Origin of the sequence: Pseudomonas sp. B21-041 (assembly GCF_024748675.1) — a bacterium.
Lineage (GTDB): Bacteria > Pseudomonadota > Gammaproteobacteria > Pseudomonadales > Pseudomonadaceae > Aquipseudomonas > Aquipseudomonas neuropathica.
On sequence record NZ_CP087175.1, the window covers coordinates 4,318,948 to 4,372,500 of the forward strand.

The 53,553-nt window shown below is 58.7% G+C and carries 42 protein-coding genes and 2 rRNA genes (2 of these 44 cut by a window edge); 20 read left to right on the forward strand and 24 right to left on the reverse strand.

The annotated features are described in order from the left end of the window. On the reverse strand, positions 1–209 hold the beginning of the coding sequence (locus tag LOY43_RS19075) for a lipoprotein-releasing ABC transporter permease subunit (RefSeq protein WP_034156426.1). The gene continues 1,042 nt to the left of window position 1, outside the view; the window shows 209 of its 1,251 coding nt (coding positions 1–209); its start codon is at positions 207–209; its stop codon lies beyond the left edge, outside the window. Positions 210–303: 94 nt separating this feature from the next. Between LOY43_RS19075 and LOY43_RS19080 the strand changes: the two genes are divergently transcribed. Together LOY43_RS19080 and LOY43_RS19085 are read left to right on the forward strand one after the other, a co-directional pair. Further along, on the forward strand, positions 304–885 hold the full coding sequence (locus LOY43_RS19080; RefSeq protein WP_007910502.1) for a PilZ domain-containing protein: 582 nt from the start codon (positions 304–306) through the stop codon (positions 883–885). A gap of 14 nt (positions 886–899) precedes the next feature. Continuing rightward, complete coding sequence (locus LOY43_RS19085) at positions 900–1,622, forward strand: glycerophosphodiester phosphodiesterase (RefSeq protein ID WP_007910500.1); 723 nt, start codon at positions 900–902, stop codon at positions 1,620–1,622. A gap of 42 nt (positions 1,623–1,664) precedes the next feature. Here LOY43_RS19085 and sthA read toward each other — a convergent pair whose 3' ends face one another. Then, the gene (gene sthA / locus LOY43_RS19090; RefSeq protein WP_064117858.1) at positions 1,665–3,059 is read right to left on the reverse strand and encodes a Si-specific NAD(P)(+) transhydrogenase; all 1,395 of its coding nucleotides are present in this window, start codon (positions 3,057–3,059) and stop codon (positions 1,665–1,667) included. Positions 3,060–3,256: 197 nt separating this feature from the next. After that, positions 3,257–4,243, reverse strand: a complete 987-nt coding sequence (locus LOY43_RS19095) for an FAD:protein FMN transferase (RefSeq protein WP_176471231.1) — start codon at positions 4,241–4,243, stop codon at positions 3,257–3,259. Positions 4,244–4,363: 120 nt separating this feature from the next. Between LOY43_RS19095 and LOY43_RS19100 the strand changes: the two genes are divergently transcribed. After that, positions 4,364–5,662: an MFS transporter gene (locus tag LOY43_RS19100; RefSeq protein ID WP_258708587.1), complete on the forward strand. Its 1,299-nt coding sequence runs from the start codon at positions 4,364–4,366 to the stop codon at positions 5,660–5,662. A gap of 184 nt (positions 5,663–5,846) precedes the next feature. On the opposite strand, the gene LOY43_RS19105 is transcribed toward LOY43_RS19100, so the two are convergent. Continuing rightward, the gene (locus tag LOY43_RS19105) at positions 5,847–7,310 is read right to left on the reverse strand and encodes a glyceraldehyde-3-phosphate dehydrogenase (protein WP_093433692.1); all 1,464 of its coding nucleotides are present in this window, start codon (positions 7,308–7,310) and stop codon (positions 5,847–5,849) included. Between the two features lie 354 nt (positions 7,311–7,664). Between LOY43_RS19105 and mfd the strand changes: the two genes are divergently transcribed. The 3 genes from mfd to LOY43_RS19120 are packed head-to-tail and all read left to right on the forward strand — an operon-like array spanning position 7,665 to position 14,393. Next, a complete protein-coding gene (mfd, locus tag LOY43_RS19110; protein WP_095124324.1) occupies positions 7,665–11,114 on the forward strand; it encodes a transcription-repair coupling factor in 3,450 nt (1,149 codons plus the stop codon). A 10-nt stretch (positions 11,115–11,124) separates the two neighbouring features. Next, positions 11,125–11,691, forward strand: a complete 567-nt coding sequence (locus LOY43_RS19115) for a CsiV family protein (protein ID WP_093433687.1) — start codon at positions 11,125–11,127, stop codon at positions 11,689–11,691. 11 nt (positions 11,692–11,702) lie between these two features. Then, complete coding sequence (locus LOY43_RS19120; RefSeq protein WP_258708588.1) at positions 11,703–14,393, forward strand: DEAD/DEAH box helicase; 2,691 nt, start codon at positions 11,703–11,705, stop codon at positions 14,391–14,393. Positions 14,394–14,541: 148 nt separating this feature from the next. On the opposite strand, the gene LOY43_RS19125 is transcribed toward LOY43_RS19120, so the two are convergent. From LOY43_RS19125 to LOY43_RS19140, 4 genes are all read right to left on the reverse strand, one after another. Further along, entirely contained in the window at positions 14,542–17,835 is a 3,294-nt protein-coding gene (locus LOY43_RS19125; RefSeq protein ID WP_258708589.1) for a DEAD/DEAH box helicase, read from the reverse strand. A 9-nt stretch (positions 17,836–17,844) separates the two neighbouring features. Beyond that, positions 17,845–18,582: an S-methyl-5'-thioinosine phosphorylase gene (locus LOY43_RS19130; RefSeq protein ID WP_016986745.1), complete on the reverse strand. Its 738-nt coding sequence runs from the start codon at positions 18,580–18,582 to the stop codon at positions 17,845–17,847. Positions 18,583–18,594: 12 nt separating this feature from the next. Then, positions 18,595–19,605, reverse strand: coding sequence for a beta-N-acetylhexosaminidase (nagZ, locus tag LOY43_RS19135; protein WP_220556617.1), 1,011 nt, complete (start codon positions 19,603–19,605; stop codon positions 18,595–18,597). A 158-nt stretch (positions 19,606–19,763) separates the two neighbouring features. After that, positions 19,764–20,471, reverse strand: a complete 708-nt coding sequence (locus tag LOY43_RS19140) for a TetR/AcrR family transcriptional regulator (protein ID WP_007910473.1) — start codon at positions 20,469–20,471, stop codon at positions 19,764–19,766. 229 nt (positions 20,472–20,700) lie between these two features. Here LOY43_RS19140 and lexA point away from each other — a divergent pair, with 229 nt between their 5' ends. Together lexA and sulA are read left to right on the forward strand one after the other, a co-directional pair. Continuing rightward, complete coding sequence (lexA, locus tag LOY43_RS19145) at positions 20,701–21,309, forward strand: transcriptional repressor LexA (RefSeq protein ID WP_003226590.1); 609 nt, start codon at positions 20,701–20,703, stop codon at positions 21,307–21,309. Between the two features lie 10 nt (positions 21,310–21,319). Next, complete coding sequence (gene sulA / locus LOY43_RS19150; protein ID WP_095124319.1) at positions 21,320–21,793, forward strand: SOS-induced cell division inhibitor SulA; 474 nt, start codon at positions 21,320–21,322, stop codon at positions 21,791–21,793. 92 nt (positions 21,794–21,885) lie between these two features. Here the strand turns inward: sulA and LOY43_RS19155 are convergent, their stop codons facing one another. The 7 genes from LOY43_RS19155 to LOY43_RS19185 form a co-directional block, all read right to left on the reverse strand. After that, positions 21,886–22,119: a hypothetical protein gene (locus tag LOY43_RS19155; RefSeq protein WP_007910471.1), complete on the reverse strand. Its 234-nt coding sequence runs from the start codon at positions 22,117–22,119 to the stop codon at positions 21,886–21,888. Between the two features lie 106 nt (positions 22,120–22,225). Further along, positions 22,226–22,750: a DUF6586 family protein gene (locus tag LOY43_RS19160; RefSeq protein WP_007910470.1), complete on the reverse strand. Its 525-nt coding sequence runs from the start codon at positions 22,748–22,750 to the stop codon at positions 22,226–22,228. 143 nt (positions 22,751–22,893) lie between these two features. Further along, complete coding sequence (topA, locus tag LOY43_RS19165) at positions 22,894–25,524, reverse strand: type I DNA topoisomerase (protein ID WP_095050466.1); 2,631 nt, start codon at positions 25,522–25,524, stop codon at positions 22,894–22,896. Positions 25,525–25,638: 114 nt separating this feature from the next. Continuing rightward, a complete protein-coding gene (locus LOY43_RS19170) occupies positions 25,639–25,875 on the reverse strand; it encodes a DUF1653 domain-containing protein (RefSeq protein ID WP_007910467.1) in 237 nt (78 codons plus the stop codon). 99 nt (positions 25,876–25,974) lie between these two features. Next, a complete protein-coding gene (fadA, locus tag LOY43_RS19175) occupies positions 25,975–27,150 on the reverse strand; it encodes an acetyl-CoA C-acyltransferase FadA (protein ID WP_007910465.1) in 1,176 nt (391 codons plus the stop codon). Positions 27,151–27,179: 29 nt separating this feature from the next. Beyond that, positions 27,180–29,327, reverse strand: a complete 2,148-nt coding sequence (gene fadB / locus LOY43_RS19180) for a fatty acid oxidation complex subunit alpha FadB (protein ID WP_095124318.1) — start codon at positions 29,325–29,327, stop codon at positions 27,180–27,182. A 517-nt stretch (positions 29,328–29,844) separates the two neighbouring features. Continuing rightward, on the reverse strand, positions 29,845–30,282 hold the full coding sequence (locus LOY43_RS19185) for a hypothetical protein (RefSeq protein WP_095050464.1): 438 nt from the start codon (positions 30,280–30,282) through the stop codon (positions 29,845–29,847). A 103-nt stretch (positions 30,283–30,385) separates the two neighbouring features. Between LOY43_RS19185 and LOY43_RS19190 the strand changes: the two genes are divergently transcribed. Beyond that, entirely contained in the window at positions 30,386–30,823 is a 438-nt protein-coding gene (locus LOY43_RS19190; protein ID WP_095050463.1) for a universal stress protein, read from the forward strand. A gap of 174 nt (positions 30,824–30,997) precedes the next feature. On the opposite strand, the gene LOY43_RS19195 is transcribed toward LOY43_RS19190, so the two are convergent. Further along, positions 30,998–32,920 (reverse strand): ATP-binding cassette domain-containing protein, encoded by a 1,923-nt coding sequence (locus tag LOY43_RS19195; protein ID WP_095050462.1) that lies wholly within the window; start codon positions 32,918–32,920, stop codon positions 30,998–31,000. Between the two features lie 214 nt (positions 32,921–33,134). Here LOY43_RS19195 and LOY43_RS19200 point away from each other — a divergent pair, with 214 nt between their 5' ends. Next, positions 33,135–35,063, forward strand: coding sequence for a transglycosylase SLT domain-containing protein (locus tag LOY43_RS19200; RefSeq protein WP_095050461.1), 1,929 nt, complete (start codon positions 33,135–33,137; stop codon positions 35,061–35,063). A gap of 82 nt (positions 35,064–35,145) precedes the next feature. On the opposite strand, the gene LOY43_RS19205 is transcribed toward LOY43_RS19200, so the two are convergent. Continuing rightward, positions 35,146–36,951, reverse strand: coding sequence for an ABC transporter transmembrane domain-containing protein (locus LOY43_RS19205; protein WP_095124317.1), 1,806 nt, complete (start codon positions 36,949–36,951; stop codon positions 35,146–35,148). Between the two features lie 256 nt (positions 36,952–37,207). Here LOY43_RS19205 and LOY43_RS19210 point away from each other — a divergent pair, with 256 nt between their 5' ends. After that, entirely contained in the window at positions 37,208–37,387 is a 180-nt protein-coding gene (locus LOY43_RS19210) for a PA1571 family protein (protein ID WP_016983726.1), read from the forward strand. 169 nt (positions 37,388–37,556) lie between these two features. Here LOY43_RS19210 and pdxB read toward each other — a convergent pair whose 3' ends face one another. Next, positions 37,557–38,699 (reverse strand): 4-phosphoerythronate dehydrogenase PdxB, encoded by a 1,143-nt coding sequence (gene pdxB / locus LOY43_RS19215; protein ID WP_095050459.1) that lies wholly within the window; start codon positions 38,697–38,699, stop codon positions 37,557–37,559. 159 nt (positions 38,700–38,858) lie between these two features. On the opposite strand from pdxB, the gene LOY43_RS19220 reads away from it, so the two are divergent. Then, on the forward strand, positions 38,859–40,268 hold the full coding sequence (locus tag LOY43_RS19220; protein ID WP_038369407.1) for an MATE family efflux transporter: 1,410 nt from the start codon (positions 38,859–38,861) through the stop codon (positions 40,266–40,268). Between the two features lie 48 nt (positions 40,269–40,316). Here LOY43_RS19220 and tusA read toward each other — a convergent pair whose 3' ends face one another. Beyond that, positions 40,317–40,565 (reverse strand): sulfurtransferase TusA, encoded by a 249-nt coding sequence (tusA, locus tag LOY43_RS19225; protein WP_095050458.1) that lies wholly within the window; start codon positions 40,563–40,565, stop codon positions 40,317–40,319. Between the two features lie 165 nt (positions 40,566–40,730). Continuing rightward, positions 40,731–41,804 (reverse strand): 23S rRNA (cytidine(2498)-2'-O)-methyltransferase RlmM, encoded by a 1,074-nt coding sequence (gene rlmM, locus LOY43_RS19230; RefSeq protein ID WP_095050457.1) that lies wholly within the window; start codon positions 41,802–41,804, stop codon positions 40,731–40,733. A gap of 222 nt (positions 41,805–42,026) precedes the next feature. On the opposite strand from rlmM, the gene acnA reads away from it, so the two are divergent. Next, positions 42,027–44,768, forward strand: coding sequence for an aconitate hydratase AcnA (acnA, locus tag LOY43_RS19235; protein WP_258708590.1), 2,742 nt, complete (start codon positions 42,027–42,029; stop codon positions 44,766–44,768). 443 nt (positions 44,769–45,211) lie between these two features. Here acnA and LOY43_RS19240 read toward each other — a convergent pair whose 3' ends face one another. Beyond that, positions 45,212–45,700, reverse strand: a complete 489-nt coding sequence (locus LOY43_RS19240) for an SRPBCC family protein (protein ID WP_258708591.1) — start codon at positions 45,698–45,700, stop codon at positions 45,212–45,214. A gap of 195 nt (positions 45,701–45,895) precedes the next feature. Here LOY43_RS19240 and LOY43_RS19245 point away from each other — a divergent pair, with 195 nt between their 5' ends. The 7 genes from LOY43_RS19245 to LOY43_RS19275 all read left to right on the forward strand — a co-directional run bounded on the left by LOY43_RS19245 (position 45,896) and on the right by LOY43_RS19275 (position 49,663). Next, positions 45,896–46,816, forward strand: a complete 921-nt coding sequence (locus LOY43_RS19245) for an ADP-ribosylglycohydrolase family protein (RefSeq protein ID WP_095050454.1) — start codon at positions 45,896–45,898, stop codon at positions 46,814–46,816. A gap of 57 nt (positions 46,817–46,873) precedes the next feature. Next, entirely contained in the window at positions 46,874–47,278 is a 405-nt protein-coding gene (locus LOY43_RS19250) for a lysozyme inhibitor LprI family protein (RefSeq protein ID WP_093433626.1), read from the forward strand. Between the two features lie 106 nt (positions 47,279–47,384). Continuing rightward, positions 47,385–47,588 carry a nitroreductase family protein gene (locus LOY43_RS19255; protein ID WP_245397992.1) on the forward strand — a complete coding sequence of 68 codons (204 nt, stop codon included), beginning with the start codon at positions 47,385–47,387 and terminating at the stop codon, positions 47,586–47,588. Next, on the forward strand, positions 47,548–47,778 hold the full coding sequence (locus LOY43_RS19260) for a hypothetical protein (RefSeq protein ID WP_258708592.1): 231 nt from the start codon (positions 47,548–47,550) through the stop codon (positions 47,776–47,778). The genes LOY43_RS19255 and LOY43_RS19260 overlap by 41 nt, the downstream gene beginning before the upstream one ends. A 306-nt stretch (positions 47,779–48,084) precedes the next feature. After that, positions 48,085–48,690, forward strand: a complete 606-nt coding sequence (locus LOY43_RS19265) for a hypothetical protein (protein ID WP_095050453.1) — start codon at positions 48,085–48,087, stop codon at positions 48,688–48,690. 9 nt (positions 48,691–48,699) lie between these two features. Then, positions 48,700–48,906: a helix-turn-helix transcriptional regulator gene (locus LOY43_RS19270; RefSeq protein ID WP_007910409.1), complete on the forward strand. Its 207-nt coding sequence runs from the start codon at positions 48,700–48,702 to the stop codon at positions 48,904–48,906. A gap of 85 nt (positions 48,907–48,991) precedes the next feature. Next, positions 48,992–49,663 (forward strand): hypothetical protein, encoded by a 672-nt coding sequence (locus tag LOY43_RS19275; protein ID WP_095124315.1) that lies wholly within the window; start codon positions 48,992–48,994, stop codon positions 49,661–49,663. A gap of 65 nt (positions 49,664–49,728) precedes the next feature. Here the strand turns inward: LOY43_RS19275 and mrdA are convergent, their stop codons facing one another. The 3 genes from mrdA to LOY43_RS19290 all read right to left on the reverse strand — a co-directional run. Continuing rightward, entirely contained in the window at positions 49,729–51,621 is a 1,893-nt protein-coding gene (mrdA, locus tag LOY43_RS19280) for a penicillin-binding protein 2 (RefSeq protein WP_034156458.1), read from the reverse strand. 224 nt (positions 51,622–51,845) lie between these two features. Then, positions 51,846–51,961 (reverse strand): 5S ribosomal RNA (gene rrf / locus LOY43_RS19285). A gap of 151 nt (positions 51,962–52,112) precedes the next feature. After that, a 23S ribosomal RNA gene (locus LOY43_RS19290) occupies positions 52,113–53,553 on the reverse strand; it runs 1,453 nt beyond the window's last position.

Sequence of the window (53,553 nt, forward strand, 5' to 3'; positions counted from 1 at the left end):
GATTCAATGGTCGCGTGGGGCACCATGCCCAGCACACGGGTGCGCATCTCATGATCGAAGCCGTTCATCACCGACAACACGACGATCATCACGACCACGCCAAGGGCGAGCCCGATCATCGAAGTCAGGGAAATGAATGACACAAAATGATTGCGACGCTTTGCACGGGTATAACGCGTGCCGATAAATACGAAGAGAGGTCTGAACATGTCGGGGCTTGTTCGGAGGGAAAAGGAACGTCCTTGTGGCGGGGGTCGATAACCAGCTTTACACTCAGACCACCGCCGCTACCATGGGTTCGCCATGTCGACATTAGATGAAGAAGATCGCCGCGAATACTACCGTATCGAGGACACGATCGCACTGGAAATTCGGCCCCTGTCTGCTCCCGAAGCCGCAGGCCAGGAAGTGTTGCAGGATGCTTCCCCACTGTTCAACCTGCTCAGCGAACTGCACCTGAGTGAATTCGAGTCGCAACACCTGTTGCGGCAGATCAGCGAGCGCGACCGGGCCATTGCCGCGTTCCTGAAATCCCAGAACAAACGCATCGACCTGCTCAGCCAGGTGGTCGCCCTGACCGTACTCGGTCATATCGGCGAGCCGCAACCGGTGATCATCTCCGAGGGCGGAATCGACTTTCAGCACCCGACACCGATTGCCACCGGTGCACACCTGTCAGTGAAACTGGTGCTGATGCCGCAAGCGCTGGGCCTGTTGCTGCGTGCCCGCGTCACCCATTGCGACCGCAAGGGCGAAGGTTATGACATCGGTACCGAGTTCGAACACCTGACCGATGCCCAGCGCCAGTTGCTCGCCCGCTATATCTTGCAGAAGCAGGCTCAGGAACGACGTCTGGCCCGCGAACAGAACGAATCAGGCATTTAATTTAAGGAAGAACCGTGACCCTCATCTACGGCCACCGCGGCGCCAAGGGCGAAGCACCGGAAAACACCCTGAGCAGCTTTCAGGAATGTCTCAAGCACGGCGTGCGCCGTTGCGAACTGGATCTGCACCTGTCCAAGGACGGCGAGTTGATGGTCATCCACGACCCGACCCTCAAACGCACCACGGAGCGGCGCGGCAAGGTCGTCGAACACACCGCCGCCGAGCTGGTGACCTACGACGCGCGCAAGGGCGGCCCGGGCTGGATCAAGCCGTGCCCGATTCCGACGCTGGAAGAGTTGTTCGAGAAGTGTGATTTCGAGCATTGGCAACTGGAGGTCAAAAGCGCTTCACGTACTCGCGCCGCAACCACGGTGCTGGCGATTCGTGAAATGGCGCAACGGCATGGCCTGCTCGACAAGGTGACGATCACCTCGAGTTCGCGGGAAGTGCTGAAAGCGGCGCTGGATCTGGTGCCGGACGTGTCGCGCGGATTGGTGGCCGAATACGCTTGGCTCGACCCGTTGAAGGTCGCGGCCAGCTATGGCTGTGAGATTCTCGCGCTGAACTGGACACTGTGCACGCCGGAACGTCTGCAAAAGGCGCAGCGTCAGGGGCTGCATGTGTCGGTGTGGACCGTCAACGAGCCTGCGCTGATGCGCAGACTCGCCGACTTCGGCGTTGACAGCCTGATTACAGACTTTCCCGGTTTGGCCACTGCCACCCTCGAGAATTGCTGAAATCGGTCTCCCCGGCCGGCTCAGGCCACCGGCCGGAGCCCGTCAAAAAAGCCGGTTGAGGCCGTCGTACGCCGCTACCCGATAGGCTTCGGCCATGGTCGGGTAGTTGAACGTGGTGTTGACGAAGTACTTCAGGGTGTTCAGCTCGCCCGGCTGGCTCATGATCGCCTGGCCGATGTGAACGATCTCCGACGCCTGATAACCGAAGCAGTGAACGCCCAGCACTTCCAGGGTTTCACGGTGGAACAGGATCTTCAGCATGCCTTGCGGCTCGCCGGCGATCTGCGCACGCGCCATGCTCTTGAAGAACGCCTTGCCAACTTCGTACGGCACTTTGGCCTGGGTCAGTTCCTGCTCGTTCTTGCCGATCGAGCTGATCTCCGGAATGGTGTAGATGCCGGTCGGCACGTCATTCACAAAGCGCCAGCTACCGTTATCGACGATGCTGCCAGCAGCCGACCGACCCTGGTCGTGGGCGGCACTGGCCAGGCTCGGCCAGCCGATCACGTCACCGGCGCCGTAGATGTTCGGCACGCAGGTACGGTAAGCCTCGTCGACTTCGATCTGGCCACGGCTGTTGACCTTGACGCCGATGTTTTCCAGACCGAGCTGATCGGTGTTGCCGGTACGACCGTTGCACCAGAGCAAGGCGTCGGCCTTGATCTTCTTGCCGGACTTCAGGTGCAGGATCACGCCGTTGTCGACGCCTTCAACGCGATCGTAATCTTCGTTGTGGCGCACGGTAATGTTGTTGTTGCTGAAGTGGTAGCTCAACGCCTGGGAGATTTCCGAGTCGAGGAAGCTCAGTAACTGACCACGGTTGTCGACCAGCTCGACCAGTACACCCAGACCACTGAAGATCGACGCGTATTCACAACCGATCACGCCGGCGCCGTAAACGATCAGTTTGCGCGGGGTGTGGCCGAGGCTGAGGATGGTGTCGCTATCGTAGATACGCGGATGGTGGAAATCGATGTCCGCCGGGCGATAAGGACGCGAACCGGTGGCGATGATGATGTGCTTGGCCACCAGTTTCTCGACCACACCGTTGGCGCAAACCACTTCGATGGTTTGCTCGTCGGCGAAGCTGCCGGTGCCGAAGAACACGTCGACGCGGTTACGGGCGTAGTAGCCGGTACGCGAAGCGACTTGTTTGGAAATAACCTTTTCGGCGCTTTTCAACACGTCCGGGAAGGAGAACCAGCGCGGCTCGCCGATCGCCCGGAACATAGGATTGGTGTTGAACTGCATGATCTGCCGCACCGAGTGACGCAGTGCCTTGGACGGGATGGTGCCGAGGTGGGTGCAGTTGCCGCCGACCTGGCGACGGCTGTCGACCATCGCGACCTTGCGCCCTGCTTTGGCGGCGTTCATTGCCGCGCCTTCTCCCGCCGGGCCGGAACCCAGCACCACCACGTCGTAGTTGTAGACAGCCATGCGTACTCCTCAGAACAGGCCGCGGTGCCAGCAGCACCGGCGGCTAAATCACGCCGAACGGCGGCGCGAAGGAACAATTGGGGGTCAATCAAGAACCCGGACACAGTCTATAGAAGCGTCAACGCCGCGCACATTAACCCTTGGTCGCGTCGTAGGCTACTTTTGCCTGCACTACAACGCCAGCTTTCGTATTGTTCTCAGTCAGTTTTTGCGCCACTGAGGCGTTCGAAAGCCTTGTTGGTGCGAACGACAAAACCTGTATCGGCACGAATCACAAAGAATGCACCAATGTCATGTTTTTCCGCATAGTCCCACGCCCTTTCAGGGCCGAGAATCAGCAACAGCGTCGATAGGCCATCGGCCATCAACGCTGAAGGATGAATCACCGTGACTGACGCCAGATCGTGTAGGACCGGTGCACCGGTACGCGCATCGAAGGTGTGGGAATAACGCCGACCGCTCTGCAGGAAATAGTTGCGGTAGTCGCCGGAGGTGGAAACGCCGTAGCCGTCGACATTGATGATGCGCTCGGCGACCTGTTGATCGTCACGAGGTTCTTCCAGCGCGATGCGCCACGATGAGCCGTCAAGCTTTCGCCCCTTTGCCTTTAGCTCACCCGTGGCTTCAGCGAGGTAATCGTGGATGCCCATGGCATCGAGCCGTGCCGCGATGGTGTCGACGGCATAACCGGCGGCGATGCTGTTGAAATCGACTTCGACGGCGGCGTCCTTGCACAACTGCTCGCCATTGATGCGCAAGTGCTGATAACCGACGCGCGACATCACCTCGGCGAGTGCGGCGGCGCCAGGGACTTTCTCTTCGCGCCCCTGCGGGCCGAACCCCCAGAGATTCATCAGCGGTTCGACAGTCAGGTCGTAGGAGCCTTCGCTTTGCGCTGACAGTTGTTCGCCCGTGCGGACCAATTCGAGTACCGCTGCAGGCATTTTCTGACAGCTATTGGCGGGTAAAGCGTTGAAGCGCTCGATGTCCGAATCGTTGCGATAGGTGGATAGCTGCCGATCGACTTCGCCGAGGATCCCCTCCACTTCACCGCGAACTTGCTTCGGTTCGGGCAAGCCGGCGCGGCGCACATACTTGATTGAATACGTGCTGCCCATGGTCGCCCCACCAAGGCTTTCCATGGAATCGCCATTGCCGCAGCCAGCCAATAAGCCAGCCAGCATCACAAGCCCCAGCAACCGTCTAGTGAACAATTATTCATCTCTCCGTAAAACCGCGACGGCCATTATGAATTAAAGGATCTGCAACATCTTTATACAAAATCCAATAGCGAGTACCTGAACATGTCCTCCACCACGGGCAAAGGCAAAGCGATTTTTCGCGTTGTCAGCGGCAACTTCCTCGAAATGTTCGACTTCATGGTCTATGGCTTTTACGCCACAGCCATTGCCAAGACCTTCTTCCCCACCGACAGCGCCTTCGCTTCGCTGATGCTTTCACTGGCCACTTTTGGGGCCGGCTTCTTGATGCGTCCGCTCGGGGCGATTTTCCTCGGCGCCTACATTGACCGTCATGGCCGTCGCCAAGGGCTGATCATCACGCTGGCGTTGATGGCTGCCGGTACGGTGCTGATTGCCTGCGTGCCGGGCTACGCCACCCTCGGCGTCGCCGCACCGCTGCTCGTACTGTTCGGTCGGTTGCTGCAAGGCTTTTCCGCTGGCGTAGAACTGGGCGGCGTATCTGTCTATCTGGCAGAGATCGCCACACCAGGCCGCAAGGGTTTCTTCGTCAGTTGGCAGTCTGCGAGTCAGCAAGCGGCGGTGGTTTTCGCCGGCCTGCTCGGCGTCGGCCTCAACCACTGGCTGAGCCCGGAACAAATGGGTGACTGGGGCTGGCGCGTGCCGTTCCTGATCGGCTGCATGATTGTGCCGGTAATCTTCGTCATTCGCCGCTCGCTGGAGGAAACGCCAGAGTTCCAAGCCAGGAAACATCGCCCAACCCTGCGGGAAATTGTCCGCTCGATCGGTCAGAACTTCGGCATCGTCATCGCCGGCATGGCACTGGTGGTGATGACTACGGTGTCGTTCTACCTGATCACTGCGTACACCCCGACGTTCGGCAAGGCTGAGCTGCACCTGTCGGATTTCGACGCGTTGCTGGTGACGGTGTGCATCGGCCTGTCGAACTTCTTCTGGTTGCCGGTGATGGGCTCGGTGTCTGACAAGATCGGCCGTAAACCCTTACTGCTGGCGGCGACGATTCTGGCGATCCTGACCACCTACCCGGCGCTGTCGTGGCTGGTGGCGAACCCGAGCTTCAGCCATTTGCTGATTGTCGAGTTGTGGCTGTCGTTCCTCTACGGTTCGTACAACGGCGCGATGGTGGTGGCGCTGACCGAGATCATGCCGGTTGAAGTGCGTACGACCGGCTTCTCGCTGGCTTACAGCCTGGCAACCGCGACGTTCGGCGGGTTTACCCCGGCGGCGTGTACTTACCTGATTCATGTGCTGGACAACAAGGCTGCGCCGGGGATCTGGCTGAGTGGTGCGGCGGTGTTGGGATTGATTGCGACGCTGGTGTTGTTCCGGGGCAATAAGCATGAACTGCGCACCGCGCAAGCGGCCGTCCCTGGCGGCGCCTGACAGGACGCCATCGCTGGCAAGCCAGCTCCCACAGGGTTTCAGGTGTTAATGCAATTGTGTAATTAACCAGTAAACCTGTGGGAGCTGGCTTGCCAGCGATGAGGCTGGCCAAGGCAATAGAAGTTTTGCAGGCATAAAAAAACGCCCCGAACAAAGTCGGGGCGTTTTCATGTGCAGCTATCGCTTAGCGCGGGAACGCTGGCGGGTTTACACCAGCCATGTCTTCCATCACGCGAACCACCTGGCAGCTGTAGCCGAACTCGTTGTCGTACCACACGTACAGAACAACGCGGTTGTCCTGAACGATGGTCGCTTCAGCGTCGACCACACCGGCGTGGCGCGAGCCCACGAAGTCAGTCGAAACCACTTCCTGCGAGTTGACGAAGTCGATTTGCTTGTGCAGATCGGAGTGCAGCGCCATGTAGCGCAGGTACTCGTTCATCTCTTCACGGGTGGCAGCTTTCTCAAGGTTGAGGTTGAGAATGGCCATCGACACGTTTGGCGTCGGAACGCGGATCGCGTTACCGGTCAGCTTGCCGGCCAGCTCAGGCAGGGCCTTGGCAGCAGCGGTGGCAGCACCGGTCTCGGTGATGACCATGTTCAGCGCGGCGCTACGGCCACGGCGATCGCCCTTGTGGAAGTTGTCGATCAGGTTCTGGTCGTTGGTGTACGAGTGAACGGTTTCGACGTGACCGTTGATGATGCCGAACTTGTCATTCACAGCTTTCAGCACCGGCACGATGGCGTTGGTGGTGCAGGAAGCGGCGGACACGATCTTGTCGTCAGCGGTGATTTCGTTGTGGTTGATGCCGTGAACGATGTTCTTCAGCTTGCCTTTGCCAGGCGCGGTGAGAACAACGCGGGCGACACCCGGGCATTGCAGGTGCTGGCCCAGACCATCGGCGTCACGCCATACACCGGTGTTGTCCACCAGCAGCGCATCTTTGATGCCGTACTGGGTGTAATCCACCTCGGTCGGGTTCTTCGCGTAGATCACCTGGATCAGGTTACCGTTGGCGGTGATGGTGTTGTTTTCTTCGTCGATGGTAATGGTGCCGTTGAACGAACCATGGACCGAATCGCGACGCAGCAGGCTGGCGCGCTTGGTCAGGTCGTTGTCGGCGCCTTTGCGCACGACGATGGCACGCAGACGCAGACCGTCGCCACCACCGGTTTTCTCGATCAGGATGCGCGCCAGCAGACGGCCGATACGACCGAAGCCGTACAGCACAACGTCGGTGCCTTTACGTGCGGAAGCGTTTTGCTGGCCAACCACGTCAGCCATTTCTTCACGAACGAATTGCTCGGCGCTGCGGCCATTGCCTTCGTTACGGAATTTGAACGCCAACTTGCCCAGGTCTACCGAAGCCGCGCCGAGCTTGAGCTCGCTCATGGCTTTGAGCAGTGGGAATGTTTCGTGGACGGAGAGTTCGCTGTCGTCGGAAGAACGGTGGCGCGCAAAGCGGTGAGCTTTGAGAATCGCGATGACAGACTGGTTGATCAGGCTGCGGCCATAGATCGAGCTCACCACGTTGTTATTGCGGTAGAGCTGACCGATAAGCGGAATCATCGCTTCTGCGAGTGCTTCACGGTCGATCCATTCACCAAGACACTGGTCGGGCTTCTGAGTCACGGTAACCTTCCACATGTAGGGGCAGAAAAAAGGGGCTACATTATGCCGCCGACAACCTCTTGTAGCAATGTGCGCTTGTCGCGAAATCGGTAACAAAATTCCGTTCAAAAAAATTACGCCTCTCTCAAGCCCAGTAAAACCGGGGCTTTCAGCGCAGTCAATTTTTCGACGACTGTTAGACGATGTCTGTAACCCTCCGTAACACCAGCCACTTTCGGCACTACATAACCACAAAAAAACGGCTGGTTTTTATGGTTACCACTACATTTCGTCCAAACAGCGAAGATAGACGTAGTCTGCAACTGACAGGCGGCACCGGACGCCGCTACAATTACCGACTTTGTCGCAAAGCCTGGAGCTCAACCTTCCGTGCCCGTTCTGCGTCTACCGCTACTCCCTGCCGAGGCAGGTAAACAGCATTGGGGCAATCTGCCCGGTGCTGCCCTCAGCCTGGCGATTGCCGAGGCTGCCAGCGCTGCCAAGCGCTTCACCCTGCTACTGACCGCCGACAGCCAGAGTGCTGAACGACTGGAACAGGAGCTGAGTTTCTTCGCCCCGGATTTGCCCGTTCTGCATTTCCCTGACTGGGAAACCCTGCCGTACGACCTGTTCTCGCCCCACCAGGACATCATTTCCCAGCGCATCGCCAGCTTATATAGGCTGCCGGAACTGGCGCATGGCGTGCTGGTGGTGCCGATCACCACAGCGTTGCACCGTTTGGCGCCGACCAAATTCCTGCTCGGCAGCAGCCTGGTGCTGGATGTCGGGCAGAAGCTCGATGTTGAACAGATGCGTTCGCGACTCGAAGCCAGTGGCTATCGCTACGTCGATACGGTTTATGAGCACGGCGAGTTCACCGTGCGCGGTGCGTTGATCGACCTGTTTCCGATGGGCAGCAAGTTGCCGTATCGCATCGACCTGTTCGATGACGAAATCGAAACCCTGCGCACCTTCGACCCGGAAAACCAGCGCTCCATCGACAAGGTCGAATCGGTCAAGCTGCTGCCGGCCCGTGAGTTCCCGCTACAGAAAGACGCGGTCACCCGTTTCAAGGCACGCTTTCGCGAGCGTTTCGACGTCGACTTCCGTCGCTGCCCGATCTTTCAGGATCTGAGCAGCGGCATCACTCCGGCCGGTATCGAGTACTACCTGCCGCTGTTCTTCGACGAAACCTCGACCCTGTTCGATTACCTGCCGCAGGACACCCAGGTGTTCTCTCTGCCGGGCATCGAGCAAGCGGCGGAAAACTTCTGGAACGACGTGCGCAATCGTTATGAAGAGCGTCGCGTCGACCCTTCGCGTCCTTTATTGCCGCCGGCAGAGTTGTTCCTGCCGGTGGAAGACTGTTTCGCCCGTTTGAAGAGCTGGCCACGTGTGGTCGCCAGTCAACAAGACGTGGAAACCGGCGTCGGCCGCGAGCGCTTCCCCGCGCAAGCCCTGCCGAATCTGGCAATCGAGGCCAAAGCCACGCAACCGCTGGCGGCACTGTCGGCATTTCTCGATGAATTCCCCGGACGCGTGCTGTTCACCGCCGAATCCGCCGGCCGTCGCGAAGTCCTGCTGGAGTTGCTTGAACGCCTGAAGCTGCGACCGAAAACCGTCGACAGCTGGCCGGACTTCGTCGCGAGCAAGGATCGTCTGGCGATCACCATTGCCCCGCTCGATGAAGGCCTGATGCTCGATGACCCGGCGCTGGCCCTGGTCGCGGAAAGTCCGCTGTTCGGCCAACGCGTGATGCAACGCCGCCGCCGCGAGAAGCGTGCCGACGGCAATAACGATGCGGTGATCAAAAACCTCACCGAGCTGCGCGAAGGCGCGCCGGTGGTGCACATTGATCATGGTGTCGGTCGCTATCTGGGTCTGACGATTCTCGAAATCGACAATCAGGCCGCCGAATTCCTCACCCTCGAATACGCCGAGAACGCCAAGCTTTACGTGCCCGTAGCCAACCTGCATTTGATCGCGCGTTACACCGGCAGCGACGATGCGCTGGCCCCGCTGCACCGCCTCGGCTCGGAAACCTGGCAGAAGGCCAAGCGTAAAGCCGCCGAACAGGTGCGCGATGTTGCCGCTGAACTGCTCGACATCTATGCCCGGCGTGCCGCTCGCGAAGGTTATGCATTCGCCGACCCGAAAGCCGATTACGCGACGTTCAGCGCCGGTTTCCCGTTCGAAGAAACCCCGGACCAGCAATCGACCATTGAAGCCGTGCGCGAAGACATGCTCGCGCCGAAACCAATGGATCGCCTGGTCTGCGGCGATGTCGGTTTCGGCAAGACCGAAGTGGCCATGCGTGCGGCATTCATCGCCGTGCACGGCGGTCGTCAGGTGGCGATTCTGGTGCCGACCACCCTGCTCGCCCAGCAGCACTACAACAGCTTCCGCGACCGCTTCGCCGACTGGCCAGTGACCGTCGAAGTGATGAGCCGCTTCAAATCGGCCAAGGAAGTGAACGCGGCTATCGCTGATCTGGCCGAAGGCAAAATCGACATCGTCATTGGCACGCACAAGCTGCTGTCCGACGATGTGAAAATCAAAAACCTCGGGCTGGTGATCATCGACGAAGAACACCGTTTCGGTGTGCGTCAGAAAGAACAGCTCAAGGCCCTGCGCAGCGAAGTCGACATTCTTACCCTGACCGCCACACCGATTCCGCGCACGCTGAACATGGCGGTGTCGGGCATGCGCGACTTGTCGATCATCGCCACGCCGCCAGCGCGACGCCTGTCGGTGCGCACTTTCGTCATGGAGCAGAACAAGAGCACGGTCAAAGAGGCCCTGCTCCGTGAACTGCTGCGCGGCGGCCAGGTTTACTACCTGCACAACGATGTGAAAACCATCGAGAAGTGCGCCGCCGATCTCGCCGAACTGGTGCCGGAAGCCCGCATCGGCATCGGTCACGGACAGATGCGCGAGCGCGAACTCGAACAGGTGATGAGCGACTTCTATCACAAGCGCTTCAACGTGCTGATCGCCTCGACCATCATCGAGACCGGCATCGACGTGCCGAGCGCCAATACCATCATCATCGAGCGCGCCGACAAGTTCGGCCTGGCACAACTGCACCAGTTGCGTGGTCGTGTCGGCCGCAGTCACCACCAGGCTTACGCCTACCTGCTGACGCCGCCGCGCCAGCAAATCACTTCGGACGCGGAAAAGCGTCTGGAAGCGATTGCCAATACTCAGGATCTCGGCGCCGGTTTCGTGCTCGCGACCAACGACTTGGAAATCCGTGGTGCCGGCGAACTGCTCGGCGATGGCCAGAGCGGGCAGATTCAGGCCGTGGGCTTCACGCTGTACATGGAGATGCTGGAACGCGCGGTGAAATCGATCCGCAAGGGCGAGCAACCGAACCTTGATCAACCGCTGGGCGGTGGCCCGGAAGTCAACTTGCGGGTGCCGGCGCTGATTCCGGAAGACTACCTGCCGGACGTTCACGCGCGTCTGATTCTGTACAAGCGCATCGCTTCGGCCACCGACGAGGAAGGCCTGAAAGATCTGCAAGTCGAGATGATCGACCGCTTCGGCCTGCTACCGGAACCGACGAAGAATCTGGTGCGCATCACAGCGCTGAAGTTGCAGGCCGAGCAATTGGGCATCAAGAAGGTCGATGGTGGCCCGCAAGGTGGGCGTATTGAGTTTGCCGCGCAAACCCCGGTCGACCCGATGACGCTGATAAAGCTGATCCAGAGCCAGCCAAAACGCTATAAATTCGAAGGCGCGACGATGTTCAAATTCCAGGTACCGATGGAACGTCCGGAAGAGCGCTTTAATACTGTAGAGGCGCTGTTTGAGCGCCTCCTCCCGAAATCTGTTTGAAGGACGCCCAATGCGCCTGTTCCGCTCAGTGACTTTGCTACTTGCTTTGGTAGCCCCTTCGGCTTTCGCCGATGACCTGTATCAGGTCGAAATGATTCTGGTGCGCCAGAACGCCGTGCCGGCAATCGTCAGCCGCGCCGCGCCGGAAGACTGGGCCGCTGGCGCCCAGCGTTTGAGCGACGACAGCAAACGCACACCGGCGTTGAATGACGTCGTCAGCAAACTCACCGCCAGCGGCGACTACAGCGTGCTGATGCACAAGGCCTGGCAGCAAACCCTTGGCGAAGCACCGGCAAAAGTGGCGGTCAGCGACGGTCAGGAGCAGTTCGGTCAATTCCCGATCGAGGGCACGTTGGAAATGAAACTGGGGCGTTTCACCGATGTGAACGCCGATTTCTGGGTCAATCAGATCGACGCCAATGGCCTGGTCACCGCCAGCGAGCGCCTGAAACAGGACAGTCACACCAAGAACGGCCAACTCAACTACCTGGACAACGGTCATCTGGCCTTGCTGATCAAGATCACTTCCCTGACCGCGCCAGCGCCACGGGAAGCGCCTGAAGCGATTCCGGACTGATCGAAGTCCTTATGTCCCCGCCCCTGAGTAAACCGTTGGCACCCTCCTGGGTCAGCCGATTCAAGGAACAGAGCCTGGAGCGTGGCCGCCGCTATGCCCTGGAAAACCGGGTACGCATCGCCCAGGTCGGCGATGCGACCATCACCGCCAGTTGCGAAGGCTCTGGCGGTAACGTTTACCGCCAGACCATCCAGCTGCGCGAATCCGCCAAAAGCACCTTGCTGCTGGTCGATGCAAGCTGCACCTGCCCGGTTCGCAGCAACTGCAAACACTGCGCAGCGGTGCTCCTGAAAGTGCAGGAAACCCTCGATTACCCTGCCGCCGCCAAAGACGCCGAACTCTTGGAAAAGCTGCAAGCCGTGCTGGAAAACCGCAGCCCGAAGGCGCCACCGCAAGTGCTGGTCGACAATGTGCAGCCAATGCCGCGCCTATGGCTGGCCAGCGTCGAGTTCAGCGCCTTCGAACCGCGCAACGGCAAGATGCAGCGCTACATTCAGCATCGCGCGGCGTTGTCGTTCAGCTATCTGGATGAATACGTCAGCGGACAAAAGAACAGCGACATCCTGATTCGCCAGGAAAGCCAGACGCTGCGCGTCAAACGCCATCCGGATGTCGAGCAGTCGTACCGCGAACAGTTGCGCATCCTCGGCTTTCGCATCGCCACCCGCCAGAGCAAAGCCCTGCCGGAGAGCGCTGGCGAGCTGTACGAAATGGTCAATGACAGCGCTTGGCTGACGTTCACCCTCAACGACCTGCCGAAACTGCGCAGCCAAGGCTGGGAACTGCAGATCGACGAGGAATTCGGTTTTGACCTGACCGCCGTTGATGACTGGTACGCCACCGTCGAGCAGGTGCCGGAACGCGATTGGTTTGATCTGGAACTGGGGATCATCGTCAATGGTGAGCGCCTGAGTCTGTTGCCTATCTTGCTCAATCTGATGCGCTCGCACGCGGAAATCCTCAACCCGGAACGCCTGGCGCGCCGCCGCGATGACGAGCTGATTCTGGTGAATATTCCGCAGCGCAACAGCGAGCACGGGCCGTTGCAGGTGGCCTTACCGCTGGGTCGGCTGAAGCCGGTACTGATGACGCTCGGGGAGTTTTACTTACAAGAGCCGGGCGAAACCACCCTGCGCCTGAGCAAGGCCGATGCCACGCGTCTCAATTCGCTGGAAGGCCTTCCGCTGCTGTGGGAGGGCGGCGAACAGATCCGCACGTTTGCCCAACGTCTGCGTGATATTCGTGATTTCAGCACAGAAGCACCGGAAGGTTTGAATGCGACGCTGCGCCCTTATCAGCTCGAAGGTTTGAGCTGGATGCAATCGCTGCGGCAACTGGAAGTCGGCGGGATTCTCGCGGATGACATGGGGCTGGGTAAAACCCTACAGACCCTGGCGCATATTCTCAGCGAGAAGAACGCTGGACGCCTCGATCGGCCGTGCATGGTGGTGATGCCGACCAGCCTGATTCCGAACTGGCTCGATGAGGCGGCGCACTTCACGCCGCAACTGAAAGTGGTCGCGCTGTACGGCGCCACGCGCAAAAAGCACTTCGACAATCTGGCGGATTACGACCTGATCCTCACCACTTACGCACTGCTGCCCAAGGACGTCGAGCGCCTGGCCAGGCAGCCGCTGCATGTGCTGGTGCTGGACGAGGCGCAGTACATCAAGAACCCCAACAGCAAAGCCGCACAAGCGGCGCGCGAGTTGAATGCGCGCCAGCGCCTGTGCCTCAGCGGTACGCCGCTGGAAAACCACTTGGGCGAGCTGTGGTCGCTGTTCCACTTCCTGCTGCCGGGCTGGCTCGGCGACGTGAAAAGCTTCAACGCCGATTACCGCGTGCCGATTGAAAAGCGCGGCAGTGAAGTCAGACTTCAGCACCTCAACGGCCGGATAAAACCGTTCCTGCTGCGTCGCACCAAGGAACAGGTCGCCACCGAACTGCCGCCGAAAACCGAAATCATCCATTGGGTCGATCTCAACGAAGCGCAGCGCGATGTGTACGAAACCATGCGTCTGGCGATGGACAAGAAAGTCCGCGACGAGATCACCCGCAAAGGCGTCGCGCGCAGTCAGATCATCATTCTTGAGGCGCTGCTCAAACTGCGCCAGGTCTGCTGCGATCTGCGTCTGGTCAACGACGCCACCCTGCCCGCTCGCGGCAGCACGTCCGGCAAGCTCGACAGCCTGATGGAAATGCTCGAGGAACTGTTTGAGGAGGGTCGGCGAATTCTGCTGTTTTCGCAGTTCACCTCGATGCTGTCCTTGATCGAAGACGAGCTGAACAAACGCAATGTCGCCTATGCACTGCTGACCGGCCAGACCCGGGATCGGCGTACGCCGGTGAAGGAATTCCAGAGTGGCAAGCGTCAGATCTTTCTGATCAGCTTGAAGGCTGGCGGTGTCGGCTTGAACCTGACGGAAGCGGACACGGTGATTCACTACGACCCGTGGTGGAACCCGGCGACCGAGAATCAGGCGACCGACCGAGCGTATCGAATTGGCCAGGAGAAACCGGTGTTCGTCTACAAGATGATTGCCCGGGGCACGGTGGAAGAGAAGATTCAGCATCTGCAAAAGGAAAAGTCCGACTTGGCGGCAGGCGTGCTGGATGGGCGCAAGGCCGGAGACTGGAAGTTGCAGAGTGATGATATTGAAGCGTTGTTTGCGCCGTTGCCGGACAAGTCCGACAAGCGTTGAGATTTGCGTCGCCAGTTAGATAGCTTTCGCTGGCAAGCCAGCTCTCACAGGTATCGAGTTGGAACACAGTTTTGTGTACGACTCAAAACCCTGTGGGAGCTGGCTTGCCAGCGATGGGGCCATCAGATATTGCTCTATTACTTAGGGCTCAACCCTTGGCAACAGGCAACGGCGCAAACAATGCCTCAATGTCACCCTGCTCCAGTTTCCAGCCACCCGTCGTCCCACCCTCAAGCACCGCCCCGGCCAACGCTGCTTTCTCCTGCTGCAGCGCCTGTATTTTTTCCTCTACTGTGCCGCGAGCGATCAGCTTGTAAACGAATACCGGGTTGTTTTGCCCGATTCGATACGCACGATCGGTGGCCTGATTCTCCACTGCCGGGTTCCACCAAGGGTCGAAGTGGATCACCGTGTCCGCAGCGGTCAGGTTCAAACCGGTCCCCCCGGCCTTCAGACTGATCAGAAACAGCGGTACCTTGCCGCCCTGAAAATCCTTCACCGGTGTGCGCCGATCCGTGGTGTCACCGGTCAACAACGAATAGGCAATGTCACGTTGCTGCAATTCTTCCTCGATCAAGGCGAGCATCGAGGTGAACTGCGAGAACAGCAGGATTCTGCGACCTTCGCCGAGCAACTCTTCGAGCATCTCCATCAGGCTGACCAGCTTGCCACTGCCGGAGCGCAGCGCCTTCGCTGTCATCGGCATGTTGATCAGACGCAAGTCGCAACAGACCTGCCGCAGTTTGAGCAAGGCATCCAGAATGATGATCTGACTGCGCGCCACGCCACTGCGGGCAATTTCGTCGCGCACTTTTTTATCCATCGCCACGCGAACGGTTTCATAGACATCGCGCTGGCCGTCGCTGAGATCCACCCAATGGATGATTTCGGTTTTCGGCGGCAGTTCGGTGGCCACCTGATCCTTTTTGCGGCGCAGTAAAAACGGCTTGATGCGCGCTGTCAGGTGCTGCATGCGCTGAACATTGCCGTGCTTCTCGATTGGCGTGCGGTAATCGCGATTGAAGGACTTGCTGTCGCCGAGCCAACCGGGCATGAGGAAATGAAACTGCGACCAAAGCTCGCCCAAGTGGTTTTCCAATGGCGTGCCGCTCAGGCACAAGCGCTGGCGGGCCTGCAAATCGCGTGCGGCCTGCGCGGCTTTGCTGAGCGGGTTCTTGATGTTCTGCGCTTCGTCGAGAATCAGCACGCTCCACAACTGCGGCTGTAGAACCTCGAGATCCCTCGGCAGCAAAGCGTAAGTGGTCAGTACCAGATCGTATCCAGCCAGATCAGCGAAATCCTTTTGCCGCCCCGAGCCGTGCAGCGCCAATACTTTCAACTGGGGGGTGAAACGCTCGGCCTCGTCGAGCCAGTTGGGAATCAGGCTGGTCGGCATCACCGCCAGTGCCGGGCAATCGAGGCGTCCGGCGTGTTTTTCCGTGAGCAGATGCGCCAAGGTTTGCAGCGTTTTGCCCAGCCCCATGTCATCGCCCAGAATGCCGCCTACTTCAAGCTCGCGCAGGGTTTGCATCCAGTTCAGACCTTCGAGCTGATACGGGCGCAGTTGCGCGTTAAGGCCGGCCGGCGCAGCAACGTGGGTGTGACTGGCATCCTGCAGGCGCTTGGCAAAGGTGCGCAGCCGCTCGCCACCCTGCCAATCCAGCGGTACGCCATCAAGCATACTCAAGCGCGCGGCGTCCGGGACACTCAAGCGCAGTGCATCGCCCTGATGACCGCCCAGGTACAACTCGCCCAGCGTGGCCATCAGCGGTTTGATCCGACTCAGCGGCAGCGCGACCTTGGCGCCCGATGGGTCGCCAAAACCGCTGGGCTTCAGTTCGATCAGGAGTTTTTCGTCATCGCTGCGTTGTGCAAGATTGACCGGGTCAAGCAAGCGCGGCTGGGTGCGCAACAAGTGCAGAAGGATCGGTAGCAAACTGTAGCGCTGGCCATTGACGACGATACCCAACTGCAAATCAAACCACTGATGCCCAGCCTCTTCTTCGACCTCGGCGTACCAATGCTCGACTGGCTGCACATTGAAATGAAAGCCGGGACTCATCTCGACTTCCCAGTTCGAGGCGCGCAACGTGGCAAGCCCTTCGTGCATAAACCCGAGCCAGGCGGAATCATCCGGCAACGTGAACATCTCGCCGGGACGATCCAGCGAGCTCTTGCGCGTGGTTTTCTTGAAGCCGAACTTTTGCAGGATCTGACGCAGTTTCTTTTCCACCGCAGGCTGGCGTTGAATGCGCTGGGTTTCGGTGCCGTTGAGGATCATTACTTCCGGGTTGCGATCCACCGTCGGCTGGCCGTTGTAGGTAAACACCAGGGCGGCGCGGTGCTCAAGAACGTATTCCCAGCGCGAGCGCTCCCGACCGCTGACGAGGGTGAGTTGCGGCTGCGGTAGTACGTCGTCGATGATTCGTTCGGTCAGTTGGTGTGGCGGCGGGATTCTCGTTGCCGCACTCATGCGATGACTGAACTGCATGGCCTGACGCGCCGGAATGTCCGGCGCCAGAGTCAAATGACTGGCCAGTTTTTCATCCAGTTCATTGAACAGAGGGCCAATCTGCCGCTGTTCACGATCCAGGTAATAAAGCGGCTCCAGCGCCAGCACGGTTTCCTGCGCAGCCTCGGCACTGCTCCACTGCGCGCGGAACCCGCCGTCGGCCTGCTCGGCCCAGGCGAACTGGCCGATGCGTTTCGCGCCAGACATCAACGGTTGCAGATCCTCGAAATCGAGGAACAGCCGCGAGGTGCGCAGGAGCATTTCCAGCAGTTCGGCGCCGCTGCTGCCTTCCAGCGGATAGCCGCTGTAATAGGCGTGATGGGAGTGCATGGCAACCAGCAGCCTGGCGACGCGCAGATCCAGCTCGGACAGGTAGCCGGGCTGACGCATGAGCATTTCCGCCAGCGAATACATCGGTTTGACTTCGCGCAACTCGCCGCTCTTGAGCTGGGAGACCTTGAAAATATCGAGCAGCCACTTGCCGCTCACTGACGTCGGCTTGAGCTTGTAAAACAGGCGCGTGCCTGCAGTTTGCGCGCCTTCTTCGATGGGCTTGGCCGGCACGGGAATGGTCGAAAGCCAATGTTCCAGCGCCCGCCCCAACTGGGTCTGTGCGTTACTTTCGGACGCTTCATGATCACTGCCCTGCAGGTGATAGAGCACCGCAGCGCAGTGTTTGCAGTCGATTGAGACAGGACAGGTGCACAGGCAACGCAAGTTGACGGAACCCAGCCGATCTTCGGACAGGTAAATGGTTTGTTCATACGCCTGATCTTCCGAACCGACGCAGAACGCCTCGATCTTTCTGTCATCGATCTCGATGATCTCTACCCGATCATCGGCGGCATAAGCCCGAGCCTTGGCCAGCGCGTTGCTAGTGAATGCCCGGGCCCAGGCCAACGACTTAAGCTGTTCGATGATAATGCTCATGGGCAGTCCTTAGCCGGCCAACACCCGCGCCAACGCCGACTTAACCTTGCCCATGCCGTCATGCAAGGCCTGCTCGATCTCGGCCATGGTGATTACTTCGGTGGTTTTTCCCGCTGCCGGGTTAACCACCAGCGCCAGACAGGCGTAATCCAGATCCAGCTCGCGGGCCAGTGCAGCTTCCGGCATGCCGGTCATGCCGACGATGTCACAGCCATCGCGCTCCAGACGCACGATCTCCGCCACGGTTTCCAGACGCGGGCCCTGAGTGCAGGCATACACGCCTTGATCGCTGTATTCGCAGCCTTCGGCAGCCACCGCCGCAATCAATTGCTGACGCAGCGGCTCGCTGTAGGGGAAGCTGAAGTCGATATGGGTGACGTGCTCCAGATCATCGGCGAAAAAGGTGTGCTCGCGGCCGCTGGTGTAGTCGACGATCTGGTGCGGCACGCAGAAATGACCGGTGCCCATGGCTGGATGAATACCGCCCACCGCGTTAACGGCAATGATCGCTTCGGCACCGGCTTGCTTCAGAGCCCACAGGTTGGCGCGATAGTTGACCTTGTGCGGCGGGAAGCGATGCGGATGGCCGTGACGGGCGAGGAACAGCACTTCCTTGCCGGCGTATTCGCCGATCTGCACGTCGGCCGATGGCGCGCCGTAGGGGGTGTCCACCGCCAGCGATTGACGAATGGTCAAGCCTTCGAGCTGGGTCAGGCCGGTGCCACCGATGATTGCGTAAACCGTCATAGCGAAAAATCCTTAATCGATCAGTTGAGCGTCTTTGAGCGCGCTGATGGCGGTGAGCCAGCGCGGATCCTGACGATATTCGGTGCTGGCAATGGCCTGACCGCGCATGCGCGCGATTCGGGCCGATGGCTTGACCTTCATGCGTTGTGCGGCGCTCAAGGCGAGCTCTGCAGCAGCGCGGTCGTTGCACACCAGCCCCATGTCGCAACCGGCAGTCAGTGCGGCTTCGATGCGGCTGGCGGCATCGCCAACAACGTGGGCGCCGGCCATCGACAGGTCGTCGCTGAAGATCACGCCGTCGAACTGCAATTCGCCGCGCAGGATGTCCTGCAACCAGCGCCGGGAGAAGCCGGCAGGCTGCGAGTCGACTTGCGGGTAGATAACGTGGGCCGGCATCACAGCGGCCAGTTGTTTGCTGAGCCTGGCGAAGGGCACGAGATCGTTGGCGCGGATCTCGTCCAGGCTGCGCTCGTCGTTCGGGATCGCCACGTGGGAATCGGCTTCGGCCCAGCCGTGGCCAGGAAAATGCTTGCCGGTAGCAGCCATGCCCGCGCTGTTCATGCCGCGAATGAACGCTCCGGCAAGCACTGCGGCGCGCTCCGGATCGCCCTCAAATGAACGGGTGCCGACAACAGCGCTGCGCTGGTAATCCAGATCGAGCACCGGGGCGAAGCTCAGGTCGAGCCCGACCGCCAGCACTTCGGTGGCCATGATCCAGCCGCATTGCTCGGCGAGGTATTCGGCGTTCGGGTTGTCGGCGATGGCACGCATGGCCGGCAGGCGCACAAAGCCCTGACGCAGGCGCTGCACGCGACCGCCCTCTTGATCCACCGCCAGCAGCAGATCAGGACGAACTGCACGAATGGCCGCGCTAAGCTCACGCACCTGACGCGGATGCTCAATGTTGCGCGCGAAAATGATCAGGCCGCCCACTTCGGGCTGACGCAACAATTGGCGATCTTCGGCCGTCAGCCAGGTACCGGCGACGTCCACCATCAACGAGCCTTGCAGGCCAGCAGTCATAGAGATTCCTTGAAAACGAAAAACCCGATCCGCAGCAAATCGCTACCCTGAGCAATACTCGGCAGGTCGGCAATTTCTATGGATTTCGGGTTCAGAACGGGAGTCGGCATGGGCGGCTAGCTTAGCGGATACAAGCTGCCGCGCCCACCCGTGCACGGTTAAACCTTGGCGGCGACCGGCGTTGATTTGCTGCGCGGGCGCAGTTGTGCGGTAGCCATCGCCGCATCGGTGACGCCGGTTTCGGCACGCATGCCCGCAGCGAGGAACGGCACCATCAGGCGCATCACTTGCTCAATGGAGGTGTTGACGCCGAAATCGGTCTCGGCAATTGCGCGCAACGCCTTGATGCCAGACATGCTGAACGCCGCGGCGCCGAGCATGAAGTGCACGCGCCAGAACAGCTCGATCGGCGGAATGCGTGGCGCGGCTTCGTTGACCAGCAGCATGTAGCGACGGAACACCTTGCCGTACATGTCTTCCAGATAACGGCGCAAGTGGCCCTGGCTCTGGCTGAACGCGAGGCCGAGCAGGCGCATGAAGATCGACAGGTCATTGCCGCTGCGTGGTTGCACCACAAGGGCCTGCTCGACGAGGATTTCGAGCAGCTCTTCAAGCGTCGGCTTGTTTTCAGGCTTGGCCTGACGGCGCTCCAGCTCTTTATCGAGGCTGATGCAGAACGGCCCGAGGAAGCGCGAGAAAACCGCTTGAATCAGCGCTTTTTTCGAGCCGAAGTGATAGTTCACCGCTGCCAGGTTGACGCCGGCCTTGCTGGTGATCAAACGCAATGAGGTTTCGGCGAAACCTTTCTCCGCGAACAACTGCTCGGCAGCATCAAGAATGCGTTCAACGGTTTCCGACTGGGCCATGGCTACTCCGCCTGACAAACACTTGTTTGAAACATACGTTTCAGCCTGTGCCTTGTCAAGCCTGCCGGTTCGTTTTGGGAATGGTCGGTCAGCTATTTAACCACACAAGCCCAACTCATTAATAAGCACGAATACCGACCGTCTGGCGGCCTGCAAAAAAACGGGCATTGCCAAGGACGCTTCACTGTATATAATCCCAGTCACTGTATAAAAAGACAGAGCGATCAATATGCTAAAGCTGACGCCACGCCAAGCCGAGATTCTGGCCTTTATCAAACGCTGCCTCGAAGACAACGGCTACCCGCCAACCCGTGCGGAAATCGCTCAGGAACTGGGCTTCAAGTCGCCGAACGCGGCTGAAGAACATCTCAAGGCTCTGGCCCGAAAAGGCGCCATCGAGATGACACCGGGCGCTTCTCGCGGTATTCGCATTCCCGGCTTTGAAGCCAAGGCCGACGACTCTACCCTGCCAATCATTGGCCGGGTCGCTGCCGGCGCGCCAATCCTCGCTCAGCAGCACATCGAAGAGTCTTGCAACATCAATCCGGCCTTCTTTCATCCGCGCGCCGACTATCTGCTGCGCGTACACGGCATGAGCATGAAGGACATCGGCATTTTCGATGGTGACCTTCTTGCCGTGCACACCACCCGCGAAGCACGTAATGGCCAGGTCGTCGTTGCCCGTATCGGCGACGAAGTGACGGTCAAACGTTTCAAGCGTGAAGGCAGCAAGGTCTGGCTGATTGCCGAAAACCCCGAGTTCGCCCCTATCGAAGTCGACCTGAAAGATCAGGAACTGGTGATCGAAGGCTTGAGTGTCGGCGTAATCCGCCGCTAAAGGAGGCTTTATGCAGTTCCCACACACCCCTCAGCAAACACAACTGCCTTTATTCGAAGCGTTTCTGGCGCAACCGATGGCGCCGATCCTGAAAGACGTGGTCGAACGCCCCTGGAATGCCGAACCCGAAGTATTCAGTGAGCTGTCACTGCGTGGTGCGGCCGGGAACTGCCTGAACCTGCTCGCCCCGATTCTTCGCGAACTCAGTGAAGATCAGGACGCACGCTGGCTGACATTGATCGCGCCACCTGCCAGCCTGACTCAAACCTGGCTGCGGGATGCCGGCCTGAACCGCGAACGTATTCTGCTACTTCAACCACGGGGCGCTCAAAGCGCCCAGCAACTGGCGTGCGAAGCTCTGCGGTTGGGGCGCAGCCACACTGTGGTCACCTGGCTCAACCCGCTAAACAACCACTCGCGGCAACAACTGATCAGCGCCGCACGCACGGGCGAAGCTCAGAGCCTGAATATTCGTTTGGGTTGAGGGTTGCTACTACGCGCTGTGTGAAGCGCAGGGCTTCTCCAGGGACAGAGAAGCCGATCTGAAGCGGTAACGTTAAAAAGCAAAGGCGCGGATCAATGAAGAACCCGCGGCCCCTCTTCCTTATCAAACTCGCCTTCGACCATACGACCGGCCATCTGCACGCCGACGCTTAGCATCGCCTTGGCAATTTCTACATGCTGACCTTGAAGGAACGCCTTGGCATCGTCGGAGAAATCCAGCGTCACCAGAGAACCCTCGTCCTCAGCCCTGCGCAGTTCGATTCGGCCGTCTGGTAACTCGACAATTTCTAGAAAGGACGTTGGCATAAAGGTCTGTTCTCCACGAAAGGCAGGGATTATATAGACATCATTCAGGCTTCGCTCGGGATCTTGACCAGCAGCATGTTTCAGATTGCCACCGTGTCAATCACCCTCAGCACTCGTTCAAGCCTTCGCGAAAGCGAATCGCCAAGCCTTTCAGATTCTGCCGCCAGCTCTCCAGCTCCTCTCGACTCAACTCTTCTGGCGCTTCTTCTTCATCCAGATTAATCGCCTGAATTAGCGGCTGAGTCACGTCCCCTTTGGGCTTGTGTGGCACCCGTGGCGGCTGGAACAGCGCCGAATGCGCTGCCAGCAGTTTTGCCAGCCAGGTTTCAGAGTTGCCAGCGAGTTCGACCATCTCGGCCAACTCGGGAATCGCGATCGACTCCAGCACCTCACGTGTCAGCAGCATCTCGGCGCGTGGTGCATTGGCCTGCGGCAGACGATAGAAACCAGCGATCTCGTGACAGAGACCGAGCAAGGCGCCGTAAAGGTGAAACAACGCCGATTCACGCCCCGCCTGAATCAACGCCAGCGAATTCATCGCTCGCCCCTCTTCGGCGCGAGCCAGAGCTTCGAGCGACAGTCCGGCGAAATAGATCTTCTGGTTGGTGCGGGTATAGAGTTCGTGAGCCATGACGGCGCTCTCCACAACGAAATAATTGCTTCACACAGGCCGGACAGTGTCGTGGATCAGCCGATCCCACCGCAAGCACAAAACAAAAAGGCCGCATGAAAACCCAAGAGTTCTCATGCGGCCTTTCAGTATCAGGCTAAGGCTTACTCAGCTTTTGGCTTCGTACGCTTGTCTTCAACCGTCCACTTGCCGCCGTCGAAGTACGCCTTCCAACCGGTAGGCTTGCCATCGACTTCGGTCTGTACGTATTGCTCCTTGGTCTTGCGGCTGTAGCGAATCACCGCCGGCAGACCATCAGGATCTTTCTGTGGAGCGTCGCAGAGGAAGTGGTACTTCGGATCGATCTCGTCCTTGTGCGGCAGAATCTCGATCACCAGCGGAGCACGGGTCTCGCGGTTTTTCGGGAACTGACTGGCCGCCAGGAACAGGCCGGAAGCACCGTCGCGCAGGATGTAGGTGTCGTTGACCTTTTCGCATTTCAGCTCAGGCATCTTCACCGGATCCATCTTCGGCGGCGCCGCGTCACCGCTTTTCAGCAGTTTGCGGGTGTTTTTGCAGGTCGGGTTGGTGCAACCGAAGAACTTGCCGAAACGCCCGGTCTTGAGTTGCATCTCGCTGCCGCACTTGTCGCATTCCAGGCTCGGACCTTCGTAGCCCTTGATGCGATAGCTGCCTTCTTCGATTTCGTAGCCGGCGCAATCCGGGTTGTTACCGCAGATGTGCAGCTTGCGCTTCTCGTCCAGCAGGTAAGCGTCCATCGCCGTGCTGCAGATCGGGCAGCGGTGCTTGCCACGCAGTACCAGCGATTCCGACTCACCCTCGTCGTCCGCAGCGATTTCATCGCCCGGCACCAGGTTGACGGTGGCCTTGCAGCGTTCTTTCGGCGGCAGGCTGTAGCCTGAACAACCGAGGAAAACGCCTGTCGACGCGGTACGAATCTGCATCGGACGACCACAAGTCGTGCACGGAATGTCGGTCATGACCGGCTGGTTGGCACGCATACCGCTGTCCGGGTTTTCGGCTACTTCGAGTTTCTTTTTGAAGTCGCCGTAGAACTCGTCCAGTACGTTTTTCCAGTCGCGCTCGCCCTGCGCCACGTCATCGAGGTTCTCTTCCATGCCTGCGGTGAAGCCGTAGTCCATGAGGTTCGAGAAGCTTTCCGACAGACGCTCGGTGACGATGTCGCCCATCTTTTCCGAGTAGAAACGACGGTTGTGCAGGGTCACGTAACCGCGATCCTGAATGGTCGAGATGATCGCAGCGTAAGTCGAAGGACGACCGATACCGCGCTTTTCCATTTCTTTCACCAGACTGGCTTCCGAGTAACGGGCCGGCGGCTTGGTGAAGTGCTGCGATGGATCGAGCTTGATCAGCTTCATCACGTCGCCCTGCGCCATATCAGGCAGAACGTCGTCATCACCCGGTTTGGCAATCTGCGGCATGACACGGGTGTAACCGTCAAACTTGAGGATACGGCCCTTGGCGCGCAGCTCGAAGTCACCAGCGCCTACGCTGACGGTGGTCGACAGGTATTGCGCCGGCAGCATCTGGCAAGCGAGGAACTGGCGCCAGATCAGCTCGTAGAGACGCTCAGCGTCACGCTCCATACCCGCCAGCTTGCTTGGCGTGGTGTTGGCGTCAGAAGGACGAATCGCTTCGTGAGCCTCTTGTGCGCCTTCCTTGCTGCTGTAGACGTTCGGCGTTTCCGGCAGGTACTTCTTGCCGAACTCGTCTTCGATGTAAGTACGCGCCATCGCCACGGCATCAGCCGAGAGGTTGGTCGAGTCGGTACGCATATAAGTGATGTAGCCGGCTTCGTAAAGACGCTGGGCCATCATCATGGTTTTCTTCACGCCGAAGCCCAGGCGGTTGCTCGCAGCCTGCTGCAGGGTCGATGTGATGAACGGCGCCGACGGCTTGCTGCTGGTCGGTTTGTCTTCGCGCTTGACGATGCTGTAGCTGGAAGATTTGAGTTTCTCCAGCGCGGCCATGGCCTGAGCTTCGTTGAGCGGCTTGAACGCTTCGCCTTTTTCGCGAGCCACTTCGAAACGCACGGTGGAGCCTTTGGTGGTGCCGAGATCGGCATGCACTTCCCAGTACTCTTCCGGGTTGAACGCGCGAATTTCACGTTCACGCTCGACCACCAGCTTCACGGCAACCGATTGCACGCGACCGGCGGACAAGCCACGAGCGATCTTCGCCCACAGCAGCGGCGAGACCATGTAACCGACAACGCGGTCGAGGAAGCGACGCGCCTGTTGAGCGTTGACACGATCAATGTCCAGCTCACCCGGTTCCGAGAAAGCTTCCTGAATCGCTTTCTTGGTGATTTCGTTGAACACCACACGCTTGTAGCGGCTGTCGTCACCACCGATGGCTTCGCGCAGGTGCCAGGCAATGGCTTCCCCCTCGCGATCCAAGTCGGTTGCGAGATAGATGGTGTCAGCATCTTTGGCGAGCCGGCGCAGCTCTTCGATGACCTTCTCTTTACCCGGGAGGATCTCGTACTGGGCTTTCCAGCCATGATCGGGATCGACACCCATACGCGAGACCAGCTGCTTGCGCGCTTTCTCTTTCGGCGAGAGCACCGGACCTTCGCCCGCAGCAGCCTTACCGCGCTTGGCGGCTGGCTCTTTGCTGGCGCTAGCCGAACCGCTGGTGGGCAGGTCTCGGATATGGCCGATACTCGACTTCACCACGTATTGGTTACCCAGATACTTGTTGATGGTCTTGGCCTTAGCCGGGGATTCCACAATGACCAGCGATTTGCCCATGGATCAGAAAATTCCTGAATTCTAGAAGTGAAAGGCGGTTGGCGCCTGACGCGGCACCGCTATATATAGTTGATACAAGGTGAGGTCAAGCACAGGGTTCTGTGCGCACTCGCCTTATGCCTTGGAAAAAAGGCTCGGTTCGGCTTGCACCAAAGCAAAGCGTGGCACCTGCTCGCCGTCAACCTCGACTGACTCGAGAAACATGCTCAGAGGGCGTACCCAAAAGCCGTAATCACCATACAGGGCTTGGTAAAAGACCACTTCTTCTTCGGTCTCGGAATGCCGCGCAACACTGAATACGCGGTACTGCGGACCTTTGTAATGTTGGTAGAGCCCAGGTTGTATCGGCATGCTTCGGCCCTCACTCAAATTTGTTCAAAAATAAAAACAAAATAAATCCACAAAAACAAAAACCGGGGCACTTGGCCCCGGCTTCCATCGACGAGACGCTTAAACGCGTTCGAAGACGGTGGAGATGCCTTGGCCGAGACCAATGCACATAGTGGCCACCCCGAAGGTGCCGCTATTCTGCTTCATCACGTTCAGCAAAGTGCCGGAAATACGGGCACCGGAGCAACCGAACGGGTGACCCAGGGCGATCGCGCCGCCGTGCAGGTTAACCTTCTCGTTCATCTTGTCGAGTACTTTCAGATCTTTCAGCACTGGCAGGGCCTGTGCGGCGAAAGCTTCGTTGAGCTCGAAGAAGTCGATATCGTTGATGCCAAGGCCCGCACGCTTCAGGGCTTTTTGTGTCGCCGGAACTGGACCATAGCCCATGATTGCCGGATCCACACCCGCCACTGCCATCGAACGGATAACCGCCATTGGCTGGATACCCAGGTCCTGCGCACGCTGCGCCGACATCACGATCATGCACGAAGCACCATCGGTGATCTGCGACGAAGTACCGGCAGTCACGGTGCCGCCCTTTGGATTGAAGGCAGGCTTGAGGGCCGCCAGACTTTCCAGGGTGGTTTCCGGACGAATGGTTTCGTCGTAGTCGAACAGTTTCAGGAAACCGTTCTCGTCATAGCCCTGCATCGGGATTATTTCGTCTTTGAACTTGCCTTCCACGGTGGCCTTGTGGGCCAACTGGTGGGATCGCACGCCGAAAGCGTCCTGTTGTTCGCGAGTGATGCCGTGCATTTTGCCGAGCATTTCAGCGGTCAGGCCCATCATGCCCGAGGCTTTCGCCGCGTACAGCGACATGTGCGGGTTCGGATCGACACCGTGCATCATGCTCACGTGGCCCATATGCTCGACGCCGCCGACCACGAACACGTCACCGTTGCCGGTCATGATCGCTTGCGCAGCGGTGTGCAGCGCACTCATCGACGAGCCGCACAGACGGCTAACAGTCTGACCGGCCGAGGTGTGCGGGATCTGGGTCATCAGCGAAGCCATGCGCGCGATGTTCCAGCCCTGCTCCAGGGTCTGGTTGACGCAGCCCCAGATCACGTCCTCGACTTCTGCAGGATCGACCTTGGCGTTGCGTTCCAGCAACTTGCTGATCAGGTGCGCCGACATGTCTTCGGCGCGGGTGTTGCGGTGCATGCCGCCCTTGGAGCGGCCCATCGGAGTACGACCGAAGTCGACAATCACGACGTCTCTAGGATTCAAGCTCATAAGTTCACTCTCACTCTAGTTGGGGGCGCTTAACCGAAGAAGCTCTGGCCGTTTTTGGCCATTTCGCGCAGCTTCGCGGTCGGGTGGTACAGCGCGCCCAAATCAGCGTACTGGTCAGCCAGGGCAACGAACTCGGCAACACCGATCGAGTCGATGTAGCGCAGTGCACCGCCACGGAATGGAGGGAAACCGATACCGTAGACCAGACCCATGTCGGCTTCGGCGGCGGTTTCAACGATGCCGTCTTCCAGGCAACGCACGGTTTCCAGGCACAGCGGGATCATCATCCAGTTGATGATGTCTTCGTCAGTGACTTCACGCTGCTCGTAAACGATCGGCTTGAGCACTTCCAGCACCGATGGATCGGCGACTTTCTTCTGCTTGCCTTTCTTGTCGGCCTCGTAGGCGTAGAAGCCCTTGCCGTTCTTCTGGCCCAGGCGCTTGGCTTCGTACAGCACGTCGATGGCCGAACGACGGTCATCCTTCATGCGATCCGGGAAACCTTCAGCCATCACGTCACGACCATGGTGACCGGTGTCGATGCCGACCACGTCCATCAGGTACGCCGGGCCCATCGGCCAGCCGAATTTTTCCATGACCTTGTCGATACGGACGAAGTCGACACCGGCGCTGACCAGCTTGGCGAAACCACCGAAGTACGGGAACAGTACGCGGTTGACCAGGAAGCCCGGGCAGTCGTTGACGACGATCGGGTTCTTGCCCATTTTCTTGGCGTAGGCAACGGTGGTGGCAACAGCCAGCTCGCTGGACTTCTCGCCACGGATCACTTCCACCAGCGGCATCATGTGCACCGGGTTGAAGAAGTGCATGCCGACGAAGTTTTCCGGACGCTTGAGGGCCTTGGCCAGCAGGCTGATGGAAATGGTCGAGGTGTTGGACGCGAGGATGGTGTCCTCTTTGACCTGACCTTCGACTTCAGCCAGTACGGCTTGCTTGACCTTAGGGTTCTCGACGACAGCTTCGACAACCAGATCCACGTGACCGAAGTCGCCGTAGGACAGGGTCGGACGAATGCCATTGAGCACTTCAGCCATTTTCGCAGCGGTCATGCGACCTTTATCAACGCGGCCAACCAGCAGCTTGGCGGCTTCGGCCAGACCCTGCTCGATACCGTGCTCGTTGATGTCCTTCATCAGGATCGGCGTACCTTTGGAGGCCGACTGATAGGCGATACCGCCACCCATGATGCCGGCGCCGAGTACAGCGGCCTGCTTCACGTCTTTGGCGATTTCGTCGTAGGCCTTGGCCTTTTTCTTCAGCTCCTGATCGTTCAGGAACAGACCGATCAAGCTCTGCGCGGCAGAGGTCTTGGCCAGTTTGACGAAGCCGGCGGCTTCGACTTCCAGCGCCTTGTCACGACCGAAGTTCGCGGCTTTCTGGATGGTCTTGATCGCTTCAACCGGCGCTGGGTAGTTCGGGCCAGCCTGACCGGCGACGAAACCTTTGGCGGTTTCGAAAGCCATCATCTGTTCAATAGCGTTCAGCTTGAGTTTTTCAAGTTTCGGCTGACGCTTGGCCTTGAAATCGAACTCGCCGGAGATGGCGCGCTTGATCAGTTCAAGGGCAGCTTCCTGCAGTTTTTCAGGAGCAACCACGGCGTCGACGGCACTGACTTTCAGGGCGTCTTCAGGGCGGTTTTCCTTACCGGAGGCAATCCACTCGATGGCGTTATCGACACCGATCAAGCGCGGCAGACGCACGGTGCCACCGAAGCCTGGGTAGATGCCCAGCTTGACTTCCGGCAGGCCAATCTTGGCTTTGGTCGACATGACGCGATAGTCAGCCGCCAGGCACATTTCCAGACCACCACCCAGGGCGATGCCATTGATGGCCACTACGGTTGGGACGTTGAGGTCTTCGAAATCGCTGAAGATCTTGTTGGCTTCGAGATTGCCAGCAACCAGCTCGGCATCCGGCAGCTTGAAGTTATCGACAAATTCGGTGATGTCGGCGCCGACGATGAACACGTCCTTGCCACTGCTGACGATCACGCCCTTGATCGAAGCATCTGCCTTGATGGTGTCTACGGCCTGACGCAGTTCGTTCAGGGTTAGACGGTTGAACTTGTTGACGGACTCACCCTTGAGGTCGAATTTCAATTCGACGATGCCACTTTCAAGAGCTTTAACCGTGATGGCTTTACCTTCGTAAATCATCAACTGATCTCCACGATATGGAAGCTGAACAGTACACGTCGGACGCAGGCGAATGGCTCGGCAAGACGCTTTTTCGTCGATGCTAACGCCAATCCACCCGGCACACCCGCCAACGCGATAGTCGGGATTCTGTAGGAGCAGTCTGTAAGACAAACGCTCAATTCATACGCCCGTTTGATTTGGGTACGTCACCTTCACGGAATTTCCGACAATTGTCAATCGCCCAAAATACGGGTTGAAATGCGACTTTGCGGTCATTTCTGTAAGACGAAGACCCGCAACACGCGTCTGCATGTGAAGCCATTCATAGAATCAATAGTTAGAAAAGTCGCCCTAATTCGCAGCAGCCCGAGTTTAAAGGGCTACGCTGGGTGGACTACAGAGAGATGTACCGACCAAGTCAGCATCAAAAAAGGTTTCCGGCCTGCCTGGCCACCCTGCCCGATGAATCATGTCGGGCTTTTTATTGCGCGTCTGCCGGACGTTCCCCACCGTTGCAGTGGGAAAAGTCCGCGCGTCACGCCAGTGCTTTCAGAGTGGTGTCGATGTCCTGCAACACCGACGCTTCGCCCTTCTCGCCCCAGTACAAGGCGATCATCTGCTTGTCTGCTTCGACTTTGAAAACGTTGCCGGGCAACTTTTCGAAATGATTGAGCAGCGCCCGATCTTCGCAAACTTCCTGCCATTGATTGACCCACACACCCGGCGATTTTTGCCAGTAAGTCCAGCAGGCAGGCGACTTGCCACGACGCGGCCGATGATACTGCGCACACGGATTCGGCGGCTCTTGCGCCAGCCAGTGCGGCCATTCCTGAGGCGCCAGTTGCATGGCCAGACCCATGCGCCGCGCCTCCATGCGCAAGGCGATGCGACCGCTTTGCGCGCGCGATGGGCGCAACCACGCCAACGGACTCAAAACCACCAGCAGGATTGACACCACCAACCAGACCGTCATATCTCTATTCCCAATTCTTGGTGAGCGCATTGTGTCACTTTGGAACCAATGCGCTTGAAACCAGCCATACTTAACAATATTGAAACCTCACGAGGAGCACCTCATGCCCTACCACCACATTCTGGTCGCCGTAGATCTGACCGAAGAGTGCGACCCTGTGATTCACCGCGCCCGCGAGCTATCGGTGAGCAATGGCGCCAAGCTTTCGCTCGTGCATATCGTTGAGCCGATGGCCATGGCCTTCGGCGGCGACGTGCCGATGGATCTGTCACAACTGCAACAACAGCAGTTCGATCAGGCCAAGGAGCGCCTGGAGCGTCTGAAAGCCAAATACTCAGAGCTTGAGGGCGCCAACTGCCACCTGACCTATGGCCAGCCACGCCAGGAAATCCATCATTTCGCCAAGGAAAACACGTGCGATCTGATCGTGGTCGGCAGCCATGGCCGTCATGGTCTGGCGCTGTTGCTCGGCTCGACCGCGAACGACGTACTGCACGGCGCGCCATGCGACGTCCTCGCCGTCCACCTGGTCAAACGTTGAAACACTGATCATTGTGGGAGCGAGCCTGCTCGCGAAGGCGTCGGCACATTCAGCATTAATGCCGCCTGACACACCGCATTCGCGAGCAGGCTCGCTCCCACATTGGGTCTCCACCCGCATATGAAAAGCCCGGCGTTCATCACTGAACGCCGGGCTTTTTCACATCCGGATCAATCAGGCATCCAGCTCGGCCCAACGCTCCATCAACGCGTCCAGTTCAGCCTGCAACTGCTCCAGCGAGGCAATCACCTTGGCTGTTTCAGCCGGTGGACGCTGATAGAAACCGCCTTCAGCCATCTCGGCCTCCACTGCGGCGATCTGCTGTTCCTTGGCGTCGATATCGCCCGGCAACGCTTCCAGCTCGCGCTGCAGCTTGTAGCTCAGCTTTTTCTTGGCAACCGGGGCAGCAGCGGCAGGCGCAGCAACCACAGCAGGCTCAGCGGTGACTACCGCCGAATTCAGGTCAGCCTTGCCCGATTTGCTTTCAGTCACGCCCAACAGCCGCGGCGAGCCGCCCTGACGAATCCAGTCCTGATAGCCACCGACGTATTCACGCACCTTGCCTTCGCCTTCGAAGACCAGGGTGCTGGTGACCACGTTGTCGAGGAATGCCCGGTCGTGGCTGACCATCAGCACGGTGCCGTTGAAGGTCAGCAGCACCTCTTCGAGCAGTTCGAGGGTTTCCACGTCGAGGTCGTTGGTCGGTTCGTCGAGAACCAGCAGGTTCGCCGGCTTGCTGAACAACTTGGCCAGCAACAGACGCGCACGCTCACCACCCGACAGCGCCTTGACCGGCGTGCGGGCACGCTGTGGGCTGAACAGGAAATCGCCGAGGTAGCTCAGCACGTGACGGCTCTGGCCGTCGATATCAATGAAGTCGCGACCTTCGGCGACGTTGTCGATCACGGTTTTTTCCAGATCCAGTTGATGACGCAACTGGTCGAAGTAGGCCACGTCGATCCGCGTGCCCTCTTCCACTTTGCCGCTGGTCGGTTGCAGACCGCTAAGCATGAGTTTCAGCAGGGTGGTCTTGCCGGTACCGTTGGCGCCGAGCAGACCGATACGGTCGCCGCGTGTCAGCACCATCGAGAAATCCTTGATCAGGAACGGGCCGCCCGGGTGAGCGAAACTCACGTTCTCGAGGACCATCACCTGCTTGCCGGACTTGTCGGCAGTGTCCAGCTGAATGTTGGCCTTGCCGGTGCGCTCACGACGCTCGCTACGCTCCACGCGCAAAGCTTTCAGGGCGCGGACGCGGCCCTCGTTGCGGGTGCGGCGAGCCTTGATGCCCTGGCGGATCCAGACTTCTTCCTGGGCCAGTTTCTTGTCGAACAGCGCGTTGGCGGTTTCTTCGGCGGCCAGCGCGGCTTCTTTGTGCACAAGGAAACTGGCGTAGTCGCCGTTCCAGTCGATCAGGCCGCCGCGATCCAGTTCGAGGATGCGCGTGGCGAGGTTTTGCAGGAAGGAACGGTCGTGCGTGATGAACAGCACGGCGCCCTGGAAATCTTTCAGGGCTTCTTCGAGCCAGGCAATCGCACCGATGTCCAGGTGGTTGGTCGGTTCGTCGAGCAGCAGCAGATCCGGCTCGGACACCAGCGCCTGCGCCAGCAGCACGCGACGACGCCAGCCGCCGGATAACTGGGCGAGGGTCTTGTCGGCCGGCAGTTGCAGACGGCTCAAAGTGCTCTCGACCAGAGTCTGCAAGCGCCAGCCATCACGGGCTTCGAGGTCTTGCTGAACGTGCATCAGCTTGTTCAGGTCTTCTTCAGTGACGCAGTTCTGCGCAAGGTGATGGTATTCGGCGAGCAACGCGCCCACGCCATCAAGGCCTTCAGCGACTACGTCGAACACCGTCCGATCGTCGGCCACCGGCAATTCTTGCGGCAATTCGCCGATTTTCAGACCGGGGGCACGCCACACCGAGCCTTCATCGGGCTTCTGGTCGCCCTTGACCAGTTTCATCATGCTGGACTTGCCAGTGCCGTTGCGGCCGATGATGCACACCCGCTCACCACGGGCGATCTGCCAGGACACCTTGTCCAACAACGGCATAGCGCCGAACGCAAGGGACACATCGCTGAATTTGAGCAGGGTCATGAGCTTCTCCAAAAACCGGGCGCGCATTCTACCTGAGTTAGGGCTTCAGCAGGCCGGCAATTTGTCTGTCGAAGCACTCTGCACAACATTTGTTGCGAACTTGTGCTGCGAGGCCCGCAAAGCTTTCGCCGCTTGCTGGCAAAAGGCTAAGCTACAGACAATTCAGTGCTGACCGAGGTCGGCACTTGTCATGATTTCTCTGCCCGGATGTCTCATGCGCAGTCGCCTTTTCAGTGTCTTGTCCTGTTTGCTACTTACCGCCGCTGCCGCTCAATCCGCCCAGGCGGTGGACCTGTCCACCCAACGCCAGTATTACGATGAAGCCAAGCGCGCCCTGGCCAAGGGTGATACCGGCCCGTACTTTCGCTACAGCCAGGCGTTGGCCGATTACCCGCTGGAACCGTACCTGGCCTACGACGAACTGACCGCGCGGCTGAAAACCGCGAGCAACGCGGAAATCGAAAAGTTCCTCGCCGAACACGGTGACCTGCCCCAGGCCAACTGGATGAAATTGCGCTGGTTGCGCTGGCTCGCCGACCGTGGCGACTGGGCCACCTTCGTCAAGTATTACGACCCGAAACTCAACTTCACTGAACTGGACTGCCTGAATGCGCAGTACCAGATCAGCAGCAACCATAAGGCCGAGGGGTACGCCAATGCTGAAAAGCTCTGGCTGACTGGCAAATCCCAACCCGCCGCGTGTGACGCGCTGTTCGGCATCTGGGCAGCCGATGGCCAGCTCACTGAACAGAAACGCTGGGAGCGCACCAAACTTGCCGCTCAGGCCCGCAACTATCCATTGGCCAACAGTCTGGTCAACGGCCTGACCACCCTCGCCCCGCGCGGTCGTTTGCTGGTGGATGTGGCGCAAAAACCGGAGTTGCTCAATCAGCCTTCGCGCTTCACCCCGGCCGATGAACCGATGTCCGACGTGGTCAGCCTCGGCTTGCGCCGACTGGCCCGTCAGGATCCGGACAAGGCCATGGCGTTGCTCGACGGTTACGCCAGCAGCATGCACTTCTCCCGCGATGAAAAAGTCGCGATTGCCCGGGAAATCGGCCTGACCCTTGCCCGTCGTTTCGACAGCCGCGCGCTGGACGTGATGACCAAGTACGACCCGGAACTGCGCGACAACACCGTCTCGGAATGGCGCTTGCGCCTGTTGCTGCGTCTGGCCCGCTGGGACGACGCCTACCAGTTGACCCGCCGTCTGCCGCAGGATCTGGCCACCACCAACCGCTGGCGCTACTGGCAGGCGCGTAGTCTGGAACTGGCCCAGCCGCAGAACCCGGAAGCGCAGACCCTGTACAAAAACCTTGCGCGCGAACGTGACTTCTACGGTTTCCTCGCCGCCGACCGCTCGCAATCGCCGTACTCGCTGAACAACAAGCCATTGGTCCTCAGCCAGGCGCTGATCAACAAGGTGCGCAACACGCCGGGGGTACGCCGCGCGCTGGAATTCCATGCCCGTGGGCAAATCGTCGACGGTCGTCGCGAGTGGTATCACGTCAGCCGCCATTTCAATCGCGATGAAATGGTTGCCCAGGCGAAACTCGCTTACGACTTGAAATGGTATTTCCCGGCGATCCGCACCATCAGTCAGGCGCAGTACTGGGACGATCTGGATATCCGCTTCCCGATGGCCCACCGCGAAACGCTCGTGCGTGAAGCCAAGGTACGTGGCCTGCATTCGAGCTGGGTGTTTGCCATTACCCGCCAGGAAAGCGCGTTCATGGACGACGCACGCTCCGGTGTCGGCGCCAGTGGCCTGATGCAATTAATGCCCGGCACTGCAAAAGAAACCGCGCGCAAATTCAGCATTCCGCTGGCCTCGCCGCAGCAAGTGCTGGACCCGGACAAGAACATCCAGCTCGGCGCCGCGTATCTGAGCCAGGTGCACAGCCAGTTCAACGGCAACCGCGTCCTCGCCTCCGCCGCCTACAACGCAGGTCCTGGTCGCGTGCGCCAATGGCTGCGCGGCGCCGATCACCTGAGCTTCGACGTGTGGGTCGAAAGCATTCCGTTCGACGAAACCCGTCAGTATGTGCAGAACGTGCTGTCGTACTCGGTGATCTACGGCCAGAAGCTCAACTCGCCGCAGCCGCTGGTGGACTGGCATGAGCGCTACTTCGACGATCAGTGATCACCTGACTGACGCCAACTAACGAAAAATGCCCGTATCGCGAGATACGGGCATTTTTTATGGGCACAACCTGAGCGGCTATTTAGTGAATGGCAGGATCGGTGACAGGATTCGTTGACGCGCTCTTGCCATCATTGAACTGCAACGCTGCCAACCGCGCATACAGCGGATTGCTGGCAATCAGTTCCTGATGGGTGCCAATGGCCACAAGCTTGCCCTGATCCATTACCGCAATCCGGTCAGCGTTTTTCACCGTGGCCAGTCGATGCGCGATCACCAGCGTGGTGCGGTTTTGCATCAGGCTCGGCAGGGCTTCCTGAATCAGGTGTTCGCTCTGCGCATCAAGGGCGCTGGTGGCTTCGTCCAGCAGCAGGATCGGTGCGTCGACCAGCAACGCCCGGGCAATGGCCAGACGCTGACGCTGGCCACCGGAAAGACCGAGGCCACCATCGCCGAGATGGGTCTGGTAACCGTTGGGCATTTTCTCGATGAAGTCGTGGGCATGAGCAATTTTCGCAGCGTCCTTGACCTGCTCCAGCGTCGCCCCGGGATTGCCGTAACGAATATTCTCTTCAACACTGCCGAAAAACAGCGCCGGCGATTGTGATACCAGGGCGAAGTGACGGCGCAGGTCCAGCGGATCGAGGCTGGTCAAAGGCACGCCATCAATCAGGATCTGCCCTTCCAGCGGATCATAAAAACGCAACAGCAAGTCGTACACGGTGGACTTGCCAGCGCCGGACGGCCCCACCAGCGCTAGTGTCTCGCCAGCGCGAATGGTCAGATTCAAACCGTTGACGGCGTAGCTTTCCGGACGCGAAGGGTAGGAAAAACGCACGTCCTGCAATTGCAATTCACCCCGCACGCGCTCCGGCAAGGTCACCAGCCCGGTAACGGGCGGCTGGATGATGTTTTCCGAACCCAGCAGTTCAGCGATACGTTCGGCGGCCCCGGCCGCGCGCTGCAGTTCGCCGATCACCTCACTCAACGTGCCGATCGCACTGCCGACGATCAGGCTGTAAAAGACAAACGCCGCCAGTTCGCCCCCGGTGATGCGCCCGGCGATTACGTCCATGCCTCCGACCCACAACATCACCGCCACGGCGCCGAGCACCAGCACGATCACCATGGTGATCATCCACGAGCGCTGAAAGATGCGTTTGCGCGCGGTGTCGAATGCGTCCTCGACCGTCGTCGCAAAACGTCGCTCGTCCTGAACCTGGTGGTTGTAGGCCTGCACGGTTTTGATCTGGCCGAGGGTTTCCGACACATAGCTGCCGATATCGGCGACCCGGTCCTGGCTCAACCGCGACAGATTGCGTACGCGTCGGCCGAAAATCAGGATCGGCGCGACCACGAACGGCAAGGCGATCACCACAATGCTGGTGAGTTTCGCATTGGTCACGAACAGCAGGATGACGCCACCGATGACCATCAACAGGTTGCGCAGGAACATCGACAACGACGAGCCGATCACCGATTGCAACAGCGTCGTGTCGGCCGTCAGCCGCGACTGGATCTCGGAACTGCGGTTGTTCTCGTAAAAGCCCGGATGGAGATAGACCAGATGGTTGAACACCTCGCGGCGGATGTCGGCCACGCAGCGCTCGCCGATCCACGACACCCAGTAGAACCGGGCAAACGTACCGACCGCCAGACCCAGCACCATCAACATGAAGATGCCGATGCTCTGGTTGAGCTGATGCGGCGACTGAGTCATGAAGCCGCGGTCGACCAACAGTTTGATCCCCTGCCCCATCGACAACGTGACGGCGGCGGTGACGATCAACGCCAGCAGCGCAGCGATGACCTGCCAGCGGTAAGGGGCCAGGAATCGACTGGTCAGACGCAGCGCGCGACGGTGTCGTGAAGAAAGCTTCGGGGTCATTCAGGTGTACATCCGTGTTGATGAAAGGGCTAGCGTAAACCTTCTTTGGGGTGGAACTCTGTAAATCACAATGAGTCAGGTTAAATATGCCCCCAAAGACTAGGCCATAGTTGCTATCGGTCTAACGTCAAGGTTGAGACGAACGGTCATTTCTGTTGGACTGGAATGGCCGCTCATGACGGATCGAAAGGCGCTGTCACAGCCTGGTCACGTGGCGGCTTTAATCTGGGTATACAACCTGATGAGGAGACAGGCCATGTCCTTGCAACACAGCAGCGATGACAAGATTGAAGTGATCCGCACCAAGCCCGGCCAATCTCTGGGTTGCTCGATACTGGATAAGGATGGGCGTGAAGTACCGATCACTGAAGAAATGATCCAGCAAGCGTGCAGCGAGCTGGAGAAGCGATTGGTCAAGCCTGCCGAACAAGAGTGATATAGCCACCGTCTTCCTGACCCGGCCCCTTTGGCCGGGTTTTTTCTGCCTGCAGATCCGGGGACTTTTGGCGCGACCTTCGCGAGCAGGCTCGCTCCCACAGGAGATCGTCAGTGAGTGCGAGATCCATGTGGGAGCGAGCCTGCTCGCGAAGGGGCCAACCCGGTTTCTAGACAGTCACCGCACCCAGTGCCGCGACTATCTTCGCCAACACCGGCGAATCCCCTTCAATCCGCACCTTCAGCCCTTCAATCTCGCGCCGCACCGGATACTGTTTACGCAACACATCGAACGCCGCCCGCTGCTCGCCGACATTACCTACGAGGCTGCGGCGAAAATCCGCATCATCGCGGCGCGGGTCGTACACGCCACGACACAACATCGCCAGCGCCCAGGCCGGATCGCTGTCGCCATGCAAGGTCACTTGCGACAACCACGGCGCCGGTAGCAGCTCACTGAGTTGAATGCTTGCTGGCTGGCCGATGAATTGGCAGTAAGCCTGATAGATCTGCGCCGTTCCGCGCTGTTTGCCATCAAGGCTGTAACCGGCAATGTGCGGAGTGGCCAGTACGCAAAGTTCGGCCAATGCAACATCAACCTCAGGCTCGGCCTCCCAGACATCAAGAACGGCTTGCAGGTCTTCACGCTCCAGCAGCACTTCGCGCAGCGCGGCGTTATCCACCACCGGACCACGCGCCGCGTTGATGAGCCATGCACCGGGCTTGAGCTGCTGCAGACGCTGCTGATCGAACAGATGCCAAGTCGCACCAACGCCGCTGCGTGTCAGCGGTGTGTGCAGACTGATTACGTCACACTGCTCAATGATTTGCTCAAGGCTCACGTAATCGCCGCCCTCGGCAGCCTGACGCGGCGGATCGCAGACTTTGACATTCCAGCCCAACTCTTTCAGAACCTTGATCAGGCGCCCTCCCACCTCACCGGCGCCGACGACACCATAAGTCCGCTGAGTGAGATCGACACCTTCGATTTCGGCGAGGGTCATCAGACTGCCCAGCACATAATCGACCACGCCTCGGGCATTGCAGCCGGGTGCACTCGACCAGGTGATGCCGGCCTCATTGAAGTAGTCGAGATCCAGATGATCGGTGCCGATCGTGCAGGTACCGACAAAGCGCACCTTGCTGCCCTCAAGCAACGTGCGGTTGACGTTGGTCACCGAGCGCACGAGTAACACGTCGGCCTGCGCGACCGTCGCACGGTCGATGGAACGGCCCGGCACCCGGCGGATCTCGCCGAAACCGGCAAAAAAGGCATCGAGCAGCGGGATATTTTCGTCGGCAACAATCAGCATGGCGGGCTCCTTAGGCGGATCGGCAGTTTAGGTGCAGATCGGTCGCCGGGCCAGCGGGCTTTGCGCTTACAAATCCGCAACAGAGGATTTTTCCTGACCAAGGCGTCAGCGGCGTAGAATGCGGCGCCTTGCGCATCAACAGCTGTGGACGTTTTTCCCGTGAATTCTGTAACTGATCAACCTGTCGCCGTCTCCCTCACTCGCCCCGCGCGTATTCGCCTGGAGTTCAAGAACCTGCTCGCCCTGGCGTTGCCGATCATCATCGCGCAACTGGCGACTACGGCCATGGGCTTCGTCGACGCGGTGATGGCTGGCCGCGTCGGGCCAAAGGATCTGGCAGCGGTGGCGCTGGGCAACTCGATCTGGGTGCCGGTGTTTCTGCTGATGACCGGCACTCTGCTGGCAACCACGCCGAAAGTCGCCCAGCGTTTCGGCGCTGGCACCCACAGCGAAATCGGCCCGCTCGTGCGTCAGGCGCTGTGGCTGGCGCTGGTGGTCGGACTGATCGCCACCGCGATGCTGGTGGCCGCCGAGCCGGTACTGCACCTGATGAAAGTCGATCCAGAGCTGATCGGCCCGTGCATGCAATACCTGCACGGCATCGCCAGTGGTCTGCCGGCAGTGGCGTTCTATCACGTGCTGCGCTGCACCAGTGACGGCATCGGCCGTACGCGTCCTGCCATGGTGCTGGGCCTGTGCGGTCTAGCGCTGAACATTCCGCTGAACTACATCTTCATCTATGGCCATTTCGGTGTGCCGGCGATGGGCGGCGTCGGTTGCGGTTGGGCCACGGCCATCGTGATGTGGGTGATGGCGCTGGGGCTGGCCGGTTATGAGCGCTGGGCACCGGCCTATCGTTCGAGCGAAATATTCAGCCGTTTCGACTGGCCACAATGGACAGTGATCAGGCGTCTGCTGGCGATTGGTCTGCCTATCGGTATCGCCGTGTTTGCCGAGTCGAGCATTTTTGCCGTGATCGCCCTGCTGATCGGCAGTCTTGGCGCCACCGTGGTGGCCGGGCACCAGATTGCCCTCAACGTCAGTTCGCTGGTGTTCATGATTCCGTATTCGCTGGGCATGGCGGTGACCGTGCGCGTCGGTCAGGCACTGGGCCGCGAAGAACCACGCGAAGCGCGTTTTGCCGCTGGTGTCGGCATGGGCACCGCGCTGGCGTACGCCTGCCTGTCGGCGAGCATGATGCTGTTGCTGCGCGAGCCGATTGCGGCGATCTACACCGCTGACCCGACAGTGATTCACATCGCGGCGATGCTGATTGTGTACTCGGCACTGTTCCAGTTTTCCGACGCGATCCAGGTCACCGCCGCCGGCGCGCTGCGTGGCTATCAGGACACGCGCGTGACCATGATCCTGACCCTGTTCGCCTATTGGGGCATTGGTTTGCCGGTGGGCTATGCCCTCGGTCTGACCGACTGGCTCGGCGAACCACGCGGCCCGAGCGGTTTGTGGCAGGGTTTGATCGTGGGCTTGAGCTGTGCGGCGTTGATGCTGTCGATTCGCCTGACGCGCAGTGCGCGCAAGCGTATTCGGATCAGTCGCTCGGCGGGTTGATCGCCCATAAAAAAGACCTGCAGATGCAGGTCTTTTTTTTGCCTTTGATCAGGACTTTTTGCGGATCCAGTACAGATATGTACCGGCGTCTTCGTGCTGGCTCACCAGTTCATGGTCGAGAAACACGCAGAACTTGGGGATATCGCGTTTGGTCGACGGGTCGGTGGCGATCACTTTGAGCAGGCCGCCGGGCACCAGGTCACGGATGTGCTGGTGCAGCATCATCACCGGCTCCGGGCAATTGAGACCGGTGGCGTCGAGGGTGCCATCGACCGGGGTATCGATCATTTCACTCATGATTCACTCCTGAAACTGGCCGGCATTGTCGCGCATTGCCGGGTATTCGGTCATCTATGGCGTTACGCCACACCCTATGTAGGAGCTGTCGAAGGCTGCGATCTTTGCTTTTTAAGATCAAAAGATCGCAGCCTGCGGCAGCTCCTACAGGGGTTTTGCGGTGTATCAGCGGGATTTGGCTTTCTTGGTGTCGTGACGGCGCAAATGGCAGGTCACTTCTTCGCGGTCGTGATACAGCTGTTTGCAGCCGATATCGACCTTGATCCCGCGTGCCTTGAAACCATCGGCAATGCGTTCGAGCAAGCGCTTCACTTCGGCGTAACGCTGCTTCATCGGCAACTTCAGGTTGACCACCGCCTCGCGGCAATGCCCTTCGCCGATCCACTCTTCCAGCATCGCGGCATTGCGCGCCGGCTTCTCGACGATGTCGCAGACCATCCAGTCCACCGGTTGCTTGGGCTTGAAGGTGAAACCGTCTGCCATCAAATGCTGAACCAGTCCGGTATCCATCAGACTTTCAGCCATCGGGCCGTTGTCGATCGCGGTCACCAGCATGCCGCGATTGACCAGTTGCCAGGTCCAGCCGCCCGGCGCGGCGCCGAGGTCAACGCCGGTCATGTCGCTGTGCAGGCGATCTTCCCACTGATCACGCGGGATAAAGTGGTGCCAGGCCTCTTCCAGCTTCAGCGTCGAACGGCTCGGTGCTTCACGCGGGAACTTCAGACGCGGAATGCCCATCGGCCACATCGCCGAATTGCCGGCATCGGCCATGCCGAGAAACACTTCACGACCGCTCTTGAAGGTCAGCAGCAGACGCGGTTTGCTGGCGTCATCCACCAGTTTGCCGGCGCCGGTCAGCGCCTTGCGCAGCGGGCCTTCGAATTTCTTGCAGAAATTCGACAGTTCCTTGCCGTCGTTGGTGTCGACGACTTCCAGCCACAGGCTGCCGCACACCGGGAATTCGGCCATGTGCGCAAGGATCACGCTGATGCGGTCGGTTTCAGGCAAATCGATGAAAACCCCACGCGCCCATTGGCGCGGGAAGATCAATTCGGCGAAACGCTGACCGCGCATCAGGCGCTCGGCGCCGTCTTCTTCGGTGCAGACAAACTCGGCGCAGGCGGTAGCCGCTTTGGCCTTGGCGTAGCCGGCCACGTTGAGTTGCGCGGCGAGGTCGGAAATCTCCGAACAGACTTCGCCTTCGAAGCCTGGCCGGCAATGCATGAATAGGGTGTTCATTCTTACTCCTGGGCAGCGGGCGATCATTCGGCCGCCGCGCGATGCTCAGGCCTTGCGTTGAAGCAAAGCCTGTCACGAAAACCGGCGCATGATAGCCGATGTCGGAACCTTGGTTCCGCTCATAGAGTCCAGTTATTAGCCAGCTACCTAAAACAGGGCTAGGTTTAAAGCTCTATTCGTCCCCTCAATCCGTAGCCGTGCGGATTCAAAGGAGTGATCGTAATGCCGTCCCTCGATAGTCTGAAAACGCTCAAAACCCTGCAAATCGATGACAAGACCTACCACTATTTCAGTTTGCCGGATGCCGCCAAAAGCTTGGGCGACCTCGACAAGCTGCCCATGTCGCTGAAAGTCCTGCTGGAAAACCTGCTGCGCTGGGAAGATGAAAAAACGGTCACCGGCGCCGACCTCAAGGCGCTTGCCGCCTGGCTCAAGGAGCGCCGCTCCGACCGCGAAATCCAGTACCGCCCTGCCCGGGTATTGATGCAGGACTTTACCGGCGTACCCGCGGTGGTCGACCTTGCCGCCATGCGTGCGGCGATGGCCAAGGCCGGTGGCGATCCGCAGCGAATCAACCCGTTGTCGCCGGTGGATCTGGTGATCGACCACTCGGTGATGGTCGACAAGTTCGCCACCGCCAGCGCGTTCGAGCAGAACGTCGATATCGAAATGCAGCGCAATGGCGAACGTTACGCCTTCCTGCGTTGGGGCCAGAGCGCTTTCGACAATTTCAGCGTGGTGCCGCCGGGTACCGGCATCTGTCACCAGGTCAACCTCGAATACCTCGGCCGCACGGTGTGGACCAAGGATGAGGACGGCCGCACCTACGCGTTCCCCGACACGCTGGTCGGCACCGACTCGCACACCACCATGATCAATGGTCTCGGCGTGCTCGGCTGGGGCGTCGGCGGGATTGAGGCGGAAGCGGCGATGCTCGGGCAACCGGTGTCGATGCTGATTCCAGAAGTGATCGGTTTCAAACTGACCGGCAAGCTCAAGGAAGGCATCACCGCTACCGACCTGGTGCTGACCGTCACGCAAATGCTGCGCAAGAAAGGTGTGGTCGGCAAGTTCGTCGAGTTCTACGGTGACGGCCTCGCCGACCTGCCGCTGGCCGACCGCGCGACCATCGCCAACATGGCCCCGGAATATGGCGCGACGTGCGGCTTCTTCCCCGTTGACGACGTAACGCTGGAATACCTGCGCCTGTCCGGCCGGCCACCGGAAGTGGTGAAACTGGTCGAGGCCTACACCAAGGCTCAAGGCTTGTGGCGTCTGCCCGGTAAAGAGCCGGTGTTCACCGACAGCCTGGCGTTGGACATGGGCAGCGTCGAAGCCAGCCTCGCCGGGCCGAAACGCCCGCAGGATCGCGTTTCGCTACCGAATGTCGCACAAGCGTTCAGCGACTTCATGGATCTGCAATTCAAACCCACCAGTAAAGAAGAAGGACGTCTGGAAAGTGAGGGCGGTGGCGGCGTCGCGGTGGGCAATGCCGATCTGGTCGGCGAAACCGAATATGAATATGAAGGCCACACTTATCGCCTGAAAAACGGCGCCGTGGTCATCGCCGCGATCACGTCCTGCACCAACACCTCGAACCCGAGCGTGATGATGGCCGCCGGCCTCCTGGCGAAAAAAGCGGTGGAGAAAGGCCTGACCCGCAAACCTTGGGTGAAGAGTTCGCTGGCACCGGGTTCGAAAGTGGTCACCGACTACTACAAGGCTGCGGGGTTGACGCAATACCTAGATCAGCTCGGCTTTTCCCTGGTCGGCTATGGCTGCACCACTTGCATCGGCAACTCCGGGCCGCTGCCGGAACCGATCGAGAAAGCCATCCAGAAAGCTGATCTCACCGTCGCTTCGGTGCTCTCCGGCAACCGCAACTTCGAAGGCCGCGTGCATCCATTGGTGAAAACCAACTGGCTGGCCTCACCGCCGCTCGTGGTCGCCTATGCCCTGGCCGGCAGCGTGCGCAGCGACATCAGCAGCGAACCGCTGGGCGAAGATCAGCAAGGCAATCCGGTGTACCTGCGCGATATCTGGCCGACCAGCAAAGAGATCGCCGACGCGGTCAATCAAGTCAGTACGGCAATGTTCCATAAGGAATACGCCGAAGTGTTCGCCGGTGATGAACAGTGGCAAGCCATCGAAGTGCCGCAGGCGGCGACGTATGTGTGGCAGGACGATTCGACTTACATCCAGCATCCGCCATTTTTCGACGACATTTCCGGCCCGTTGCCTGAAATCAAGGATGTCAAAGGTGCACGAGTGCTGGCCCTGCTGGGTGATTCGGTGACCACCGACCATATCTCCCCTGCCGGCAACATCAAGGCCGACAGCCCGGCCGGGCGTTATTTGCGCGAAAAAGGCGTGGAGCCGCGGGACTTCAACTCTTACGGTTCACGGCGCGGCAACCATGAAGTGATGATGCGCGGCACCTTCGCCAACATCCGTATTCGCAACGAAATGCTCGGCGGTGAAGAAGGTGGCAACACGATCTACATTCCGACCGGCGAAAAACTGGCGATCTACGACGCGGCGATGAAGTATCAGGCTTCGGGCACGCCGCTGGTGGTGGTTGCCGGGCAAGAATATGGCACCGGGTCCAGCCGTGACTGGGCAGCCAAGGGCACCAATCTGCTGGGGGTCAAAGCGGTGATCGCGGAAAGCTTCGAGCGAATTCACCGTTCCAATCTAGTGGGCATGGGTGTGCTGCCGCTGCAGTTCAAGCTTGATCAGAACCGCAAGAGCCTCAACCTGACCGGCAAGGAAACCTTTGAAATCCAGGGTCTGACCGACGTCGAGCTGACACCGCGAATGAATCTGCCGCTGCTGATCACCCGTGAGGACGGGCGCCAGGAGAAGATCGAGGTGTTGTGCCGGATCGATACGTTGAATGAGGTGGAGTACTTCAAGTCGGGCGGGATCCTGCATTACGTCCTGCGCCAATTGATCGCCTCGTAACGCACAAACCAAAGTAGGAGCTGCAGCAGGCTGCGATCTTTTGATCTTGCTTTTAAAAGCCAAAGTCAAAAGATCGCAGCCTGCGGCAGCTCCTACATACAGGCGAAAAAAAACCCGCCGAAGCGGGTTTTTCCCAAGACCATTATCGACTCCCTGTCGGCAGCGATCCTTGCAAATGGTCGATCATCCTTGATCCTGAAACACTCCCTGTGTCTCAGTTGATGTGTGTAGATTACGCGGTGGATCCAATCGCCAATAGTCGTAAAAGCTACCAGCGCGTGTAGGACATTCGCCATAGCAACCCTTCCGAAAACCCTTAGCCGTGTCAGGCAGAAAGCATGGAAGCCACGATCTAAGCGACTTTCAGCTGCCCTGAGGCCTGCTTCCAGCACCACCGTGCACATAGCCGGCTATCGCTGTCGTTCAGGCAAGACTCGAAGGTCTCAACCACCGTCACGCTCGCGGGCCTTGGCGCTCTCGGCAAGAAACTGTTCGAGCCGGCTCAACTGCTCCTCCCAGCCACGGCTGTCCATGTCATACGCCTCTTTCTGGCGAATGTCAGGAATGTGCGCGAAGCCGGATTCGGACACTTTCAGCAACGTACCGCTCTCGAAGTCTTCCAGCTCGAACCTGACCAACGTAGTCGGCTCCTGGGAATAGTCGATCTTCGGATTGACCGCATACGGATGCCAGCGAAACGAAAACAACTGCTGCGGCTCGACCCGCTCGATCAGCACGTTCCACAACACGTGTTCATAACCCGGATACGTGACCTGCCCTTGCGTCCATTCACCGGCAATAAAACGCCTGCCCTCCAGCGCCACCCCAAACCACTGGCCAAACGCCTCGGCATCGACCAATGCACGCCAGACATGCGAACGCGGCGCCTTGAGCGTGATTTTGCGTTCGAAACTATTGGGTACTGGTTTCATACGTCACCTCCTGTTTTGAACACTAGGCCTGTATGACCACATGTCCAATGTGAAGTTGTATCAAGGCGGTGCAGTCATTGATCACAAAGACACATCAAGCTGCACTTTTTGAACCTTGCTGTGATGGATCCAGGCACCCTCCGCCCAACGAAACTGTTACCTTCTCCAGCGAATTTGAATCTACAAGGAAGAATCATGCCGCCATCCCTCGCTGAACGTTACCGCGGAGCCCTGCTCGGTCTTGCGTGCGGCGACGCTGTCGGTACTACGGTTGAGTTCAAACCACGGGGATCATTCCCACCATTGACCGATATGGTCGGCGGTGGCCCGTTCCACCTCAAGCCAGGGCAGTGGACCGATGACACTTCCATGGCCCTCTGTCTGGCAGAAAGCCTGCTGAACAAGAATGGATTCAACGCTGCCGATCAGATGGGGCGCTACCTCAACTGGTGGCAATGGGGTTACCTCAGTTCGACCGGTGAATGTTTCGATGTCGGCATGACCGTCAGCCAGGCGCTCGCGCAGTATCAACAAACCGCTGATCCCTTCGCCGGCTCGACCGACCCGTGCAGCGCCGGCAACGGTTCGCTGATGCGTCTGGTGCCGGTGGTGCTGTTCTACTTTCCCGATGCCCGGAAAATCCAGAGCTTTGCCGCCGACAGTTCGCGAACCACCCACGCAGCACCTGAAGCCATCGAATGCTGCCAATTGTTGGCCGGGTTGATTGCCAGAGCGCTTGAAGGCGCAAGCAAAGCAGAACTGCGTCAGTTGCCTTTCGCCAGCTTCTCGCAATCCAAGGTCGCCGCCATTGCGCATGGCGAATACCTCGTTCTGTCCGAGACGGACATCAGAGGCAATGGCTACAGCGTGCAGTCCCTGGAAGCGGCGCTGTGGTGCTTTCACCAGACGGACAGCTTCGAAGCGGCCATTTTGCGAGCGGCCAACCTGGGGGATGACGCCGATACCACCGCTGCGATCACCGGTCAGTTGGCCGGCGCCTATTACGGCGTGCGGGGCATTCCTGCACATTGGCTGGAAAGGCTGCACGATGGTGAAGAGATTGCGGCCATCGCCGACCGTTTGCTCGACGCCTCCCGAATGCGCCTGCCTGAATAAGTGCGAAGCAGCCGCTACACTGCTCGGCACTTATCTTCGATACAGCGAGACTTGACCATGTCCCCACGCCTGCTTCTGGCTCTCACGCCCTTTCTGTTCACTCCCCTCGCCCACGCCGCCGTGGACTGTGCAAATGCCAGCGATCAAGCGACGATGAATCAGTGCGCCGGGCAAGACTTCAAAGCGGCGGACAAAGAGTTGAACACCGTGTATCAACAGATCATCGGGCGCTTGAAGGACAACCCGGATGGCAAGAAGCTGTTGGTCAGCGCGCAGCGGGCGTGGCTCGGGTTTCGGGATGCCGAGTGCAAGTTTTCATCGTCGGGAGTTACTGGCGGGAGCGTTTATCCATGGGTTTACAGCAGTTGTCTGACAGGGGTGACCAAGCTGCGGGTTGAGTCGCTGAAACAGTATTTGAAGTGTGAAGAAGGTGACATGAGCTGCCCGGTGCCTGGGGCCTGATTTTTTGCGGCGGCTTTGAGGATCCTTCGCGAGCAGGCTCGCTCCCACATTGGAACGCATTTCAAATGTGGGGGGCGGAGAACATCTTTCACCTTTACGGAATTTGATGACGAGCACACTGACAGACCTGCTGAAATGGCGCTATGCAACGAAAAAGTACGACCCTTCCCGGACGGTGTTCGATGAAAAAATCGAGCGCATTCTGGAGGTGGTACGGCTAACGCCGACATCAAGTGGACTGCGGCCCTTTGAATTGCTCGTAGTGACCAATGCAGAGTCTTGGCTCGGCTCTGATCGCTGCGGCATTTGAAGAAGTCGACGCGACACCGATGGAAGGTTTCGACCCGGCAGCCATCGATGAAATCCTCGGAGTCACGGCCCGCAACTTGCGCGGTGTAGTGATTCTGCCGCTAGGGCATAGAGCCACTGAGGGAGACTGGTTGGTCAACTTGAAAAAGGTTCGCCGCTCGCGGGAAAACTTCATTACCGAGATCAAGTAAGACCGGTTAGAGCGGGGACTGAAGCATGCTTGTGGCGCATGCCCCCCGCTCCAATCATTCGCTGAACCCGTCATCGATATCAGCGTTCACCGCGTGGGTCGCGCCTCTCCCTGCTCTCGACTTGCTTCGAACTCGAGAGCCTATCGACATTGAAATCCCCGCAAATCGATTGAACTGAGGTTCATTCTATGGCCTCTGCGTCCGATGCCAACAACGCCCTTCACAAAAATAGAACAATTTATTATTGCCATTCGATAATTTTACATCGAGAATTAGTCATTCCCAATGACACCGCAAGGATTTTTCATGAGTACTCGTAACAACGGATTGGCACTGCAGCGCATGCATTGGGTCGGATTACTGGCAGCGATTCTTGTCTGGGTCTTAGGGGTGACCGAGGTCGGTGGCAACGCTTCGATCTGGTTCTTCCAAACGGATGAAATGCTCGCAGCTCTGCTCTACGCCTTCGCCGAAAACTCGCCGCAATTACTTGACCCGTTTGTCGAAGGTGCCCTGCTTGCCCCCGATACATGGCTCTCGCCACTGGTCACTGCGCTGCTTGTCGTTTTGGATTTCCTGCCCGTCCTGCTTTCGACCTACGTGCTCTGGCTGACAGGGTTGTTTTTCCTGCGCTTGTCCCGCGGCGAAACCTGGACCGAGCGCAACATCAAGGTGCTATGGCGAGTGGGGATTCTTTGCATCATTTCTCCGGCCGCCTACCCACTGGTAGAGACTTTGCAAGGTTTGGCCCTGTCTATTGATCTACCGCCAGGGGATCGTATTTTTCAGTTCTCGATCGGCCTGTCTTCCACTTCTGCCTATGAGATTGTCAAAGGCGTATTGCTCTGTTTGTTTTCAATTATCATGCGCGATGCAAAAGTACTCAGCGATGAGCAAAGCCAATACATATAGAACAACACAATGACCATTATCGTCCGCCTTGACGTTGTCATGGCCACGCAAAAAATTCGCTCGAAAGAGTTGGCCAGCCTGCTGGGCATCACCGAGGCCAATCTGTCATTACTGAAGAATGGCAAGGTCAAGGGCGTGAAGATGGCCACCCTGGACAAGCTCTGCGCAGCACTCGATTGCCAGCCAGGCGATTTGCTGGAATACCAGAAAGACTGAGCCTTGCGCAGGCGTGCAAGTTAATTGTCGCCAGTCCACACCGTTTAACTCTTATTCAATCCTTAGTTTGTAAGGCGGCTTTGTCATGACCCGGTTTTTACTTTGCGCGCTGTTTTTACTGACAGCGTTGATCAGCGGCTGCGCCACGCAAATGGACGTAGCGCTAAATGCGACACCCGATCCGGACTATCATTTTGACCGAAAGGCGACTGTGCTGGTGACGTCTGCGAGTGGCAGCGACGAAAACGCTCTTAATGCCCGCTATTATCTTCGCGACATGGTTAACGCGCTGAAAGACAGGGGGTTCCAGGAGGTCTATACCGACGCCAGTCTGCCAAAGAACCACGCGCCGATAAAAATGACTGTCAGCCTCGATATTGGCAGTCGACAAGTGACTTACCGCTATACCGCCACCGACTATGGGCAAGTTCCGACCAGCACCTCTACCGTGTGCAAGACCAGCAAGAAAAAAGACGACCGACTGACCTGTACGAGTAAACCGAACACCACCTATGGCCCGGTAGGGACCTCGGAGCGCACCGGTTACACCACGCTCAGCACCTTCGTTGCCACTGCCCGCGACGAAGTCAGTAAGCGCCCGGTCTACCTGCTTCGCGCGTCGTCCTATAACGAAGACTGCCAATCCACCAAGGTTGAAGCCTTTCTGGTGGAACAAGGCTTGCAGAACCTGAACTTCGAGGATCGCGTGCAGCGCAACTACACCGTCACGATGCCCGAGGGTTACAGCTGCAAATAGTCTTTGCAAGACAGTTCACAGTAGCGGTTCAGCTTGCATGAGCCGCTACTGTGAACTGTTGAAGGTTAAACGTGCGGGTCACCCGGCGCTTTCGTCGGCGCAGCGTATTGCGGCTTGAGATGGCCGTCCTGATCAAGCAGCCAGGCGTCCATGATCTGCCGCACCACAGGGCCGGCAACACGACCACCGGCCTCGCCGTTCTCAATCATCACCGAAATCGCAATCTTCGGATGCTCGGCCGGCGCGAAGCCAACGAACAAGGCGTTATCACGATGGCGCTCCAGGGTTTTCTCGCGGTTGTAGCGCTCGCCCTGCTTGATCGCCACCACTTGCGCGGTACCACTCTTGCCAGCGATGCGATATTGCGCACCGGCCGCGGCCGCACGCGCGATACCTCGCGCATCGTGCATTACCATCTGCATGCCGTGATTGACCTGCTCCCAGTCTCGCGGATCCTTGAGCAGGATGTTCGGCATCGGATGTTCGTCGACAGGAGCGACACCGTCGACGGTCTTGGCCAGGTGCGGCCGGTTCCATACACCTTTGTTGGCGATCAATGCCGTGGCCTGAGCCAGTTGCAGCGGCGTGACCTGCATGTAGCCCTGGCCGATGCCAAGGATAACCGTTTCGCCCGGGAACCAGGCCTGACGGCGGGTCGCGCGCTTCCACGCTTGCGATGGCATCAGGCCGGGCGACTCTTCAAACATGTCCAGCGAGACCTTCTCACCCAAGCCGAACATTGCCATGTAATCGTGCAGGCGATCGATGCCGAGCTTGTGCGCAAGGTCGTAGAAATAGGTGTCATTGGAACGCATGATCGCCGCGTCCATGTCCACCCAGCCGTCGCCACTGTGGTTCCAGTTGCGGTACTTGTGATCGAAGTCCGGGAGTTGGTAATAACCGGGGTCAAAGACGCGCGTCTGCGGTGTTACGACGCCGGCGTCGAGGCCGGCGATTGCCACTTCTGGCTTGATCGTCGAGCCCGGTGCGTAGAGCCCGCGCAGCACACGGTTGAACAGCGGCCTGTCGATCGAATCTCGCAGTGCCGAGTATTCCTTGGAGCTGATACCGGTGACGAATAGATTCGGATCGAAGCTCGGATTGCTAACCATGGCCAACACCTCGCCCGTCGACGGATCGAGCGCTACCACTGAACCACGACGATCACCCAGAGCGGCTTCGGCGGCTTCCTGCAGTTTGATATCGAGGCTCAGGACGATGTTCTGGCCCGGGACCGGGTCGGTATGTTTGAGCACACGGAGTACGCGACCTTGAGCGTTGGTTTCCACTTCTTCGTAACCGACGTGGCCGTGTAGTTGCGCCTCGTAGAAGCGTTCGATGCCGGTTTTGCCGATGGATTGCGTACCGCGATATTCGACCGAGTCGAGGCTCTTCGACTCTTTTTCATTGATCCGCCCGACGTAGCCGATCGAGTGGGCGAAATGCGCGCCGAGCGGGTAATGCCGGACGAACTGGGGTTCGACATCGAGGCCCGGGAGGCGGAACTCATTGACGGCCAATACAGCGATTTGCTCTTCCGTCAGCTCATAGAACAGCGTCACCGGCGTAAACGGGTGACGAGACTGCTTCATGGCTTTATCGAAGACTGTACGATCTTCTGCAGGCAAGTGCAGGAGGTTGATGACCTCGTCCAGTTCTTGATTGACGTCGGTGGCGCGCTCGCGGGTGATGGTCAGGTTGAAACTGGGGCGGTTATCGGCGAGCAAGACGCCGTTGCGGTCGTAGATCAAGCCGCGTGTCGGCGGGATTGGCAATACGTGGACGCGGTTGTTTTCGGAGATCGTGGAATGGTAATCGAACTCCACCACCTGGAGGATGTACAGGCGCACGACAAGGGCGCAGCTGATGGCGAAAACGAACAAGGCGCAGGCGATCAACCGTTTGTTGACCAGGCGCGTCTCTTTTTCGTGGTCTTTGATCGGGATGGGTTCAGGCATTTCTACAGCAACTCTTTGACATAAATGAGTGCCGATCCGTGGGCATGACATCAGTCCGTTAAAAAAAACGAGCTGCACCATACCAAAAACTGCCCGGTCATTTCAGAAGGAATTTCCCCAATGGCCATTTCTTGCGACAGCTGGGACAGCGTTGTCCTGTGAAAACTTTCCCGCGGGCAAAACAAAACCCCAACTGCTTTCGCAATTGGGGTTTCGGAATTTAATCTTGACGATGACCTACTCTCACATGGGGAAACCCCACACTACCATCGGCGATGCATCGTTTCACTGCTGAGTTCGGGATGGGATCAGGTGGTTCCAACGCTCTATGGTCGTCAAGAAATTCGGGTACTGACTCGTGGCCTTGTGGCCTCGCTTCAGCAAATTGGGTATGTGATAGCTTTCGGTGTTTGTGAACATCGAACTTTCGGTTCGTTTCGTCTTCACACACCGCAATCTGGTCTCTTCGACGCAAATTGCTTGGGTGTTATATGGTCAAGCCTCACGGGCAATTAGTATTGGTTAGCTCAACGCCTCACAGCGCTTACACACCCAACCTATCAACGTCGTAGTCTTCGACGGCCCTTCAGGGAACTCAAGGTTCCAGTGAGATCTCATCTTGAGGCAAGTTTCCCGCTTAGATGCTTTCAGCGGTTATCTTTCCCGAACATAGCTACCCGGCAATGCCACTGGCGTGACAACCGGAACACCAGAGGTTCGTCCACTCCGGTCCTCTCGTACTAGGAGCAGCCCCTCTCAAATCTCAAACGTCCACGGCAGATAGGGACCGAACTGTCTCACGACGTTCTAAACCCAGCTCGCGTACCACTTTAAATGGCGAACAGCCATACCCTTGGGACCGGCTTCAGCCCCAGGATGTGATGAGCCGACATCGAGGTGCCAAACACCGCCGTCGATATGAACTCTTGGGCGGTATCAGCCTGTTATCCCCGGAGTACCTTTTATCCGTTGAGCGATGGCCCTTCCATACAGAACCACCGGATCACTAAGACCTACTTTCGTACCTGCTCGACGTGTCTGTCTCGCAGTCAAGCGCGCTTTTGCCTTTATACTCTACGACCGATTTCCGACCGGTCTGAGCGCACCTTCGTACTCCTCCGTTACTCTTTAGGAGGAGACCGCCCCAGTCAAACTACCCACCATACACTGTCCTCGATCCGGATAACGGACCTGAGTTAGAACCTCAAAGTTGCCAGGGTGGTATTTCAAGGATGGCTCCACGCGAACTGGCGTCCACGCTTCAAAGCCTCCCACCTATCCTACACAAGCAAATTCAAAGTCCAGTGCAAAGCTATAGTAAAGGTTCACGGGGTCTTTCCGTCTAGCCGCGGATACACTGCATCTTCACAGCGATTTCAATTTCACTGAGTCTCGGGTGGAGACAGCGCCGCCATCGTTACGCCATTCGTGCAGGTCGGAACTTACCCGACAAGGAATTTCGCTACCTTAGGACCGTTATAGTTACGGCCGCCGTTTACCGGGGCTTCGATCAAGAGCTTCGCGTTAGCTAACCCCATCAATTAACCTTCCGGCACCGGGCAGGCGTCACACCCTATACGTCCACTTTCGTGTTTGCAGAGTGCTGTGTTTTTAATAAACAGTCGCAGCGGCCTGGTATCTTCGACCGGCATGAGCTTACGGAGCAAGTCCTTCACCCTCACCGGCGCACCTTCTCCCGAAGTTACGGTGCCATTTTGCCTAGTTCCTTCACCCGAGTTCTCTCAAGCGCCTTGGTATTCTCTACCCAACCACCTGTGTCGGTTTGGGGTACGGTTCCTGGTTACCTGAAGCTTAGAAGCTTTTCTTGGAAGCATGGCATCAACCACTTCGTGTTCTAAAAGAACACTCGTCATCAGCTCTCGGCCTTAGAATCCCGGATTTACCTAAGATTCCAGCCTACCACCTTAAACT

Bases quoted from the DNA above. Each gene is read 5' to 3' on its own strand.
- LOY43_RS19265 (WP_095050453.1), top strand. From the start codon at position 48,085: ATGAGTACTCGTAACAACGGATTGGCACTGCAGCGCATGCATTGGGTC.
- mrdA (WP_034156458.1), bottom strand. From the start codon at position 51,621: ATGCCTGAACCCATCCCGATCAAAGACCACGAAAAAGAGACGCGCCTG.
- LOY43_RS19190 (WP_095050463.1), top strand. From the start codon at position 30,386: ATGCCCTACCACCACATTCTGGTCGCCGTAGATCTGACCGAAGAGTGC.
- topA (WP_095050466.1), bottom strand. From the start codon at position 25,524: ATGGGCAAATCGCTGGTCATTGTGGAATCCCCGGCTAAGGCCAAGACC.
- fadB (WP_095124318.1), bottom strand. From the start codon at position 29,327: ATGATTTACGAAGGTAAAGCCATCACGGTTAAAGCTCTTGAAAGTGGC.
- LOY43_RS19095 (WP_176471231.1), bottom strand. From the start codon at position 4,243: ATGCTGGCTGGCTTATTGGCTGGCTGCGGCAATGGCGATTCCATGGAA.
- sulA (WP_095124319.1), top strand. From the start codon at position 21,320: ATGCAGTTCCCACACACCCCTCAGCAAACACAACTGCCTTTATTCGAA.
- LOY43_RS19260 (WP_258708592.1), top strand. From the start codon at position 47,548: ATGCAGAGTCTTGGCTCGGCTCTGATCGCTGCGGCATTTGAAGAAGTC.
- LOY43_RS19270 (WP_007910409.1), top strand. From the start codon at position 48,700: ATGACCATTATCGTCCGCCTTGACGTTGTCATGGCCACGCAAAAAATT.
- acnA (WP_258708590.1), top strand. From the start codon at position 42,027: ATGCCGTCCCTCGATAGTCTGAAAACGCTCAAAACCCTGCAAATCGAT.
- LOY43_RS19200 (WP_095050461.1), top strand. From the start codon at position 33,135: ATGCGCAGTCGCCTTTTCAGTGTCTTGTCCTGTTTGCTACTTACCGCC.
- LOY43_RS19245 (WP_095050454.1), top strand. From the start codon at position 45,896: ATGCCGCCATCCCTCGCTGAACGTTACCGCGGAGCCCTGCTCGGTCTT.
- LOY43_RS19130 (WP_016986745.1), bottom strand. From the start codon at position 18,582: ATGACGGTTTACGCAATCATCGGTGGCACCGGCCTGACCCAGCTCGAA.
- LOY43_RS19100 (WP_258708587.1), top strand. From the start codon at position 4,364: ATGTCCTCCACCACGGGCAAAGGCAAAGCGATTTTTCGCGTTGTCAGC.
- tusA (WP_095050458.1), bottom strand. From the start codon at position 40,565: ATGAGTGAAATGATCGATACCCCGGTCGATGGCACCCTCGACGCCACC.
- LOY43_RS19250 (WP_093433626.1), top strand. From the start codon at position 46,874: ATGTCCCCACGCCTGCTTCTGGCTCTCACGCCCTTTCTGTTCACTCCC.
- LOY43_RS19120 (WP_258708588.1), top strand. From the start codon at position 11,703: ATGTCCCCGCCCCTGAGTAAACCGTTGGCACCCTCCTGGGTCAGCCGA.
- LOY43_RS19160 (WP_007910470.1), bottom strand. From the start codon at position 22,750: ATGGCTCACGAACTCTATACCCGCACCAACCAGAAGATCTATTTCGCC.
- pdxB (WP_095050459.1), bottom strand. From the start codon at position 38,699: ATGCTGATTGTTGCCGACGAAAATATCCCGCTGCTCGATGCCTTTTTT.
- LOY43_RS19255 (WP_245397992.1), top strand. From the start codon at position 47,385: ATGACGAGCACACTGACAGACCTGCTGAAATGGCGCTATGCAACGAAA.
- rlmM (WP_095050457.1), bottom strand. From the start codon at position 41,804: ATGAACACCCTATTCATGCATTGCCGGCCAGGCTTCGAAGGCGAAGTC.
- LOY43_RS19155 (WP_007910471.1), bottom strand. From the start codon at position 22,119: ATGCCAACGTCCTTTCTAGAAATTGTCGAGTTACCAGACGGCCGAATC.
- fadA (WP_007910465.1), bottom strand. From the start codon at position 27,150: ATGAGCTTGAATCCTAGAGACGTCGTGATTGTCGACTTCGGTCGTACT.
- LOY43_RS19080 (WP_007910502.1), top strand. From the start codon at position 304: ATGTCGACATTAGATGAAGAAGATCGCCGCGAATACTACCGTATCGAG.
- LOY43_RS19195 (WP_095050462.1), bottom strand. From the start codon at position 32,920: ATGACCCTGCTCAAATTCAGCGATGTGTCCCTTGCGTTCGGCGCTATG.
- LOY43_RS19205 (WP_095124317.1), bottom strand. From the start codon at position 36,951: ATGACCCCGAAGCTTTCTTCACGACACCGTCGCGCGCTGCGTCTGACC.
- lexA (WP_003226590.1), top strand. From the start codon at position 20,701: ATGCTAAAGCTGACGCCACGCCAAGCCGAGATTCTGGCCTTTATCAAA.
- LOY43_RS19115 (WP_093433687.1), top strand. From the start codon at position 11,125: ATGCGCCTGTTCCGCTCAGTGACTTTGCTACTTGCTTTGGTAGCCCCT.
- LOY43_RS19185 (WP_095050464.1), bottom strand. From the start codon at position 30,282: ATGACGGTCTGGTTGGTGGTGTCAATCCTGCTGGTGGTTTTGAGTCCG.
- LOY43_RS19240 (WP_258708591.1), bottom strand. From the start codon at position 45,700: ATGAAACCAGTACCCAATAGTTTCGAACGCAAAATCACGCTCAAGGCG.
- LOY43_RS19105 (WP_093433692.1), bottom strand. From the start codon at position 7,310: ATGTGGAAGGTTACCGTGACTCAGAAGCCCGACCAGTGTCTTGGTGAA.
- nagZ (WP_220556617.1), bottom strand. From the start codon at position 19,605: ATGACTGCTGGCCTGCAAGGCTCGTTGATGGTGGACGTCGCCGGTACC.
- LOY43_RS19210 (WP_016983726.1), top strand. From the start codon at position 37,208: ATGTCCTTGCAACACAGCAGCGATGACAAGATTGAAGTGATCCGCACC.
- sthA (WP_064117858.1), bottom strand. From the start codon at position 3,059: ATGGCTGTCTACAACTACGACGTGGTGGTGCTGGGTTCCGGCCCGGCG.
- LOY43_RS19125 (WP_258708589.1), bottom strand. From the start codon at position 17,835: ATGAGCATTATCATCGAACAGCTTAAGTCGTTGGCCTGGGCCCGGGCA.
- LOY43_RS19140 (WP_007910473.1), bottom strand. From the start codon at position 20,471: ATGGCCCAGTCGGAAACCGTTGAACGCATTCTTGATGCTGCCGAGCAG.
- LOY43_RS19275 (WP_095124315.1), top strand. From the start codon at position 48,992: ATGACCCGGTTTTTACTTTGCGCGCTGTTTTTACTGACAGCGTTGATC.
- LOY43_RS19170 (WP_007910467.1), bottom strand. From the start codon at position 25,875: ATGCCGATACAACCTGGGCTCTACCAACATTACAAAGGTCCGCAGTAC.